At 56.8% G+C, this 57,671-nt stretch carries 50 protein-coding genes (2 of these 50 running past the window's edge); 14 read left to right on the plus strand and 36 right to left on the minus strand.

From position 1 onward, the window contains the following. From DPEP_RS12650 to DPEP_RS03385, 3 genes are all read left to right on the plus strand, one after another. On the plus strand, window positions 1-1,095 hold the 3' portion of the coding sequence (locus tag DPEP_RS12650; protein ID WP_005659591.1) for a response regulator. 2,295 nt of this gene lie to the left of the window's left edge; the window shows 1,095 of its 3,390 coding nt (coding positions 2,296-3,390); its start codon lies beyond the left edge, outside the window; the stop codon is at window positions 1,093-1,095. Window positions 1,096-1,106: 11 nt separating this feature from the next. Further along, window positions 1,107-2,177 (plus strand): HD domain-containing phosphohydrolase, encoded by a 1,071-nt coding sequence (locus tag DPEP_RS03380; RefSeq protein ID WP_005659592.1) that lies wholly within the window; start codon window positions 1,107-1,109, stop codon window positions 2,175-2,177. A 147-nt stretch (window positions 2,178-2,324) separates the two neighbouring features. Continuing rightward, window positions 2,325-3,578, plus strand: coding sequence for a hemolysin family protein (locus tag DPEP_RS03385; protein WP_005659593.1), 1,254 nt, complete (start codon window positions 2,325-2,327; stop codon window positions 3,576-3,578). Between the two features lie 151 nt (window positions 3,579-3,729). Here DPEP_RS03385 and DPEP_RS13800 read toward each other — a convergent pair whose 3' ends face one another. From DPEP_RS13800 to DPEP_RS03395, 4 genes are all read right to left on the minus strand, one after another. Then, window positions 3,730-3,900 (minus strand): type II toxin-antitoxin system mRNA interferase toxin, RelE/StbE family, encoded by a 171-nt coding sequence (locus tag DPEP_RS13800; RefSeq protein WP_338033398.1) that lies wholly within the window; start codon window positions 3,898-3,900, stop codon window positions 3,730-3,732. Beyond that, window positions 3,875-4,021, minus strand: coding sequence for a type II toxin-antitoxin system RelE/ParE family toxin (locus DPEP_RS13805; RefSeq protein ID WP_338033382.1), 147 nt, complete (start codon window positions 4,019-4,021; stop codon window positions 3,875-3,877). The genes DPEP_RS13800 and DPEP_RS13805 overlap by 26 nt, the downstream gene beginning before the upstream one ends. After that, on the minus strand, window positions 4,018-4,296 hold the full coding sequence (locus tag DPEP_RS03390; protein ID WP_005659595.1) for a type II toxin-antitoxin system RelB/DinJ family antitoxin: 279 nt from the start codon (window positions 4,294-4,296) through the stop codon (window positions 4,018-4,020). Before DPEP_RS03390 ends, DPEP_RS13805 begins: the two co-directional genes overlap by 4 nt. A 182-nt stretch (window positions 4,297-4,478) precedes the next feature. Further along, window positions 4,479-4,931 (minus strand): Lrp/AsnC family transcriptional regulator, encoded by a 453-nt coding sequence (locus DPEP_RS03395; RefSeq protein ID WP_005659596.1) that lies wholly within the window; start codon window positions 4,929-4,931, stop codon window positions 4,479-4,481. A gap of 169 nt (window positions 4,932-5,100) precedes the next feature. Here DPEP_RS03395 and DPEP_RS03400 point away from each other — a divergent pair, with 169 nt between their 5' ends. Both DPEP_RS03400 and DPEP_RS03405 read left to right on the plus strand, forming a co-directional pair. Next, window positions 5,101-5,976 carry a dimethylarginine dimethylaminohydrolase family protein gene (locus tag DPEP_RS03400; protein ID WP_005659598.1) on the plus strand — a complete coding sequence of 292 codons (876 nt, stop codon included), beginning with the start codon at window positions 5,101-5,103 and terminating at the stop codon, window positions 5,974-5,976. A gap of 40 nt (window positions 5,977-6,016) precedes the next feature. Further along, window positions 6,017-7,459, plus strand: a complete 1,443-nt coding sequence (locus tag DPEP_RS03405) for an alanine/glycine:cation symporter family protein (RefSeq protein WP_005659601.1) — start codon at window positions 6,017-6,019, stop codon at window positions 7,457-7,459. A gap of 112 nt (window positions 7,460-7,571) precedes the next feature. Here the strand turns inward: DPEP_RS03405 and DPEP_RS03410 are convergent, their stop codons facing one another. The 6 genes from DPEP_RS03410 to DPEP_RS03435 all read right to left on the minus strand — a co-directional run bounded on the left by DPEP_RS03410 (window position 7,572) and on the right by DPEP_RS03435 (window position 15,439). Continuing rightward, the gene (locus tag DPEP_RS03410) at window positions 7,572-8,294 is read right to left on the minus strand and encodes a sulfite exporter TauE/SafE family protein (protein WP_005659603.1); all 723 of its coding nucleotides are present in this window, start codon (window positions 8,292-8,294) and stop codon (window positions 7,572-7,574) included. A 5-nt stretch (window positions 8,295-8,299) separates the two neighbouring features. After that, window positions 8,300-10,453: a methyl-accepting chemotaxis protein gene (locus DPEP_RS12655; RefSeq protein WP_005659605.1), complete on the minus strand. Its 2,154-nt coding sequence runs from the start codon at window positions 10,451-10,453 to the stop codon at window positions 8,300-8,302. 26 nt (window positions 10,454-10,479) lie between these two features. Further along, window positions 10,480-11,565 carry a transaldolase gene (tal, locus tag DPEP_RS03420; protein ID WP_005659607.1) on the minus strand — a complete coding sequence of 362 codons (1,086 nt, stop codon included), beginning with the start codon at window positions 11,563-11,565 and terminating at the stop codon, window positions 10,480-10,482. 50 nt (window positions 11,566-11,615) lie between these two features. Next, a complete protein-coding gene (locus tag DPEP_RS03425) occupies window positions 11,616-13,751 on the minus strand; it encodes a methyl-accepting chemotaxis protein (RefSeq protein ID WP_005659608.1) in 2,136 nt (711 codons plus the stop codon). Window positions 13,752-13,870: 119 nt separating this feature from the next. Further along, the gene (bioB, locus tag DPEP_RS03430) at window positions 13,871-14,788 is read right to left on the minus strand and encodes a biotin synthase BioB (RefSeq protein WP_050771286.1); all 918 of its coding nucleotides are present in this window, start codon (window positions 14,786-14,788) and stop codon (window positions 13,871-13,873) included. A 117-nt stretch (window positions 14,789-14,905) separates the two neighbouring features. Then, window positions 14,906-15,439, minus strand: a complete 534-nt coding sequence (locus DPEP_RS03435; protein WP_005659612.1) for a hypothetical protein — start codon at window positions 15,437-15,439, stop codon at window positions 14,906-14,908. A 187-nt stretch (window positions 15,440-15,626) separates the two neighbouring features. On the opposite strand from DPEP_RS03435, the gene DPEP_RS03440 reads away from it, so the two are divergent. Next, on the plus strand, window positions 15,627-16,046 hold the full coding sequence (locus DPEP_RS03440) for a thioesterase family protein (protein ID WP_005659614.1): 420 nt from the start codon (window positions 15,627-15,629) through the stop codon (window positions 16,044-16,046). On the opposite strand, the gene DPEP_RS03445 is transcribed toward DPEP_RS03440, so the two are convergent. The 7 genes from DPEP_RS03445 to DPEP_RS03470 form a co-directional block, all read right to left on the minus strand. Then, window positions 16,043-17,542 (minus strand): diguanylate cyclase, encoded by a 1,500-nt coding sequence (locus tag DPEP_RS03445; protein WP_005659616.1) that lies wholly within the window; start codon window positions 17,540-17,542, stop codon window positions 16,043-16,045. The genes DPEP_RS03440 and DPEP_RS03445 overlap by 4 nt on opposite strands. Window positions 17,543-17,652: 110 nt before the next feature. Beyond that, window positions 17,653-18,942, minus strand: coding sequence for a methyl-accepting chemotaxis protein (locus DPEP_RS03450; protein ID WP_156775064.1), 1,290 nt, complete (start codon window positions 18,940-18,942; stop codon window positions 17,653-17,655). 84 nt (window positions 18,943-19,026) lie between these two features. Next, on the minus strand, window positions 19,027-19,185 hold the full coding sequence (locus tag DPEP_RS13205) for a hypothetical protein (protein ID WP_005659620.1): 159 nt from the start codon (window positions 19,183-19,185) through the stop codon (window positions 19,027-19,029). A 126-nt stretch (window positions 19,186-19,311) separates the two neighbouring features. Next, window positions 19,312-20,184 carry a polyamine aminopropyltransferase gene (speE, locus tag DPEP_RS03455; protein ID WP_005659622.1) on the minus strand — a complete coding sequence of 291 codons (873 nt, stop codon included), beginning with the start codon at window positions 20,182-20,184 and terminating at the stop codon, window positions 19,312-19,314. A 136-nt stretch (window positions 20,185-20,320) separates the two neighbouring features. Then, window positions 20,321-20,944: a transglycosylase SLT domain-containing protein gene (locus tag DPEP_RS12660; RefSeq protein WP_005659624.1), complete on the minus strand. Its 624-nt coding sequence runs from the start codon at window positions 20,942-20,944 to the stop codon at window positions 20,321-20,323. After that, the gene (locus DPEP_RS03465; protein ID WP_005659626.1) at window positions 20,934-22,889 is read right to left on the minus strand and encodes an Hsp70 family protein; all 1,956 of its coding nucleotides are present in this window, start codon (window positions 22,887-22,889) and stop codon (window positions 20,934-20,936) included. Before DPEP_RS03465 ends, DPEP_RS12660 begins: the two co-directional genes overlap by 11 nt. After that, window positions 22,886-23,674 carry a hypothetical protein gene (locus tag DPEP_RS03470; protein ID WP_005659628.1) on the minus strand — a complete coding sequence of 263 codons (789 nt, stop codon included), beginning with the start codon at window positions 23,672-23,674 and terminating at the stop codon, window positions 22,886-22,888. Before DPEP_RS03470 ends, DPEP_RS03465 begins: the two co-directional genes overlap by 4 nt. Window positions 23,675-23,745: 71 nt before the next feature. Between DPEP_RS03470 and DPEP_RS03475 the strand changes: the two genes are divergently transcribed. Next, on the plus strand, window positions 23,746-24,351 hold the full coding sequence (locus tag DPEP_RS03475) for a hypothetical protein (protein WP_198003024.1): 606 nt from the start codon (window positions 23,746-23,748) through the stop codon (window positions 24,349-24,351). Here the strand turns inward: DPEP_RS03475 and DPEP_RS03480 are convergent. Both DPEP_RS03480 and DPEP_RS03485 read right to left on the minus strand, forming a co-directional pair. Beyond that, complete coding sequence (locus DPEP_RS03480) at window positions 24,348-24,767, minus strand: hypothetical protein (RefSeq protein WP_005659632.1); 420 nt, start codon at window positions 24,765-24,767, stop codon at window positions 24,348-24,350. The two genes, DPEP_RS03475 and DPEP_RS03480, sit on opposite strands and share 4 nt — an antisense overlap. Continuing rightward, complete coding sequence (locus tag DPEP_RS03485) at window positions 24,764-25,879, minus strand: hypothetical protein (RefSeq protein WP_005659634.1); 1,116 nt, start codon at window positions 25,877-25,879, stop codon at window positions 24,764-24,766. Before DPEP_RS03485 ends, DPEP_RS03480 begins: the two co-directional genes overlap by 4 nt. 220 nt (window positions 25,880-26,099) lie before the next feature. Here DPEP_RS03485 and DPEP_RS03490 point away from each other — a divergent pair, with 220 nt between their 5' ends. Then, on the plus strand, window positions 26,100-26,621 hold the full coding sequence (locus DPEP_RS03490) for a hypothetical protein (protein WP_005659635.1): 522 nt from the start codon (window positions 26,100-26,102) through the stop codon (window positions 26,619-26,621). Window positions 26,622-26,665: 44 nt separating this feature from the next. Here DPEP_RS03490 and DPEP_RS03495 read toward each other — a convergent pair whose 3' ends face one another. The 5 genes from DPEP_RS03495 to DPEP_RS03515 form a co-directional block, all read right to left on the minus strand. Beyond that, entirely contained in the window at window positions 26,666-27,445 is a 780-nt protein-coding gene (locus DPEP_RS03495) for a hypothetical protein (protein ID WP_005659636.1), read from the minus strand. A 328-nt stretch (window positions 27,446-27,773) separates the two neighbouring features. Further along, the gene (locus DPEP_RS03500; RefSeq protein WP_005659637.1) at window positions 27,774-28,700 is read right to left on the minus strand and encodes a D-alanine--D-alanine ligase family protein; all 927 of its coding nucleotides are present in this window, start codon (window positions 28,698-28,700) and stop codon (window positions 27,774-27,776) included. An 8-nt stretch (window positions 28,701-28,708) separates the two neighbouring features. Further along, window positions 28,709-29,953 carry a glutamate-5-semialdehyde dehydrogenase gene (locus tag DPEP_RS03505; protein ID WP_005659639.1) on the minus strand — a complete coding sequence of 415 codons (1,245 nt, stop codon included), beginning with the start codon at window positions 29,951-29,953 and terminating at the stop codon, window positions 28,709-28,711. Between the two features lie 26 nt (window positions 29,954-29,979). Next, a complete protein-coding gene (proB, locus tag DPEP_RS03510) occupies window positions 29,980-31,101 on the minus strand; it encodes a glutamate 5-kinase (protein ID WP_005659641.1) in 1,122 nt (373 codons plus the stop codon). 120 nt (window positions 31,102-31,221) lie between these two features. Continuing rightward, a complete protein-coding gene (locus DPEP_RS03515; protein ID WP_005659643.1) occupies window positions 31,222-34,494 on the minus strand; it encodes an AsmA-like C-terminal region-containing protein in 3,273 nt (1,090 codons plus the stop codon). 119 nt (window positions 34,495-34,613) lie between these two features. On the opposite strand from DPEP_RS03515, the gene DPEP_RS03520 reads away from it, so the two are divergent. Next, window positions 34,614-34,886, plus strand: a complete 273-nt coding sequence (locus DPEP_RS03520) for a hypothetical protein (protein WP_005659645.1) — start codon at window positions 34,614-34,616, stop codon at window positions 34,884-34,886. Here the strand turns inward: DPEP_RS03520 and dapF are convergent. The 5 genes from dapF to arcA form a co-directional block, all read right to left on the minus strand. Further along, the gene (gene dapF / locus DPEP_RS03525) at window positions 34,883-35,704 is read right to left on the minus strand and encodes a diaminopimelate epimerase (protein ID WP_420805891.1); all 822 of its coding nucleotides are present in this window, start codon (window positions 35,702-35,704) and stop codon (window positions 34,883-34,885) included. The two genes, DPEP_RS03520 and dapF, sit on opposite strands and share 4 nt — an antisense overlap. Window positions 35,705-35,762: 58 nt before the next feature. Further along, the gene (locus DPEP_RS03530; protein WP_005659648.1) at window positions 35,763-37,445 is read right to left on the minus strand and encodes a Na+/H+ antiporter NhaC family protein; all 1,683 of its coding nucleotides are present in this window, start codon (window positions 37,443-37,445) and stop codon (window positions 35,763-35,765) included. A 28-nt stretch (window positions 37,446-37,473) separates the two neighbouring features. Beyond that, complete coding sequence (gene lysA / locus DPEP_RS03535) at window positions 37,474-38,754, minus strand: diaminopimelate decarboxylase (RefSeq protein ID WP_005659650.1); 1,281 nt, start codon at window positions 38,752-38,754, stop codon at window positions 37,474-37,476. Window positions 38,755-39,214: 460 nt separating this feature from the next. Further along, window positions 39,215-40,774 (minus strand): M20/M25/M40 family metallo-hydrolase, encoded by a 1,560-nt coding sequence (locus tag DPEP_RS03540; RefSeq protein ID WP_005659652.1) that lies wholly within the window; start codon window positions 40,772-40,774, stop codon window positions 39,215-39,217. Window positions 40,775-40,991: 217 nt separating this feature from the next. Then, window positions 40,992-42,215, minus strand: a complete 1,224-nt coding sequence (gene arcA, locus DPEP_RS03545) for an arginine deiminase (RefSeq protein ID WP_005659654.1) — start codon at window positions 42,213-42,215, stop codon at window positions 40,992-40,994. Between the two features lie 399 nt (window positions 42,216-42,614). Between arcA and DPEP_RS03550 the strand changes: the two genes are divergently transcribed. From DPEP_RS03550 to DPEP_RS03565, 4 genes are read left to right on the plus strand one after another with little or no spacing between them, the layout of a single operon-like run. Continuing rightward, on the plus strand, window positions 42,615-42,878 hold the full coding sequence (locus DPEP_RS03550; protein WP_005659656.1) for a hypothetical protein: 264 nt from the start codon (window positions 42,615-42,617) through the stop codon (window positions 42,876-42,878). Between the two features lie 50 nt (window positions 42,879-42,928). Then, a complete protein-coding gene (locus DPEP_RS03555; protein WP_005659658.1) occupies window positions 42,929-44,080 on the plus strand; it encodes a DegT/DnrJ/EryC1/StrS family aminotransferase in 1,152 nt (383 codons plus the stop codon). Then, window positions 44,077-44,700, plus strand: a complete 624-nt coding sequence (locus tag DPEP_RS03560; protein WP_005659660.1) for a sugar transferase — start codon at window positions 44,077-44,079, stop codon at window positions 44,698-44,700. Before DPEP_RS03555 ends, DPEP_RS03560 begins: the two co-directional genes overlap by 4 nt. After that, on the plus strand, window positions 44,697-45,308 hold the full coding sequence (locus DPEP_RS03565; protein WP_005659662.1) for an acetyltransferase: 612 nt from the start codon (window positions 44,697-44,699) through the stop codon (window positions 45,306-45,308). Before DPEP_RS03560 ends, DPEP_RS03565 begins: the two co-directional genes overlap by 4 nt. Window positions 45,309-45,315: 7 nt before the next feature. On the opposite strand, the gene wecB is transcribed toward DPEP_RS03565, so the two are convergent. The 6 genes from wecB to DPEP_RS03595 all read right to left on the minus strand — a co-directional run bounded on the left by wecB (window position 45,316) and on the right by DPEP_RS03595 (window position 55,889). Beyond that, the gene (gene wecB / locus DPEP_RS03570) at window positions 45,316-46,416 is read right to left on the minus strand and encodes a non-hydrolyzing UDP-N-acetylglucosamine 2-epimerase (RefSeq protein ID WP_005659664.1); all 1,101 of its coding nucleotides are present in this window, start codon (window positions 46,414-46,416) and stop codon (window positions 45,316-45,318) included. Next, the gene (locus DPEP_RS03575) at window positions 46,416-47,396 is read right to left on the minus strand and encodes an NAD-dependent epimerase/dehydratase family protein (RefSeq protein ID WP_083797504.1); all 981 of its coding nucleotides are present in this window, start codon (window positions 47,394-47,396) and stop codon (window positions 46,416-46,418) included. Before DPEP_RS03575 ends, wecB begins: the two co-directional genes overlap by 1 nt. Beyond that, complete coding sequence (locus DPEP_RS03580) at window positions 47,378-47,914, minus strand: winged helix-turn-helix domain-containing protein (protein ID WP_005659668.1); 537 nt, start codon at window positions 47,912-47,914, stop codon at window positions 47,378-47,380. Before DPEP_RS03580 ends, DPEP_RS03575 begins: the two co-directional genes overlap by 19 nt. Window positions 47,915-48,091: 177 nt before the next feature. Next, window positions 48,092-51,325 (minus strand): carboxypeptidase-like regulatory domain-containing protein, encoded by a 3,234-nt coding sequence (locus DPEP_RS03585; RefSeq protein WP_156775066.1) that lies wholly within the window; start codon window positions 51,323-51,325, stop codon window positions 48,092-48,094. Between the two features lie 208 nt (window positions 51,326-51,533). After that, window positions 51,534-54,578, minus strand: coding sequence for an efflux RND transporter permease subunit (locus DPEP_RS03590; protein ID WP_005659674.1), 3,045 nt, complete (start codon window positions 54,576-54,578; stop codon window positions 51,534-51,536). Window positions 54,579-54,587: 9 nt separating this feature from the next. Beyond that, on the minus strand, window positions 54,588-55,889 hold the full coding sequence (locus DPEP_RS03595; protein ID WP_005659675.1) for an efflux RND transporter periplasmic adaptor subunit: 1,302 nt from the start codon (window positions 55,887-55,889) through the stop codon (window positions 54,588-54,590). Window positions 55,890-56,055: 166 nt separating this feature from the next. On the opposite strand from DPEP_RS03595, the gene DPEP_RS03600 reads away from it, so the two are divergent. Further along, a complete protein-coding gene (locus tag DPEP_RS03600; protein ID WP_005659676.1) occupies window positions 56,056-56,964 on the plus strand; it encodes a DMT family transporter in 909 nt (302 codons plus the stop codon). On the opposite strand, the gene DPEP_RS03605 is transcribed toward DPEP_RS03600, so the two are convergent. Continuing rightward, window positions 56,945-57,671, minus strand: the 3' portion of a protein-coding gene (locus tag DPEP_RS03605; RefSeq protein ID WP_005659677.1) for a putative bifunctional diguanylate cyclase/phosphodiesterase. It continues 974 nt past the right edge of the window; the window shows 727 of its 1,701 coding nt (coding positions 975-1,701); the start codon falls outside the window, past its right edge — the gene reads right to left on this strand; its stop codon occupies window positions 56,945-56,947. The two genes, DPEP_RS03600 and DPEP_RS03605, sit on opposite strands and share 20 nt — an antisense overlap.

Raw genomic sequence — 57,671 nt, forward strand, 5'->3', positions numbered from 1 at the left:
GAAGCCCTGAACATACTGACCGGAAAAAATCGAAGATCGGCGGACATAATGATACTGGACTGCCATATGCCAGACATGGACGGACCTACCGTGCTTGAAAGGCTAAACCAAGAGAACGCCATGCCGGAGGCGGCCATAATGTTCAGCTCCCTAGACGGGCCGGAAGTAAAATCCAGATGCAGGGATCTCGGCATACGTTGGTTTCTGACTAAGCCCATCCCGGACAGCGTGTTGAAGAAAACCCTGATAAAATCCATAACCCCGGAGGAAGCGGGCTCTACGCCGCAGGAACTGGGCGATCAGGATCTGTTCGGAGTCGGAAAGTCCGTGCTGGTCGTGGAGGACAACGAATTCAACGCCAGGATAATGAGAAGGACCATGGCGAGACGGGGCTTTCAGGTGGACCTGGCGATCAACGGCACGGAGGCACTGAAAAAGATAGACGAGGCCAGACCGGACCTGGTTCTGATGGACATACAGATGCCTGTAATGGACGGGAAGGAGACCACCAGGAAGATCCGACGGGAAGAGCTACGGTCGGGACGTCCCAGACTTCCGGTGATAGCCCTTACAGCCTATGCCATGGCGGAGGAAAAATCAGCCATACTGGAGTCGGGAGTAGACGACATAGTCACCAAACCGGTCAACAGAGAGGATCTGTTCCGGGCCGTAACTGCCCTGCTTCCGGAGACATCGGAAGCAACTCCCACTCCGGTGGATAAATCCGATGGAATCCTGGATCCCGACAGGATCGCAGCGCTCCTGGAAATGGTTGGAAAGGACCAGGCCATAATGGAAGAGGTCATAGGCGATTTTATTGAAAATCTGCCGTCCCAGCTAGAGAGCTTGTCTCAGGCCGTCGCAAAGAGGTCGCCGGAGGAGACGGCAAAGGCGGCTCACGGCCTGAAAGGATCGCTCGGAACGGTAGGAGCCCGAGAGGCCTGGGAGATATGCGTCCGACTTGAGAGACTTGCCAAGGAAGCCGATCTTACCGCTTCCGTCGAGGTGGTTAAAGAACTCGAACTATCTCTGAGAAAACTGACGGACGAACTGAAAAGAGGCGGCTGGAAAAGGTACGTCGAACCAGAGCGATAAGGGAGGCCACTATGGCTACTGTACTGATAGTTGAGGACGACAGGATAACCCGCAAGGTCCTGGCCATGGGGATAAAGAACCTCGGCTACAGGGTGATGGAGGCCGAAAGTGGAGAGGAAGCCCTGTCCATGCTGCTGGGAGTCGACTCGGACGTCGACATGATATTGATGGACGTAGTCATGCCGGGGATGGACGGGATAGAGACCACCGGCAGAATAAGGTCCATGGAGATACCGGCGGTGATAATAATGCTGACCTCCGACGACAGCTCCGAGACGGTCAAGAGGGCCGTCATGGCCGGAGCGGACGACTACATGACCAAGCCGGTGGACCCCAACCAGCTGGGCACCAGACTTGAGTTGGCCCTGAAAGCGTCGAGCTTCTACGTCTACAGACACAACTTCGCCAGCCAGATAGAGGGCTTCGAAAGCTTCCATGCGGAAGACCGAAAATCGATGGACATAATAGCCAGCAAAAACGAGAACCTCCTATCCGACCTGTTGAAGACCCTCAACCTAATCGCAAAGATGAGGGACAACGACACATACGAACACACATCCCGAGTCGGTTGGCTGTCCATGGCCCTGGCCAAGGCCATAGGCGAGCCGGAGGACGAGGTAATCTCCCTGGGACTGGCCGCACCTCTCCACGACATCGGAAAGATAGGCGTCCCAGACTCTATCCTCTTAAAACCCGGATCTCTTACCGATCGGGAATGGGAGATAATGAAACAACACCCGATATTCGGGTGGAAACTGCTCAACCGATTCTCCTCCGGAGTCCTCATGACCGCCGCATCTGTGGCGTTGAACCATCACGAGAGATGGGATGGTTCGGGATATCCTAAGGGGCTGAAAGGCAAGGAAATTCCCCTTTACGGCCGGATCGTGGCAGTGGTGGACAGCTTCGACGCCATGGTCAGTCCCAGGCCCTATAAGGAAGCGAAACCAGTCGATTGGGGATTCGAGGAAATACGATCGCTGGCGGGAATCCAGTTTTGCCCCGAGACAGTCGAGGCCTTTATCTCCCTGGAAGAGAAAATAGAAAAACGTTACGAGATGGAAAAACAGGCACAGATCTAGACTCCTATAACGGTCCCTGCACCTATAATAATAAACTGCTGGGAACATCTATAAAATACGTCGGAGTCTCCTCCGTGAGGTAGCTCCGACGAAAGCCTGTCTCGCCCGAGCGTATTTAAAAAGACTGCATCTTTCGGAGGATCACTTATGGCAACTGGAACACTTTTCAGCGCTCTTATAACCTTCGTCCTTCTGTTCGCACTGTCGGCCTTCTTCTCCGCCAGCGAGACGGCCTTCTCCAGCGTCAACAAGATCAGGCTCCGCCGCTTCGTAGAGGAGGAGAGGCCAGGCGCATCCAGCGCCATGGAGCTGGCCAAGGACTTCAACCGCACAGTATCGGCCATACTGATAGGCGGGAACATCGTGGACATACTTATAACATCCGCCGCCACCGCCGTCTTGACGTCCATGTTCGGCCCTATGGGAGCGGTCTACGCCACCGTACTTATGACGATCCTCATAATACTGTTCGGAGAGATATTGCCCAAGGCCTTGGTCAAGGACAGAGCGGAACCCTTCGCCCTGGCCTCGGCCCCGATGGTGAAGTTCTTCGTGTCCGTATTGAACCCGGTCTGCACCCTCACCTCCAGGATAACATCTGCCCTGAGACACGGCAGGACCGGAGGAACCCTGATACCCACCGTGACCCACGACGAGCTGCTCAGCATAGTGGACACCATGGGAGGCGAGGGAACCCTCCCCCTCTCCGAGAGGGAGCTGGTGGAGAACGCCGTCAACTTCAACGGACTGGAGGTCTGGGAGGTCCAGACTCCCAGGGTGGACCTATTCGCGATAGAGGTGGACGACGATCCCTCGGTAGTGACAGGACTGATAGTTGCGAACCACTACTCCAGGATACCGATCTACCAGAGCTCGATAGACAACATAGTGGGCATACTCTACGAGAAGGACTACCTGGCCGCCGTAACCTCCGGCAAAAAACCGGTCATCCGGGACATGATGAAGCGCCCCATCCTCATAGCGGGAAGCGCCAGCCTCATGGACAGCCTCAAGATACTCCGCTCCAGCCACACCCACATGGCGGTGGTGCTGGACGAATACGGAGGGACCTCCGGCATAGTCACTCTGGAGGACCTGCTGGAGGAGCTGGTTGGCGAGCTCTACGACGAACACGACGACATAAAGGAAAACGTCACCAAGATAGAGGAGAACGTCTACATGGCCAACGGGGACATCTACATAAAGAGGCTTTTCGAGGCATTTCTGGACGTCCCATACGAGCCGGAGACAGACGCAACCACGCTGAGCGGATGGCTTCTCGAACAGTTCAAGACCCTTCCGGAGACCGGCGCAGAGGTAAAATGGGAGAACTTCTCCTTCCAGGTCTCAAAGCTGTCGGGACAGAGAATACACAAGGTACGAATCACGAGACAGCCTTAAGGGCTCCTCTAAAAACTCACTTTCGACCTTCCTCGGAGAGGTCATTTCGGCTCCGCCCTGCCGGACGATGCCCTGTACCTCGACGTGAGGCAGTATACAGGCATGCTTAAAACACAAGCACCCTGAGGGATTTTCTATCCCACAGGGTGCTTTATTTCCCGAAAAGATCCGCATGTGTTCCTGTCCGGGTAAGGGTCAACACCAGGACAGATGCTTCCACACGATACACCAGTAACCAATCAGTCTGAATATGACACGCTAGATGCCCTGCCCAATTCCCGGAAAGAGTGTGATCCCTATTTTTTTGGGGGGAGCTCCTCAGCCATAGCCAGTATAGAGATTACATCTTCCATGAGCTCTATCTTTAGTCCACGCTTTATGGCTAGTTTGTAGTCCCTTCTGAATTGAGAGGTCGGTTTTACCGTTAGCTTTGTCTTTCTCATTTTCTGAGATCAGCAAAAAGCTTGTCTAAATCGGTGTAGCCCTTAATCGAAGGGTCTTTGGCGATTATCTCCGCCTTCAACATCGCAGCCATGGTTTCCCTGTTTATATGGTTCAGAGAGATTTCAAAGGGAATTCTGCCCTCACGGAACGATTGGCGAACAAAGATGTTAAAAGCTGTTGTGAGATTCATACCCATCTCTCCGAAGAGAGTCTCTGCCTGAGCTTTTAGATCGGAATCCATACGAATGCTGATATTTGTCGTATTTCCAGCCATATGCCCACCTCCTTCTATATCCTTACGTCATACGGCTATTGTGGTAAAAAAACAATACATAGCACGAACTAACTAGCTCTCTAGTTCTACGGCGTATTTTTCCCTGTTCTCCGAGCTATCTTTGACCTTCTCCAGGGGCAAGCCGGTTATATCCACTTCAGGTATTCTCGGGGAGCCGTCCTTTAGATTTTTAGGTCCTTCTCGATGGAGGACAGGACTATGGAGGTACACAGCTTGCCTATCCTGGTCAGCTCTCCGAGGATCCTCTCAAGGTCCTTGATTGACCTAGCGACTATCTCGACGTAGTAGTCGTCCTGTCCTGTGATGCTCAGGCACCTTATGACCTCCGGTATGGCGGTTATTTTATCCGCCAGGTATGGGTCGGGGTTTTTGAAGTCCGTGGACATGGCGGACATGGCCCTGATCGGAAAGCCAGCCTTTTCCGGGTCTATCCTGGCCCCATATCCCATGATTATCCCGACGCTCTCCATTCGTCGGACCCTCTCTATGGCTGCAGGGGCGGAGAGCCCCACTTTCTTTCCCAACTCCCTGAAGGAGATTCTGCCGCTTGCCTGAAGCTCCCTGAGGATCGCCAGGCCGGTGTCGTCCAGTAGGTTGCCGTCTTTTATGGTCATGTTGTCCTCCCTCTTGCTCTCAAACGTAAAGTTATAGCCGGAAACGATAGGGGTTTGTAATCTATAATCTCCTAATCTATTATAAAACCCCTGTGGAAAAGAGCTTATATCGTCTATCCTATTTATGCAAGAGCAAATAATCTAAAAGAACTCAAAGGAGGCACTCTGCATGAAACCCTGGGGAGCTCAGTCGGAAGTTGGAAAGATAGAGAAGATAATGGTGAAGAGGGCGGAAGACGCCTACGGAAGCCAGGAGGTCCTGGACTCCTGCTGGAGGGACCTGGGCTACACCGAGCGGGTGAATTACTCCAAGGCTATGGACGAATACGATGCATTTCTATCCGTTATAAAGAGCCACGTGCCTGAGGTGTTTTGCCTCCCCTCCCAGGAGGGAACTGGTCCCGACTCGATGTACGCCAGGGACTCCTGTATGGTCACCGATAAAGGCTACGTCCTCTTCAACATGGGCAAGCCCCAGCGTAGGACCGAGGCAACAGAGGCGGGCCGTCTGTTCGACTCCATCGGTCTGCCAAGGCTGGGAGCCATAGAGGGCGAGGGTACCATGGAGGCGGGGGACATGGCCTGGTTGGACGAGAGCACCCTGGCGGTAGGGATCAGCTACAGGACCAACCCCGAGGGAGTTCGCCAGCTGAGGGATTTGGCTGCCGGTAACTTCGAGGTGCTGGACTACCCTATACCTCACTGGAACGGACCGGAGGAGTGCCTTCACCTGATGTCCTTCATAAGCCCTGTGGACCACAAGGCGGCGGTTGTCTACTCCAGACAGATGCCAGTTACCTTTCGGCAGGAACTTCTTCACAGGGGATATAACCTGATAGAGGTTCCAGACCAGGAGTACGACACCATGGCCTGTAACGTCCTGGCCCTGGAGCCCGGTCTGGTCCTCATGATAGAGGGCAACCCTATCACCAAGGGCAGGCTACAGGAGGCTGGCATGGAAGTGTTGGAGTTCCCGGGTACCGAGATATGCTGGAAGGGCGGCGGAGGACCTACATGTCTTACCAGGCCCCTTCTTCGTAAGTAGCTTTCATAAAAACAATGCAGACCGGAAGGGAGGGAGATAGATGGATTTTCTGGGCTTTGTGGAGCAGTTAGTCGATTGGGTATGGGGAACTCCACTCATAGTGATGGTGCTCGGCTCAGGAGTGTTCTTTACCCTGGTCTCGGGGTGCTTTCAGTTCAGGAACGGCGGCTATATCTTTAAAAATACCGTAGGACAGATCTTCTCCGGCAAGGTCGACGACGGCCCTGGGCTACTGTCCCCCTACGAGGCGGTAAGCGTCGCCATAGGGTCAACCATCGGGGTGGGCAACATCGGGGGAGTCGCCACCGCCATCGCCGTCGGAGGACCTGGGGCGGTATTCTGGATGTGGATGGCGGGCATATTCGGCCAGCTTATAAAGATGGTCGAGGTCACACTGGCGGTCCACTATAGGACGGTGCTGGAGGACGGTCAGAGCACCTACGGAGGACCTACCTACTATATCCAAAGAGGGCTCGGTCAGGAACGAGGCTGGCACGGTCTGGCGAAGGTCCTCAGCGGACTGTTCCTGATAGGATTTCTCATCTGCTATTTCTTCACCATCCAGAACTACACCGTGGCGGAAGCTGTAGCGGGGGTCTTCAACATTGACCTTCTGGTGGTCAGTTTCGTCTTTCTGGTTCTACTCTACGCCTCGATCTGGGGCGGTATCAGGGGGCTCGGCAAGATAGCCATAGCGGTGGTCCCGTTTATGTGCATTTTCTATATAGGAGGAGCCCTCGTCGTCATCCTCAAAAACACCGCCGCCATACCCCACACCTTTAGGCTCATATTCGAGAGTGCCTTCACCGGAACCGCAGCGGTAGGAGGATTCGCTGGAGCGGCTTTCGCAAAGATGATCTCCGTCGGAATGGCCCGTGCGGTCTACAGCAACGAGGCTGGTTGGGGTTCCTCTCCCATGATCCACGCCTCCGCAAAGGTCAATCACCCGGTGAAACAGGGCATCATGGGCATATTCGAGGTCTTTATGGACACCTTGGTAATATGCTCGGTGACCGCCATCATGATCATAAACTCAGGGGAGTGGAGCTCCGGCCTGGACGGGGCAACTCTGACACTAAGCGCCTTCTCCAAGGGAGTAGGTACTCTTGGGACCACCGTCTTGGTGGTGGGTATTTTCCTATTCGGTCTCACGACATCGACAGGGCTTTTCGCCCAGTTTGAGACGCTGCTTACCTACGTCGTAGGGCCTCACTCGAAGAACCTGGATAAGGTGCTTAAATTCAACAAGTACGTCTACCCCCTGCCGGGATTTTTGCTGGTGCTATACGCCCAGGCCTATGGCCTTCCTACCTATAAAGTGTGGATGTTCATAGATATCTCCATAGGCATTCCTATATTCGTCAACCTGCTGGCTATACTCCTGCTTACCCCTAAATTCCTCGATCTGCTTAGGGACTACCGGGCAAGGTACATGGGCCATGGCAAGGTTGACGCGGATTTCAAGGTTTTCTACGAGGAATAGCTCTGAGACTAAAATCGATCCATCGAGCCTTTTTAGTGATACAATCTCCTCTATAGAGATACCATAAAATCCCCGAGAGGGAGCTTCCTCTCGGGGATTTTCACGACTCTCGTTACAGGTTCGACCCTATCAATACCGCTCCGGTAATTATTATCAGAGACAGGGTTATCTTCCTGAAGACCTCCTCCGGCAACAGTCTGGACACCTTTATCCCCAGCCATGTTCCCACCAGCAACACAGGCACGTAGGCCCCGGTTATCGCCAGCACCTGAGCGGTCAGGACGCCCTTGAAGGCGTAAAGGGAGATGGTGGCGACGTTCAAAGACATGAAATACGCCGCCAGGTTGGCCCTGAACTCGTCCTTCCCCGTTCCCTGATTCGTCAGGAACAAAACCACCGGAGGTCCGCTCATGGAGAGACTGCCGTTCAGGATGCCGCTGACCATTCCTATAGGTCCCAAAGCCCAGAGGCTGTAGGGAAGGGGCTTTCTCCATCCCGAAAGCATCACCATAGCCACCAGGATTATGAAGGTCCCCACAAATAGCCTGAAAGCCCTGGGATCCAAGGCCGTCAATATCCATATTCCCAGCGGCAGTGTGACCACCCCTCCAGCCAGTATGGGCAGCACCTTCCTGAAATCCAGAGAGGACCAACAGTCCTTTAAGACCATCACGTTCAGCCCCATGCTGACCAAAACCAGCATGGGAATGACCACCTGCTGGGAGAGAAAAAACAGTAGAAAAGGCGCTGCCACCAGAGAGAAAGCGAACCCGGCACATCCCTGGACGAGACTACCGGCGAAAATCGCCACACCGCCCCAGATCAGAGAGTTCACGATCACTAGCCCTCGAACGGCTCGAGCCCTGAGGCCCGGTCCTGACGATCTACCTTGAACACCTTGACAAGAGACACAAGATCGTCCGCTCTACCGGACATGGTCTGTGCCTCCTGCGAGACTCCGTCGGCTGCCCTAGCCGTCTCGTCCGTGGCGGTACGTACGGTCTCCATCATCTCCGAGACCTCCATGACCGTCCTGGAGACCGACTCTATGGCGGAGGCCATCTCCTGAGACGAGGCCGACTGGTTCTCCGCTACCTTGGCCATCTCCTCGACCCCTTCGGTTATCCTGTCCACCTCTTTCAGGACCGTCCCGAGCTTCTCCCTGGAGTTCTCCGCCTTCTCTATGACGTCCTCCACCATTTTTTCCGTCTTGCCCGCGACCGAGACGGACTGACGGGCCTTGTCGGTCAGCTCGTCTATGAGCTTGGACACCTCCTGGGCCGCTCCGGCCGACTCCTCCGCCAGCTTGCGGACCTCCTCGGCCACAACCGCAAAACCTCTACCGGCCTCTCCGGCCCTGGCAGCCTCTATTGCGGCGTTGAGGGCGAGTAGATTGGTCTGGTCGGCGATGGTAGTTATGGTGGTCACAAAACCGGCTATGGCGTCCACCGATTTGGCGAGATCGGAGATGTTGTCCTTGGTCTTGACGGTGAACTCCCCTAGACCGTGGACCTCGTCTATGGTCTTGCCCATCTCGGAGGCGGCCTCGTCGGTACTGCGCCTTCCTTCCTCGGCGGCGTCGGCGGTCTCCTTGGAGAACTTAGCGGTCCTCTCGGCACCGGCGGCGATCTCCTCCACCCCTGCGGAGGTCTGCTGCAAGGCAGCCGCTCCGTTTTCCGCCAACTGTGCCACCTTATCCACAGCGGACTGGACCTCTGCCATGGAGGCGTTCATCTCCTCGGCCAATGCCGCCAGGGTGCCGGATCCATCGGAAAACTCTCCGGCCTGTCGCAGAATCCGCCGGACGACGTCTCTCTGCTTGGACACCATCTCTGCCAGAGCTCCCGCCATCCTGCCCATCTCGCCACCCGACCCCACCTGGAAGTCCGATTCCTCCAGGGTTAGATCCCCGTCTCTACCCTTCTCGGCAAAACGCACCACCGAGGCTATAGGACCGGTTATGGATCGAGACAAAAGGAAACCAAGCCCCAGAGCCAGAACGACTCCGATCGCAACCGACACTACTGCGGTCCTGGCCGACTTTTTAGCCATGGCCATGCCGTTCTTGGCGGCGGAGTTGACCTCACCGTCGGTCACGGCGATGACGTCGTCCATTACGGACACCACGGCCTGTTGTCCCTGAAGCATCTCCTCCCCGTAGAAACGGGCCATCTCCTCGTATTTTTCCACCGACAGCTGGGCCACATCGGAGGCCTTCCTGAAAAGCCCCCTCATATTGGCCAGAGGAGACAGGATTCTGCTGACGTAAGCCAGCTCGAGCCTCTCCCTCATGACGTCGTTGGACACTGTTCCCTTTCTGTCTATCAGCTTGTTTATGAAGGCCGCACTCTTGTGGAGCTTTTCGTGCTGTTTCGACATCAGCTTGAAGATATCGGCCAGTTTGCCATTATCCGTATGGAACGAGCTTAAAAAACCTCCGAGTGCGCATTTGGAGGGGTCGAGCTCACCAGTGAACTTGGTCTGGGTCACTATGGCCTCGCTCAGCTTTATGACCCAGTCCTCGTGCTTAGACAGAAGCTTGGCCAGGTCGGCCTCGAAGGCAGTCGGAGCGGCTATCCCGAAACCGTCGAGCTCATCGCACATGGACAAAAACCTCTCGACGCTCCCCTTCCAGCTCTCCCAGGATGGACCGAAAGAGTCCCATGCCATCTGTTCCATGGAGGACTTCGGTATGGTCGAGAAAACCTCTATGGCTCTCTCTGCCCTGATGAATCCGTTTTTTATTGAATCGTAAAGTTCCTGGCGCCTCTCCGACGGAAGTCCTTCCTGAAGGAGCTGGGCCGCCGATTTGGCTACCGTAAGCTGCTCCGAGTTTATCTCCTCCACCAGCTTGAGAGCCTGAACCTTCTCCGTGCCCAGCACGTTCAGAGACTCGGAGAGGATCGACATCCCTCGATAGCCTACAGTTCCGACAACCGCACATATGGCGGCCACGGCGAGAAATCCGCCGATTAATTTAGTCGATATCCTCATGTCGCCCTCCTCATTTTAGCCTGGATCTATCTGAAGCTAGACACCTTTTCCCGAACCGCATTCAAGAGCTCGTCGAAGGCCGTCACGAAGGCATTCACTCCGTCCTCTCTCAACCCGTCACATATTCGATCCAGGTCCACCCCGAGATCGGCGAGGCTCTGTCTTCTGTGAAAAGCACCGTCCAGATCACAAGCGACTCTGTTCTCCACCACCCCGTGGTCCAAAAAGGCATCCATCGTCGCAGGAGGCACGGTGTTCACCGTGTCGGGACCGATGAGCTCCTCGACGTAGAGGGTATCCCTGTAGGATCGATTCTTAGTGCCTGTGCTGGCCCAGAGCATCCTCTGAGGGCAGGCCCCGGCCTTGGCAAGGAGCTGCCAATCCGCCCCGGAGAATATCTCTCCCCATTTACTGTATGCCAACCTGGCGTTGTCGACGGCGATCTTTCCCATAAGTTCCGGGGCCCTTTCCTCAAGAAGGGGATCGACCGCCGAATCCACACGACTGACGAAAAGAGACGCAACCGAGCGGATCGACGATACGTCGTCGCCTCTGTCGAGCCTGGTCTTCAGCCCCCTGATATAGGCCCTTCCCACCGCCTCGGTCTGAACCACTGAGAATATCAATGTGGCGTTTACCGATACCCCCGCGGCGGTGGCCCTCTCCAGAGCGGAGATACCGGCTTCGGTAGCGGGTATCTTTATCATCACGTTAGGTCTTCCGAGAAGGGACCTAAGCCTTAGAGCCTCCGAGATGGTGCGTTCCTCGTCGTCGGCCAGACGGGGATCCACCTCCAGGCTGACGTAACCGTCGGTCCCTCCGGTGGCCTCGAATACCGGGGTCATACGGTCCGCCGCGTCGGAAATATCTTCCAGAGCCAGCCCCTCGTAAATGTCCAGATCGGACATTCCCGATTTCGCCATGGCCTTTATATCGTCGTCATAGCCATCCCCTTTGGAGATGGCCTTGTTGAAGATAGCCGGGTTCGACGTCACCCCTCGAACGCCTTTTTCCATCATCTCGTCCAATCCGCCGGAGGACAGAAGTTCTCTGCTTATATAGTCGCACCATATGCTCTGACCCAGCTCGGCCGCTTTCCATATATTGGTCATGACCATCGCTCCCTTCGATCGTACAATATTAGACCGTACGGAGGACATTCTCAACCTTTCAGGGCAGGCCTATCTTCGACAAGCCGATAGACCGATACCAATTCCCTCAGCTCGGCCAGCTGGCTCTGCTGGTCCTTCCTTATCATCTGAAGGTTTTCCATGCGAGAGGCCATCTCCTTGGCGGCCTTCTCGGTGTCCTTGGCGGAGTCACGGCCTCCGTTGAGCATCGAGGCTATAGTGTCTATGGCCCGGGCTATCTCCTGGGTGCTGGCGGCCTGTTCCTCAGAGGCGGCCGCTATGGACTGGATTCCCTCCGCCATGGAGGCGACTCCTCCCGTCACCTCCGATATCTTGGCCGCCGCCTGTCTGGAACGCTCCAGCAGATCGCCCATTACTGTTCCGGCTTCCCTGGTGTCCTTCGCAGCTACGGACATGTCCTTCTGGACTTCCTCTATGACCTTGCGGATGTTCGAGGCGGCTTCGTTGCTTTCCTCCGCCAGTTTCCTGACTTCCTCCGCCACAACCGCGAAGCCTCGACCGGCGTCTCCGGCCCTGGCCGCCTCTATGGCGGCGTTCAGAGCCAATAGGTTGGTCTGGTCCGCTATGGTGGCTATAGTGTTGACGAAGCCGCTTATTCCCTCGACCGATTTGCCAAGCTCCGCCACGGCTTCCTCTACTCGACCGCTGACCTCTCCGGCCTTGCCGGTTCCGTCCGTCACCGCCTCGACCGACCTGCGTCCCTCCTCGGCGTTCTCCGATACCACGCTGGCCTGTTCGCTCAGCTCGGTAACCACCTGGGTGGAGCTGGCCACTCCGGAGGATACTTCCTCCACTCCGGCGTTGGTCTCCTCGGCGGAGGCCGCTATGGAGTCCACCATCTCGGCGACGGCTTTGGAGGCTTCGTCCACCGAGGTCAGCGATTCGTGGACGTCTCGGGATATTTCGTTCATGGCCTTGGATCCCTCGGCTATCCGGCGGTTCATGTCCTCTACCTTCTGCACAAGGGTCCGGTATTCCTCAAGGATGCGGCCGAAAGCGGCCATCACTTTCTTTATCTCGTTGCGGTTGGACGAGTCTCCCCTTATCTCCATGGAAAGGTCTCCCTGGGCTATGCGGTCCGCCACGGTGACGACCTCCTTGAGGGGAGACACCAGCTTCATGACGGCGAAGGCCAGAAGGGCAAGACCGACCAAAGCCAGAGGAAGGGTCCAGAGCAGGAGCCCCCTCTTCATGGCTCCGATCGGAGCCATGGCAAGGTCGGCGTTGACCACCATCATGGCGTACCAGTCGGTTCCCTCTATTTTCTGCACGTATCCCCTGGATAGACGACCGTTGAAGTCGTATTCGACACTCACGGGGTCCGTCGTGTCGGAAAGCCCCGCCGATTCACAGGCGTTCCAGAGGGGAGGGCAGCTCTCCGCCATGGAGACCCCCCTCTCCACCTTGGGATGGACTACTACTTTGCCGTCCGTATCGAAGATTATTCCGTAGCTGCCCTCTCCGAGGCTGGAGCCGAGTATCCTGTTCTCGACCGACTCCAGAGGGGTTCCGGCGAAGACTACTATCCGAACCGCCCCTTCCGCGTCCACCACAGGTTTGTAACAGCCAGCGTAGGGGATTCCTCCCAGCCAGACTATGTCCTCAAAGGTCTCTCTACCGTCCACCGTCGCTTTATAGACATCGGTGGTATCGTCGAAAAGCCCTCCTAGCATAGAACGCCCCTCTTTATCCTTCAAGGTGGTGGAAACCCTGATCAGCCCCTCCTTCGTGACCTGAAAAATGGAGAACTGGCTTCCCATGGCCTCCTGCCATTCGTTCACCATAACCTCGTTTCCTGTGATGAGTTTGAGACCGCCGTCCATTACGAATATCTTCTGGACCTCTCTGTCTCCTACCGGAACCATTTCCTCGTTCTCGAAGGTCCTCTTTCCGGACAGCCTCTGTACCACTATATTGACGAAGGACTCGTTGGACTTTCTGAGAGACCCTATCTCTTGAGATGCGCCGGTCTGGAGGCTTTCGACGAAGCCCAGACCTCCATCGTCTATAGTATCCTCCATCATCCTACCGGACCTCACCGACGCCACGGTGACGACGACGCCCACCAGGAGGGCTATCATGACACCGACCACCAAGGTAACCTGTATCCCCACGGACAAACCACGTGCTTCATCTGCTCGAGCCATAAAATAGTCCTCCTCTTCCCAACCCTATCTCTAATCTGAAAAACGGATACAAGAAGAGTCTAAAGAATCACCTTCGACATGTCAATCACATCAAATCACAGAGGAGAATAGGCTCTAGGCTACCTCTGGCTGGGTTTCATCCCGAGAGATTCGATCAACTCCACGTCGTCCTTCGCGGAGCTGCCCGTCGTGGTGAGATAATCGCCGGTCAGAAGGCCCCCTATGCCTCCTATGAGCCCCATGGACACAGCATCTCCCAGGATAGAGCGGCCTCCGGCGTAACGGACCGTCGCACCGGGAACGGCTATCTGCATCACAGCTCCCCACCGCAGCACCGTCTCTGGGTCGAGAGGAGCTGCTCCTGCCAATGGAGTTCCCTCTATGGGCATGAGGATATTCAGCGGAATCGAGTCCACCTCGATATTAGATAGAAGAGCGGTCATCTCCGCCCTGTCTCTATCGGCCTCCCCCATACCGAAAAGGCCGCCGGAACACAGATCCAGCCCGGCCGCCCTGGCGGCACCGAGAGTATGCAGTTTCTCCTCTATGCCGTGAGTGGTGCATATCGAGGGGAAAAACCCTGGCCCGGTCTCCAAATTGCAGTGATAGCGGGACACCCCGGCCGACGCCAGTTTTTTCAACTGCCCCTCCTCCAATAATCCGTGGGAACCGCAGAGACTCAGCCCTACCTCGTTCGAGACGGCCTCGTAAATTCCACAGAGGCGGTCCAGTTCCCGATCGTTAAGGGTCCTGCCGCTGGTGACCAACGACAACCTATGGATCCCCGAATCGCGGCACCTCCTGGCTACGGACATAACCTCATCCAGAGAAAGGAAAGAGGATCGGCATCCCGTGTTCCACCTTACCGACTGGGCGCAGAAGGCACAGTCCTCGCTACACCCTCCGGTTCTGGCGTTGACTATGGAACAGAGCTCTATCCCGTCCCCGCTCATCCTGCGTATCGAATCCGCCCTTTCCAACAGGTCCTTCAGCTTTCCTCTCGATAGATCCAACAGAGACTCGACGTCCCAAGTCATACCTGTCAACCACGCCTTCTAATTAAGATGACAAACAGAGTAACATCTCGAGAGGAGAAAATCAACGAAGACAAAAAGAGTTAGGACCGGGCTCTGCCCGGTCCTAACTCTTTTCCGTTATGGATGATCCCTATTAAGTTTATTCACCGGCCAATCGAAAAGATCCGGTATGTTCGCCATCTCGTGGATTTCCTCTCGGTTCGAAAGTCCCGAGGAAGCCAGGGATATCTTGGCGGGAGCAGCCTGCCCTATACCCATGGCTATGGCACCACAGAGCATCATGGTGCTAACTCCTCTGGTTATCCTCTGTCTCAGGGCCTTGGACAGTCCGTCCAGATCCAACAAAGGAAGGGGACCTTTCTGTTCCCTGCCGTATCTGGCCCTCAAAGCCTGAAGCTGGGCCAGAAGCCTCTCGTCCTTCAGATCCGACGCCCCCTTAAGGAGCCTGTCGATCCTCTTCAAGTCCGCCTTGTCGAGCCGGGTTATTTTTCTGTCGAGACTTCGAAGCTCCTTCTCGGCGGCCTTTCGCTCCAAACCGTCCAATCGATCCATCTTGGACGCCAGATGCTCCATTCTCTCCATATACCTTACCCTGAGGCTCTCGTGTTCCACGAAAAGGTCGAGATCCTCACTCAAAGTATTGATGGTCATCTCGATACCTCCGTATTCCACAACTATATTTTCTATTGTAGTTATAAATATACACCTGGAGCCTCTAGAGTACATCGGCCCTTTTACCTAACCTAAAACCGTTGATACGGACAGATGAAGGTGCTAAAATGGAAATGCATTAGGACCAAGTCTTAAAAACAGACCCTCACAAAGGAGAGTGAAGGCCATGCTCGACGTAAGAGAGCTTTTTCAAGAGGGAGAGACCATGGAGGTCAACAGGACCGTCCAGGTAGACGACACAGTCGGGAATTTCTCGGTTCATCTGAACCAACTGCTGTCCACCACCGCCTGCATAGAGCGGATGGTACGTATGTCCACCGAGATGGTGGAGGGCAGATTGCCGGAGGGGTTCATCACAGTCGGCCTCAGCTACAGCGTTAGGCACGACGAGACAGCCATGCTGGGCACGGGACTAAGCTATTTGCTGAAGCTGGATGAGATAAAGGGGAACAGACTGGTATTCTCCATGAAGGTAACAGACTCGATCGGCGAGGTATTCCACGCCACCTGCGAGAGGGCGATCGTGAACCGTTACAAGCTGATCGACTCGGCCACGGAGAGAGCGAAAAGGGCCAGAGAGTCCTAAGGAACAGGGTCGTCCTTTTCGACCACGGGGGGAGTCTCTATCGCAACCATGTTGCGGCCGTCTTCCTTGGCCTTGTAAAGGGCGTCGTCGGCGGTCCTCAGCAGATCGTTGAGGCTGAGGTCACCCTCGGCGGGGAAGGCGACCCCTCCGAAACTGACCGTCAGAGGTCGGCCCAGACCGAAATCGTTTTCCGATACGATTCGACGAATCCTATCGGCGACGGGGAAAAGATCCCGCTCAACCATATCGTCGAAAACTATTATGAACTCCTCCCCACCCCACCGTCCCACGAGATCCACCGCTCTCACGGCATCGACGAAGATCTCGGCCAACCTGACCAGCACCCTGTCGCCGATCTGATGGCCGTAGTCGTCGTTGACCCTCTTGAAGTGATCTACATCTCCTATGGCGACGCAAAAAGGGGTTCCCCGTCTGGCCTTGTGAACCGCCCTGTTCAGGAACGCCTCTATGCCGAAGCGATTGGCTATTCCGGTCAGGTGATCCATCTTGGAAAGCAGTTCCAGTCGTCTGTTCCCCTCTTCCAAGGCTGCCTTGGCCTTTGCCAGTTCTCGATTGAGAGCTCTCAACTGATCGTTTTTACGGACGAACCAATAGGCTACTCCGGAAGCCGAAGCTATCAGGACTATAAGCAGGACCACTATGGAGCAAAAGAGACCTCGGTCTATTCCCTTTGAAGCCAGAGGGTTCCAGCGGTCAAAGATCCTGGAGCTTTCCTTCAGGTTCAAAGAAAGGACAGCCTTCTGCATTATCCCAAGCAGAATAGGGTCGTCTTTCCTTATGCCCATCCGAAGCCTGTGCTCGAAATCGTCGTGCCCCCATAGTTTAAGCCCGGTCAAACCATCTTCATCTATCAGCAGAGACGCCACTATGAGAGGAGCCGAGGTGGAAAAGACCTCCCCGCTGGCCACCATACGGAGCCCTTCTCGGTTGTTAGCCACCGGCACGATGGAGAGATCGGGATATCTCTCTCGTAGGATATCCTCTACGTTGTACCCCTTCACAACCGCAACGGTCTTTCCGGCCAAATCCATGAAACCTGCCAAATCCGACACGTCATCCCTGGTGACTATCACGGCTGGGTTTATGACGTACGGAGAGGTAAAACCCAGGAACTCCTCTCGATCCTTAGTCCTGTTAAGCAAAGGGACCACGTCGGAGCTGCCGGCCTTGACGAACTCCAGGGTCTCCTCCCAAGACCTAGTGGGAACCAGCTCCATGACGACCCCCAACTTTCCGGAGAGGAGCTTGAGGTAATCCGCCCCGACGCCCCGATATTTGCCGGATTCGTCTATCCATTCATAGGGAGCCCAGGAGGGGTCCACGGAAAAACGGATGGGGCCTCGATCTTTGAGATATTCTCTTTCTTCTTCCGAAAGGAACACGGAGGACTCCAATTGCGACAAGCCGTTGGAGGTCTCGGAATAGACGACGGAGCAGTTGAAAAAGACGCACAACACGACCGCCGAGAAGATCAAGCGAATCCCCCTACCCAAGTTGGCCACCCCTTCCTTTTTCTTAACAATATCACGAAAACTTTCTAAAAAAGCCGAGGGAGAGCTAAGCACCCCTCGTCCTAAGACATCTCTTAGAGTCGGGCCAAACCTCTATCCTCTTTCTTCAGCTTGAACCGTTTAACCAGCGACATCATGGAAGAGGCTCCTTCGGCCATGGCCTGAGCCTCCAGAGAAACTCCCTCGGAGGCCTTGGCGGTCTCCTCCGAAGCCCCTCTTATGGCCTCCATCATGCGAACGGTATCGAAGTTGGCGTTGGTGACCTGATCTATCGAGGAGGTCATCTCCAGAGACCGGTTCAACTCCTCCTGGGCTCCCTTGGCGGATTCGACCGCCTCTGAGAGAATAGAGCCGGTCCTCTCGGTGGCCTCTATTGACTCTACCGAGTGTTCCTCAAGCTCAACTATTATCTTGGCAACCTTGTCGGCCGACAGGGCCGATTCCTCCGCAAGCTTACGGACCTCCTCGGCTACCACGGCAAACCCCCGACCGGCCTCTCCGGCCCGGGCTGCCTCTATGGCGGCGTTAAGGGCCAACAGGTTAGTCTGATCCGCTATCCTAGTGATATCCCCTACGAAGCCGCTGATGGAATCCACCGATCCTGCCAGGTCCCTTATGCGTCCTATGCTTTCCCTGGACACCCCGCCAGCTTCCTCCATCTTGGAGATGGCTTGCTCGACCTTGCCCACCGCTTTCTGGGTAACCTCGGAGCTTCTCTGGGATGCCTCTGCTCCCTCCGTGGCAGACGAGGCCGACATCTGGGCGCTCTCCGCCACCTCCTGCACGGAAGCCCCGCTTTCCTGCAAAGCCGCCGAGTTGCTCTCAGCCAGAGAGGCTACCTTCTCGACGGACGAACGGATCTCCTCCATAGAGGCGTTGGCCTCCTCGGAGAGGGCCGCCAGACTGGTGGATCTGTCGGAGACCGACTGGGCCTCCTCGACCACCGAGCCGACTATGTCACGAAGGCCCTCGACCATCTCTGAGAGTGAGTCGGCCATACGGCCCACCTCGTCGCCGGAGGAGGTCTGGAACTCGTCCCTGGTTATAGTGAGGTCGCCGTCCTTTGCTCTGCTCGCCAAGAGAGAGGCCGCCTTTATGGGACGTACCATTCTGCTCACGAAGAACAGGACTACTCCGGCCAGCACCGCAAGGGCCGCTACTCCGACCATGATTCCCATGGTCATTATAGAGTCCGCCTCCTGATAGATCATGTCGTAGGGCAAGGCGATCTGCACCGACCAGGGAGCTCCGTACCTGTCCACCTCCACTGGCTGGAAGGTGTCCATGGATATGTCCACCCCGACCACTCCTATGACCTTTCCACCCAGCTTCACCGGCACGCAGAGGGATGTCATCATGATCATCTTGCCCCCTACCTCCCATTCTGCCGGATCGAAGATTAGAGGCTCCCCGGTCTTCTTGGGCACCAGGTAGTAGTCGGACGTCTCCTATCCCACGCAGGGATCGTGCAGTATATCTCCGCCGGAATGCACCAGATAGGGAATATAGCGCCCGGTATCGTCGTGTCCCACGGCCGACGAAAAGGCCAGAAACGAGATCGTCAGGATCACCGTCAGAAGCTTGGTCTTCAGACTCCAGTTTTTCATGTTCGATCGCTCTCCTCATGTTCAGAGATATTATCCCTGTATGCTTATCTAAAAATACCCCCTTGTATTTTACATCAAGGGGGGCAGAGCGATCAAAGATCTTATGCGACTAAAAGTGCCGTGTCTTTAGTAATGGCTTTCAACGCCTTCTCCATTTTCCAACATATCGACCAGAAAGGGGGGAAGGGCGAAGGACGCCCTGTGGACGTCGGAGGTGTAGTACTTGAGTCCTTTAGGGGCCTCTCTCAGCGGCTTCGAAGGATCGTGCCTCTTGGAGCCTATGGCATATACCCACATTCCAGAGGGATAGGTGGGCATGAAGCCCAGATAGGGATGTACCGAAGGGAAGACCTCCTTCATGGCACGATAGGCCGGAACCATTATGGCGGCGTCGGTGAAGGGCGACTCTATGTGGGTCACCATGAAGCCGTCGTCGGACAGGGCGTCCCACACGTCCCTGTAGAAGGGCGACTGGAAGAGTCCTGCCGCCATGTCCACCGGATCGGTAGCGTCGACTATTATCACGTCGAACTCCCCTCGGTGGTCCTTCATGTAGACCATGGCGTCCATAGGCCTTATCTCCGCCTTTGGATCGTCCATGGCACAGCTCAAAGTCGGGAAGAATTCCCTGGAGGTTTTTATTACCTCCTCGTCTATATCCACCAGAACGGCCTTTTCAACCGACTCGTGTTTTACCGCCTCTCTGAGCGAGCCACCGTCTCCCCCTCCGACGATGAGGACCTTTTTAGGGTTAGGATGGGAACAGAGGGGCACGTGGGCCATCATCTCGTGATAGCAGAACTCGTCCTTCTCCGTCACCTGAATTGCCCCATCCAGGACCAGCATACGGCCGTACTCGGCGGTCTCCAGTGCCAGCAGAGACTGATAGGGAGTCTCCTTCCGAACCAGCTCTCCCGTCACCCTCAGGGACAGGCGCAGATGTTTTGTGGACTCCTCGGTAAACCACACTTCGTTGTGTCTCTTCTCTCGGGAAATCATGGCGAATAACCCCTTTCGATGCTTTTATGCCGAAAAAAGAACCCCCGGCACAGACATTGTACAGTCTGGCACCGGGGGTGTACATCTTGACCTCGTAGCTATCTTCACCAAAGTGCCACCGCATCCCCTGTCAACATCAAAGTTTTTTGCGCAACATATCCACCTGGTCGGAATAATATCGGTGTATCTTGGTGCGGTAGGAGGCGATGCTTCTACCCCTGTAGATATCCAGGGCCTTGTCCACGTTTCCTCCCCTTTTGAGGGCATCCCTCAACATATAGCAGCCGACGTATATGTTCGGCCTGGAATGGAGCAGCTTCGAGGCGGATTTTATCGTGGGGAATACCCTGGGAATCCACTTTCTGTTGGCCTTCCAGTTTATCTGCATCAGGCCATAGGCCTTGCCGCTCTTGGCCCTCACCTTTACGGTGGATTCCTTCACTATGATAGAGGACACTAGGAAGGGATCCACCCCGTATTTTCTCGATATGGCCTCCACCAAAGACGCGTAGGTCCTGGCTGCCTTGGTACTGATGCCGGGGTTCTTCGCCTTGAAATAGGAGGTCATAACCGACACCCTGGCCTTGGCGTAACGTCTGGACCGGTGTTTTTCCATGTAGTTCCAGGCCGGACTGCCCCGGAAGACCCAACTGTAGGACTCAGCGGCGGGAGACAACACCAGGGTCGATAAGATCACAGTCAAGATCACCCACAGGACAGTCCGAGACGCTCTTTCCGGTGAAACCGCTCTAGTCTTCACGGGAGACTCCTCCTTCCAGTTGATTCAGCATGGACAAAGCCGCTATCTCCTTTCGGACCATCTCCTCCACCGAGGCCATTAGCTCCGGCTCCAGAGCGGTCCATTCTCTTCTCACACCGTCTTGAAGGCCGTCGGAGATGGCCTTTTTAGACTTAGCGACGGCCTTCTCCACCGCACTTTCCGAAACGACAGCTCGTGCCATCATCTTCGGTATGGATATGTCCCTAAACCCTTTCCTCATCCTCTCTCGACCCAACGCGTAACCACCGAGACCTATGACTCCGCCCAGAAACAGTCCGGGCAAACCCGAGGCTATGAGGGCCATTCCCCCTCCACCACAGATAGAGGCGACCACGGCTCCTGCCAGGACAGCTGCGACCCTGTCCATTCCGGAGGACAGCCCCGCCACGGGGGATATGCCGCTCATGTCCAGGGCGGACAGAACATCCGGCCTCTCCTCTCCGAGACCGAGTTCCAGATGTCTAGGCATGGAGCGTACTCCGTTTTTCCTGAACCAGAGGGCCAGTTTTTCAAGTACCATGACGGGGATCTTCTCCGAGGCCGATCTGAGATGTTCCGTCACCTTACGGTCGACCGAGCCCCTTCTGTCCTCCATGGCGGAAGTCACCATCTTCTCGAAGGCGGAGATCTTCCCTCCGGTTCTTCGGAATTCCTCGAGGGCTGGAATTACCGCCTCTCCGATCAAAAGGGACGCCACGTCGTCGGACGCACGGTCCACCGTTTCCTCCAGCACAGGATCGATCACGTCGATCCGGACCTCCTCCACGAAACGATGCAGGTCTCTCCGGAGCGACGACAGGGTCTGGCCATTTTTGTTCTTCAGCGCCGGGAACAGAGCCAGACCTCGGGAGACTACCCCGTAGGGCTGGTCGCTCCTTATCAGCCTGGCCTCGGGCATGATCCTCTGTACGAGGTCCGACACGAAGGGCCAGAGACTGCTCCCCCCCGCCAATATGACTGAATCCGCTCCGTCACAGCTCAGGACAAGGTTTTCCAGTCGATCCACAAGGTTTTCCGGACCATCCGAACCGGGACAGTCTCCCCCTATTGAACGGATCATGTCCTCGGTGGGACGATAGTCGGAGATCCTCTCCATGAACTCGTCCCATCCCAGCCGTCGAATGCCGCCGTAGGCTCCGGCGGTCCCGCTCCACAGCACCGACCTGTCCCGGGCCATGGTCGTGGAGAAGCTTTCCTTTAGGATCCTGCTCCAATACCAGTGGACGAAATATGACGTTCCCTCGTCCATACTCTCCTCCAGACCGGGGTTTCTCTCGCAAAGGATCCGAAAGAACAGGTCGTCGAAAAGCCTTCCTCCCAGGGACCAGTCTCCCCAGGACGACCGAACCGATAGCCCCTCCAGGGAGGCCAGATCGCAGGTGCCTCCTCCGAAGTCCAGTACCAGCACCCGTTCCATGGCCTCCGACGGCGCCATGTCCCTCTGGGAGATGTGGTAGAGCAGGGCCCCGAGAGGCTCCTCCAGGGTCTTCACTCTACCGTAACCGGCCTCGAAGGCGGCGGAGGTCAGTGCGTCGAGGTAGGATCCGACGGCCTGACAGGGAACCCCGAAATAGACCTCTCTGGAGAGGGGATCGAAGGGGATGTGCCTGGCCTCGGCCTCCTCTCTAACGGAGGACAGAAAGGCCACGGCGGCCCTGTAGCTCTCACGGTCCCTGTCTATCTCGGGCTTGAAGCGGGTTATCAGTTTAAGAGACCGTCTCTCCTCCTCGGTAGACTCTCCCCAGGTGTTGAGGGCCATGGACCCCACAAGAGGGGATCTTCCATCTCTGTAGAGCACCACCGTGTCCATCCCGGTACGGTCCGCGATGAAATCCACCGGGGAGGGCAGAAGCTCGTCCGAAGGGCACTTGCAGAAATAGGAGTTGGATGTGCCGAAGTCGACCGCCAGAACCGGCCTGGTCATCTCGAGGACCTCCGTCGCACCAGGCCCTTGACGACCAGAGACCCGTCTCTGAAGACCGGAGCTCTCTCAACCGTCACAGGAGTACCCTCTTCGTAGTGTCCGAAGCTCTCGTAGGTCTCGGATAACTCGGAGCTCCAGACCATGGTCGAAGGTGCGGGAGAGTGGACTCCGGGGCGGTAAGTCGACGGACCTCCGTACCCCCGGTTCTCCCCCTCTATCAGGAGGGCCTCCACCGCCGTCTCCAGCTGATCCCTGGGGACAGCCCTCAGATCGGCCAGAGCCCTTCCTATCCAGAGATCGTCCGAAACCCTCCTTGGATCCTCCGTCCCGTCCTCCACTGCCCTTTCGATCCTCTCCCTTGCGACAGACAGCATTATCTCGAGCCGCCTCTCCATCTCCTTCAGGTCGACCGATTCGGTCTTTCTACGGAAGAAGGACAGCCCTGTGGCCCCGAGGGCCGTACCCAGAAACAGGGGGAACTCCCCGGTCATACCCAGCGAGATCAGGGCAGGGGAGACGACAAGCCATCCCAACATGGCTCCTATGAAGACCGGTGCGGCGCTCCAGACCCGGTCGAATCCGTATAGGTAGGGGGTGTCTCCCGGGTCCATCTCCAGAGGAGCCAGCCTTATAGCCCCCTCTCTATCCGGGTTTTCCAAAGCCATATCGTCTATCATCCTGGAGAGGGCGACCCTCCAGGCTCTTTTCATCGGGTCGTCGCCGGGAAGGGATCGTTTAGCCTCCTCCAATCCCTCCAGGACGGCCGATCTACAGAGATCTTCCATGTTAACGCCTCCGAACTCGTCTTCTGATTTCAGCCATTGCGACAGGCTCTATAATACATCCTGCGGCACTTGTGGGGATAGGAACTCTGGATTATGCTGGGATATCCGAAGCGACCAATCTCGGTCGGGAAAGGGGACGTTCGATGAACAGAAGAGGTTTTTCCGGCATTGTGGCCCTGATATTGCTGCTTATATCCCTGATCCTTGGGACCTTGGCCGGTCTCATGGGAAGAAGGGGCGACGATAAAACCGATATGCCGATCTCCACTCCGGGCTACGTATCCGGCGACACCACCGAGGAGATGATCGCCTCGCCGGTGGCCCCTACCGATCCGGGGCCACACAGGAAGCCCCAGAAGCCGAAGGTGGAATCCTACAGCATAGGCGGGATGGGGTCCACCGAAAGGGTTCCGGTGGACCTTCCCGATCAGGATCCATCCGACGACCTGGCTACCGGAGAGGAACGAGAGAAACCGTCGATAAAGCTGCCCAAGGAGCTTGAGGAGCTGGGAGACAAGATGAAAGGCCATCTTGACGCCTTCGACGAAGCCACCAGACAGACCCTCAAGTCGGTCCTGGACTCCATAGAGCTGGACGAGCTGAGCCCCGACGAGGCTACCATACGCCCGAAAGGCGACGGACTGGAGCTGCGGTTCTCCCTACCCACAGGAGACTAACGCTCCGAGAGGATCACGATACGGTCCAGAGGGATCCATGCCCCCACGACGTAACTGCCGTTCCTCTCTCCGCCTAGAACCATAACGTCCTCGAAGAGCCCTCCGTCGGTCTCCGATTTGTCGGAGGGCTCCGTTCCTGTCAACTCGTGGGACAGAAGATAGCAGTTGAGAAAGAGAGACACCCTGGCGGCTCTGCGACACCGCAGCATCTCCGAGGGAGTTCCCCTCTCGGGCAGGGGGGCCTCCCCCGCCACGTAGGCCAGTTCACTCTCCCAGTCGACCTCCCCGTAGCGAAAAGGCTGGATCCCTTGGACCATACCGTTAGCCATCCAGATCTCCGGAATCGACGTAGAGGCGAGACAGACAGAGCCGACCACCAGGACAAAAAAGACGGCAAAAAACGGAACCGGTCTCATCTCGATCGCCTCGCTCCCACAGTAGCGGCGGTCAGATCGACCACCTCGAGCCCGCTACCGTCCAGTATCACAGCCACGTCCTCCGCCGTTCCGTCCACCGTGACGTCAAGCTCCAGCCTGCCGGAACGGAAGGACCGACGATAGACTCCGACCACCCCGGGAGACTCCCTCAGGGCCGCCTCCAGTTCCCTGACGGACCCGAAGTCCATTCCATCCACAGAGACCCTGATCAAGCGACCGGGAACGCCGTTTCCCCCGCCGGTCAAGGCATAGGCCACCTCGTTCACCAGAGAGAAGGAGGCCTTTTCCGCCGCTTCCTTGAGCCCCTTGACGGCCCCGTCCCTCTCGCTGAAGCCCTTGGACCTTACCTCCGGAACCTCCACGGCCAAACTCTGACCGGTCTGGGCGATCACGGCCTTAAGCCTGAGAAGAGTCCTGACTCCGTATATGGTCTGCCCGGACATCTTCTGGGCCGTAAAGGAGGATGACTGTCCCTTGCCGAAGATAAGGACGTCGGCGTCGAAATAACGAGCCAGCGCGGCCAGCTCCGCCTCGTCCCCGGCTATCTTGGCCGCCTCCACCCTCTTGGAGGCTATGGCGTCCAGCTGTCCCTTGTCCTGCATGAGATACCCCGCCCTCTGGAAGGCCGACTCGACCTCGCCCTCGGCGGCGGAAAGAAACGGGCGATCATCTCCTATCATCTCGTCCACCAGGACCACCACCCTGGGGTTGCCGAGGGCATCTATCACGGCCGGACCGAGAACCCCGTCCAGGGCCGTCTCCTCCACCTCACAGCGACCCTTAATGTGCAGTATTCCGTCTTCGGTACGCCACTCCTTCGATATCTCCAGATTCTTGACCAACCCTCTGGAACCGGAGAAAACCCTGTCCCTGACCACCTGGAAGTCCTTCATCTCCGTGATGCCCTCCACCCTGGCACCTATGGCCCTCTCCAGGGCGTTTCTGTATAGCTGCCTCTTGGCCTCCTCTCTGGCAGCTGAGACGTTACCGTCCACCACTGCCGCCTCCCCCTCTGCCTCGATCGTCCGAGCCTCGGTGGTGCAGACGGAGAGGAACACGATCGATATAAGAACTAGAACAAGTTTTTTCATTACCTTCCCTCCTTTCCCTACTCTACTATTTCATGGTATGGTTTTTGTGACCTGAAAGTCAACGGGGTCACATCGTGAAGAGGAACCTGCTATAATGTTTTTCAGGGAAGACTTTGAGGCCGGATTTATGCTATTATTTTCGACGTAAGTCGATAGCGATGGACAGACAGGAGAAAAATCTCCGGCGTTTGTCCGCCGGACAGCAAAAGGAGATGGGATAATGTACGAAGACGACAACATCAAGGCAAACAAGGCAGAGGAACAGGACGAGATGGACGTTCAGGCGGACGAGTTCGTCACAGAGGAAGAGGAGCAGGATTTCGACAGCTGCTGCTGCGACTCCGACTACGACTCCTGCGAGGGAAAGAGCGAGAGCAAGGTTAAGAAATACGGCCTTCTCATTTTCGTAGTAGTGGTCTTCCTGGGACTTTTCTCCGGGATAATGCTCAGGCTCGATCGTCTCGAGGAACAGACTGCGGTCGCCAGACAGGACGCCATAGCCTCTCAGGCTGCCGTGATGGAGTCCGCCAAGGCAATGGAAGCTCAGTTCGCCGAGGTCAAGGCCACCTTCGACAACATCGAGAGCCGCCTCGACGTTATCGCCAAGGCCAATACAGGTGCCGTAGAGGCCGTCGAGGATATGAAGACCCTCTACAAGTCCACCGACCAGCTCCTTCGGGAGACCCTGGTAGCCAGAGATCAGCTCATCAGAGAGATCATCAGCAACCTAAGGCTTCCCTAAAAAAGAAAAAAACGGAGACCGATCGATCGGTCTCCGTTTTTTTTTCAGCTTACCTGGCTGTCCTCGTCTCCCAGAAGAGAGGAATCTCCGAGAAAAGAGGATACCATCATGGATCGCCTTATCCCCTTGCCGTAACGGAGAAATAGGTCCGGTCCGGCCCTGTCCAGTTCGTAACCAACCGCTCCCATGGCGAGAACCCTGCGGTGATGCTCCACCTCTTCTGCCGGGATCCTCAGGTGGAGGGGTCTGGCTATCACCATCGGGTCGTCCAGATCCTGCCAGGTGACGAACCTGGTGTGCCCTCCGTACAGTTTCTTACAGGAAACGACGTAGTATCCCTCTGCCAGGACGTTCTTCAGGCTAGCCCAGTTTCTGGGTGAGACGGTGGATATGACGTAACGCCTGGTGGAGGGGATGAAAGACCCCGATGCAGATATGAGCATCCGGTGAAGCCCGTTTCCACGAAAATCACTGTCCACCACCACTATATCCCTCATGGCGAACTGCTCCAGGCTCCAGCTGTCCAGATACGTCCCCTCCACTACCTTGAACATATCCTCCAATACCCAGGAAAAGACGCACAATGCCACCAAAAGGCCACCGGCCTTGACCCCGAGGGCGAACCCCTCTCCGGAGAGGTTTCTCTCTATGGAGTTCTCCGAGGCATATATATCTTCGTCGCCGACCTCCTCATATACCTTGGAATTCAAGGCCATTATCTCGTCGTAGTCCTCCATGCCTAAGCGGCATAATCTGGCCGGGATCGGCACGGAACTACCGTGACGATGAAGATAAAGAAGCTTTCTGTCTCTGTCGGACAGCATGAGACATCCCTCCTCTGAGATGTTATCCCCGCAGGATGCGGAGCTGAATTTTCAATCTTCGATACAATAAAAGAGCCTAAACCCCTCGACTCCGAGGGAAAAACAGTCGATTTCGGGCGAACTCGATTTACTTTCGACGGTAGAAAAATACGAGGTAGAAACAACTAACTGACAAAAGCCCGAGGAAAAGGGAGGGTGGGGCAACAATCGAGCGTAAAAAAGCTAAACTCCGATACAAGTATATCATATCGATATCCATATACAACAAAGCGACAGGGGAGCACTTGCATTTCGCAAGGCTCCCCTGTCGCTCACAAGCTATTCCGATTCAACTGGAAAAAGACGCCATGGACTCCTCCACTATGTGGTCCAGCAGGTCGGGAAAGGAGAATCCCCCCGCCATGGCCGCCTTTGGAACCAGGCTGTTGGAGGTCATGCCGGGAACGGTGTTTATCTCCAAAACGAAGGGACGATTTTTGCCGTCCAGCCTTATGTCCACCCTGGAGTAGATGGAACACCCCGATACCCTGTGGGCTATCTCGGCGGAACGGGAGACCACCTCCACCACCGACGGCTCTAGATCCGCCGGAGAGACGTAACGGCTGCCCCCGCCGTACTTGGCCCTGTAATCGTAGAACTCACCGTCGGGAAGGATCTCCACTATAGGGAAGGCCCTGGGGATCCCCCTGTCCTCCACCACAGTCACCGTCAGCTCCCTGCCAGCCACGTAGGCCTCCACCAAAGCCCTGTTCTCTAGCTCCCACGCGGAGCTAAGGGCCTTCCTCAATTCGTCCTCTTCGGAGACTATGTAGGTCGCCACTGTGCTTCCGCCGCAACATGGCTTTACCACCAAAGTCCCCCATTTGGAGAGAGCCTTCATAGGAGAGGACCCCTCACCGGGATGGACCGCCACTCCCCAAGGAACGTCTAGCCCCGCCGCCGCGAAGGCCCCTTTGGAGAGGGTCTTGTCCATCGCAACGGCACAGCCTGATGGCCCAGAACCGGTGTAGGGAACCCCCGCCATATCCAGCACCGCCTGGAGCCTGCCGTCCTCGCCCCATCCTCCGTGAAGGGCCACGAAACACAGTTCGGGACGATCGCCGGCCAGAAAGGAGAACAGGGCCTCAGGAGACGACAGATCCATCAGTTCGACCGAATGGCCCTTGGCCTTCAGCCCCTCGGCTACCTCCTTGCCGCTGTCCAGAGAGACGTTCCTCTCCGGAGAGTCTCCTCCGCACAGGACCGATATCCTCATAGAGCCTCCTACGACCTTATCTGGCCCGATCCGGAGACTCGGAACTTGACCGTGGTAAGCTGTTCCACCCCCATAGGACCCCTGGCGTGAAGTTTCTGGGTGCTTATGCCCATCTCGGCACCTAAACCGAAGACCGCTCCGTCGGTGAACCTGGTAGAGGCGTTGACATAGACCGCCGCGGCGTCCACTCCGTCCAGGAACCGTCTGGAATTGCCGTAATCTCTGGTCACTATGGCCTCGCTGTGCCCCGAGCCGTGAAGGTGGATGTGATCCATAGCCTGGTCCAGGGAGTCGACCATCTTGATCGAAAGGATCAGAGCCAGATATTCGGTGTCCCAGTCGTCATCTACGGCGGAGTTCATCGGCACTACCTTCCTGACCCTATCGTCGCCCCGAAGCTCCACTCCCGCCTCCTCCATCGCCTTTACCAGGGGAGGCAGGAACCGGGACGCCACGTCGGAATGGACCAGAAGGGTCTCTATGCTGTTGCAGACCGAGGGCCTCTGAGCCTTGGCGTTTACGGCTATCCTGACGGCCATATCCACGTCGGCCGAGCTATCCACGTAGAGATGACAGAGTCCCATGCCTGTCATTATCACCGGAACCTTGGCGTGCTGTTTTACCGCGGCCTTCAGGCCCTTTCCTCCCCTCGGTATGAGGACGTCCAAAGAATCCAAGGCCATGAGGGCCTGGGTCGCCTCCCTACCGGGATCGTCCAACAGCTGGACCGCTCCGGCGGGGAAACCGACATTCCCGAGGGCCTTTCCGATCGCGTCGGCTATGGCCCTGTTGGAGTGGTATGCTTCCTTGCCGCCTCTCAATATCACGGCGTTTCCCGACTTTAGGCAGAGTCCCGCCGCATCGGCGGTAACGTTGGGGCGGGACTCGTATATCATCCCTATGACCCCGAGGGGAACCCTGACCCGGGATATCTCCAGGCCATCCTCGTTTATATAGCTGCCAAGACCGGCCCCTATCGGATCCGGCAACACCGCTATCTGCTCGAGCCCCACCGCCATGGACTCTATCCTCCTGTCGTCCAGAGTCAGCCGCTCCAGAAGAGGCTCGGACAGACCGGCCTTCCGGCCCTCCTCCAAATCCAAGCCGTTGGCCTCCACGATGGGATCCCGGCGGGAACGGATGGACGAGGCCATCTCCCTCAGGGCTCGATCCTTCTCCTTCCTCCCAGCCAGGGCAAGGCTTCTAGCCGCCTCCCGAGCGGAGAGTCCCATCGATTTCAATTTATTTTCCACTTTTCATACCTCCAAAAATAAGACGTTCACAAAACGGCGAGATTGTCCCTGTGGACCACCTCGTCGAAGTCCTTGTCTCCCAGAAGATCGGCGATCTCCTCGCTCTGATGCCCCAATATGGCCAGTATCTCCGAGCTATCGTAGTTGGAGAGCCCTCGGGCCACCTCGTCTCCCTTGATTTCCTGGATGGAGACGATATGCCCCCTGGAGAACTCGCCTCTGACCGCTATTACCCCCGAGGGCAGAAGACTTCCGCCACCCTCTGTGAGGGCTTCTACGGCACCGTCGTCTATGACGAGAACCCCCTGAGGTCTCGCCCCAGAGGCGATCCACTGCTTCCTGGCGTGTCTGCCGGTCTGATAGGGCACGAACAGAGTGCCGAGTTCCTCCCCCTCCAGGATCCTCCGGGTAATCCTGTCCTCTCCCCCGCTGGCTATCACCATCGGTATCCCCGCCGGAAGGGCTATATCCGCCGCGGCCAGCTTGGTGTACATCCCTCCGCTGGCGAAGCTTGACCCCCTGCCGGTGGAGTTGGCCCTGATCTCATCGGAGATATCGGACACCACCGACAGTCTGGTGGCGTCCGGATGTTCCTTCGGATTACGATCGTACAGGCCGTCTATATCGGACAGTATTACCAGCAGATCGGCCTGAACCGCCACCGCGACCAGTGCGGACAGGGTATCGTTATCGCCGAACTTGATCTCGTCGACGGCCACGGTATCGTTTTCGTTTATTATCGGCACGACTCCCAGCTCCAGAAGCCCGCACAGAGTGTTCCTGACGTTAAGATATCTATGTCTATCGTCGAAGGCGTCCCTGGTCAGAAGGACCTGTCCGACGTTCTGACCGTACTCTCCGAAGAACTTCTCGTACATCTGCATCAAAGATGCCTGACCTACCGCCGCCAGGGCCTGTTTCATGGGAAGAGTCGACGGTCGCTCCCTGAGGCCCATCCGCCCCACCCCGGCTCCTACGGCACCGGAGCTTATCAGAAGCACGTCCTTGCCCTGATTGTGCAGGTCCGAAAGGGCTCTTGCCAGACGCTCCATCCGGAGAAGGTTGAGTTTTCCCGTCGGATGGGTGATCGTGCTTGTTCCCACCTTTACCACTATCCTGCGGCAATCCCTAAGATCCGATCTGTCCATGGTTTTCACCCCAATGGTTTTAAATATGTCGCGATGATGAAATTATACACCTCTACGGAAAAGGGGAGAGAGGCGCAATCCCCCTCTCCCCCTCTAAAGATAGAAGACACCGGAAAGACGTCAGTCCTTGCCGCCTCCCAGTATACCCTGAAGGAGCTTCCCCGCCTCTTCCTCGACGGCCTCCTTCAGCTGGTCCTCCAGCTTCTTGGGCTGAGAAGGCTCTTTAACGTCCTCGGAGACACCGGAGACGACGTCTTTAGGAACCGAGGGGAGTACCTTCTCCGCAGGAGCGGCCTCGGTCTTCTCCGGAGCTATCTTGGAGGGACCTACCTTGAGATCCTTTATGGACGAAGAGTCCATGGTGCCGGCGACTCGGAAGGAGACATCCCTGAAATCATCCTTGGCGATGCCCTGCTGGGCTCCACCTAAGACCCCTCCTACCACAGCGGCCAGGGTTCCGACTCCGCCACCGGCCAGACCACCGATACCGGCTCCAACAGCAGCGTTGAGGAGCTTGACGTTGACCTCTCCGGAGCAGGACAGATTCAGCTTCTTATCCGGACCGACCGTCCCGACAACAGCCATGGTCCTGTATATCCGGTCGCCCTCTCTGGCGGTGACCAGGGTTCCCTTGTCCAGGTGTAGCACCGTGTCCACCACTCTAAAATCGCCGTGCCCCTTGGCGTAGGAGATGCCGTCGGAACCGTGAAGCGACGCCGCTATATCGGCTATGGGGAAGCCAATCAGCTTACCTCCTCCGAGGTCAAGGGTCCCCTTTCCCTTCATGGCGAAGGGACTCAGAACGCCTGACGCGGAAAAATTAGCCTTGGCCGTTCCCGTCACCGTTCCCTTGGTACCGGCGAAATCCTTTATGAGAGGAGCCACGTCGGTTCCGGACAGGGAGACCTTCTTGGAGAACTTCATGGTAGCTAGATCGATCCATCCCGAGCTGCTCACCTTTCCTCCGTACAGTTCGGCGGTGGCTTCTGATACATCCAGCTTGGTCCCAGCCAACTTGAGAGGACAGTTCAGGTTCTTGATCGCCATGTTCATGACCGTGAGGGAAGGAGACTTGACGTATCCCGATCCGCTACCCTTATCTCCCTCGAAGGTTCCCTTGAAGACCACGGAAAGCTTGCCCCCTATTCCGTAGGCATCGGCATCCACTATATCCTTGGTAGCCTTGGAGAGATCCAGGTCCGGCCCGGAAAGCTCGAAACTACCCTTGGGCACCGATCCAGAGGCGTCCATATTTCCCTTGAGGGACAGAGGACTTCCTCCCACCGAGGCGACCGCCTCCTTGAGATCCACCACTCCGTCTTTATAGACCAGAGAGGCCGATACCCCGTCGACTCCGACTCCCCAGGCCACGACCTTGGGGCTGGACAGAGCCATGGATACCTCCGGAGAGCCGGCGGGGCCTTTTGCCCTTACGGTACCGGAAACGGCTGCCTTGAGAGGCAGGTCGACGGCCTTCTCCAACATTATCTTCGAACCCTCCAGAGCCAGGTCCAAAACGGGACCATCCACCAGAGATATCGAGCCCGACGCCTCCACGGAGCCGCCGGAGACCATCGCCGAGCCCCTGGAGACCTTGAGAGCCGACGAATCGCCGGTAAGACCTAGGTCTACCTTCTCCACCGGCACACCCGCCAGGGAAAGTTTTCCCGAAGACAGTGCCAAGTCCACCCCGAGGCCGTCCAGAGGGCCGTCGAGGTTCAACGAACCGTCGATCAACCCGGATAGAAGGCCGCTGGGCAGGTCGAATCCGGCAGCCACCTTGGCGAGGTCCAGACCGCCCAGTTTCCCCTTCATGGAAAGCTTAGGCGACTTGCCTCCGGTCGAGACCAGACCGGAAGCTGTGATAGGAGCTCCGAACCACTCTGCCTTGGCGGATGGGATCTCCAGGTCGGAGCCCTTCAGTGCAAAGTTGACCGACGGCTTGCCTATGGTCTGGCCGAAGCCTGAAAGAGAGGGCGAGCTCACCTTACCCTTGATAGAGGGGCCGGCCAAAGGCCCCTTGACCGTCACGTCCAGGTCAAGATCCCCTTTCACAGGTATATCCGCACCGGAGAGGGCCGCCACCAGTTTGGTGGACACCTTTCTGGCCTTCAGAAGCAGGTCGGCCTGGGGGGAGTCGCCCATGAAGGAAACTGTGCCCTCGAGATAGGCCGGCTGCCCCTGGAGAACCGTCTTTGACGACAGCTTGGCCACCCCTTTGGGATCCATGACCACCGAGATCCAACTCTGGGAAAGGGTCTGCCCCCAGAGGGAAAGGCTCTCGGCCCGAGCCTTAACGGTGCCCTTCAACCCGTCCACCGGGCCGCTGAGATCCACCGCTACTGAATCGATCACCCCGGAGACCTCCTTGGGAATCTGGGAATAGGTGCCTCTGAGCTTGCCCAGATCGGCATCGGAGGCGTCCAACTTGACTGTCACCTTAGGCTTGCCAGGTCCGAAAAGAGCGGAAAGACCTCCCGAAAGTGGAACCCCCGCCACGGCAGCCTTCAGAGACGAGACCTCCATGGACATATCCTGATAGCTCCAGTTACCCTTTAAATCCGAGACCGGAACCGAGGCCAGCTTGCCGTCGAAGCCCATCGTTCCGGAGAGAACGGGAGCGGTCAAAGAGCCCCCGGCCTTTACGGTAAGGGAAGCCGATCCCGCCATACCTCCGTCTGCCAGAGGAGGCCACAACTTGGCCAGTTCCTCCAGCCTTAGCCCGTCGACGGTGCCGTCAGCGGCCAGGTCGGGCAGCAGATCGCCCTTAACCGACACTGTGCCGGAACCGACCGACAGCTTGGAGGATTCGATTGTAGCTATCGATCCTCCGTAAAGAGCGGCGATATCGCCCTTGACGGGAAGCCCCAGATAAGACAGATCGAGCTTCAACCCTAAGTTCAGAAGCTCTCCCTGGTTTAAGGCGGCGGATAGCAGAGATATCTCGAGGTCTCCTCCTGGCAAAGCCAAGGACGAATCCTTGAGCTCGACTGTCTCCACTGGTATGGAAGATGGCTCGCTCCCCTCCGACCTCGGAAGACCTTCGACCAAGGCCTGAATCTGGTCCGGATCGGTATCCAGTCCGACCAGAGAAAGACGCCTGACCAGGGCTCCCCTTCCAAGAATTCCCATCAGATTGGTCTTGATTTCTATAGAGGGGACCTTTAACGAATACTCTCCGTCCTTCACGATATCCAAGTTCCGGATATCGTATCCCTTGACCGGGTTGCCCGAGACCTCTCCCATGGAGACCTTAGCCTCCAGAGTCTGAGAGAGTATCTTGGTAGCCTGGCTCTTGACGACCCCCGTACCGAGGTCGGTCACGGCCAGCAAAAATCCGGCCGCGACTACGAGAATAGCTAACGAAAGTCCGACAGCGGTTTTTTTACTCATTTCACACCCTCCTTATGTCTATCGTGCTGCTCCGAGTATAGCACGACGACGTAACGAAAGCGTTGACCACCGGGGCTCTCTGTTATAGGATGAACTTAAATCGGGGGGGTGTTCCGGAGATGTCTCAGAACGAAAAAGACAAAAAAGAAGAGAACAAAAAGAAGGTCTTCGAAGAGGTGGCAGGAGCCACCAAGTACTGTCCAGTCACCTTCCAGGCGGACATAAGAGAGGCCGAAGAGAACGAGCTGGTAAGACAGGCGGAGGAAAAGCTGTTCCTCCACAACATAGAGGTGGCGGACAAACTTCACAATATCTCGCTGGATCTATCCCTGGACGATCTGATGGGCGACGATACCTCGGAGGAAGAAAAAGACGAAAAGGAGGAGGCCTAGGCCTCCTCCTCTATTGTCCCTTTGGCGACGACGACCGTCTCGCCTCCCAGCACTATATCGCAGAGATCCTCCCTGAAGTTGGCCGTCACTATGTTGACCCCTCCGGGGTTGTACACCGTTATGGGCGATTCCAGGTCAAGTCGTCGGACCGCCACCACCGCAGAGGCGCAGGAACCGGTACCGCAGGAATCGGTCAGGTCCTCCACCCCTCTCTCGTAGGTCCACACCTTAAGAGACCGCCGGTCCACGGGGCCGACGAAGTTCACGTTGGTCCCCTCGGGAAAAAGCCCCCGATCCTCCCGGAGAGTTCTGCCCCATCGGGTCAGGTCCTCTCGATCGACCTTGTCCGGGTCTTCCAGATAGATCACAAGGTGAGGCACTCCTACGATCAGGAAATCCGCCTCCACCTCTCCTCCAGCCATAGGCACCTTTCGACCGAACCATCCCTTTCCCAGATCGACCTCGCCCATATCCAGGTTGACGAAGCTGCCCTCGACTCTGGCCTTCATTATCCCCGCGATCGTCTCGAAAGACATCTCGAAAGGGGCTATCCCTCTCTCGAAGGCGTAGCGGGCTATACAGCGGGCGCCGTTGCCGCACATCTCGCCCTCCGAACCGTCCGAGTTGAACACCCTCATCCTAAAATCGCTGTTATCCGACGGCTCAACCACCAAGACCCCGTCGGCTCCTATGGATCTCCTTCTACGACAGACCCGTCTGGTCAGGTCCACCAGCTGTCCGTAGGCCATGCCGTCCCTGTCGATCACCACGAAATCGTTCCCGTTGCCGTTCATCTTCCAGAAATTCAACGGGATCACCTCCCTACCGTAAATAGAAAGGGGCAGGTCGCCCCGCCCCTATAATACATCCTAATCCTCAATCGGCAGAACCGGTCGACACCGATCGGGCGAAAGCCTGCTCCGGACGGTAATCCTCCACGGGACTGGATATCACGTGGAAGGACACCAGAGCCACCGTGACGGCCAGTAGGAGACACAGAGGGGCGCCCAGCCCCATGGCGACTCCCACATAACCGGCACCGGCCCCAACCGCCGCCAATATGGCGTAAGGCGCCTGGGTATTGACGTGATCCATGTGGTCCGCCCCGCTGAACATGGAGGACATTATCGTCGTATCCGATATGGGGCTGCAGTGGTCGCCCCACACGGCCCCGGCGAAGACCGCCCCTATGGTGGGGACCATGTGAGTCATGGGATCCACCCCTCCGTTGACCGAAACCGACGCCACCAGGGGCACCACGATAGGCATCAATATGCCCATGGTTCCGTAGGAGGTTCCGGTACAGAAGGAGATGACCGCACCGACGAAGAAGGTCAGTAGAGGTATCCAACCTGGGCTGAGGATATCTCCCGCCACGGATACTATGTATCCCGCCGTTCCCACCGACTTTATGGCCGAGCCTATTCCCCAGGCGAAGATCAGTATGAGTGACCCCACGAAGATGGACTGGGCTCCCTTCATGAAGCCCCTGAACATGCTGCTGAGAGGAGCCAACCCCTGGAGAGAGTAGAGAACTATGGTCATGAAGGTCCCTCCGAAGGCTCCGTAGACCAGAGCCTTGGAACTACTGCCCTCTCCGATGGCCTCGGCCAGCCCCACGTTGGGCCATCCTCCGGTGATCACCAGCATGGAGAAGATAGTCCCTATAAGGAAAAACAGGGGAAGCACGAAGTTTATCACCCTCCTGGGAGTCTCGTCCGCAGGGGACAGGTCGGGGTCGGCGTCGGCGGAATTCAGAGGCTGAGCGCCCTCCCTCAGAAGCTTTCCGGTCTTTCTTGCCCGCCTCTCCGCCGTCAGCATGGGTCCGAAATCCCTGCCGGAGAGCACCACGTAGGTCAGCAAGGCCAGTGCCACCACATTGTAGATCACGAAAGGGATGGATTTCAGATAGGTCACGTAGGCCGACGCCTCTATACCAAGCTCGTTGAACTGCATACCTATCTGACCCACCATGTAGGCCACCCAGGAGGAGATCCCGGCTATACAGGCAATGGGAGCCGCAGTGCTGTCCACTATGTAGGAGAGCTTCTCCTTGGACACTCTGTAGCGATCGGACACAGGGGCCATCGTCGTCCCCACCACGGCGGTGTTGACGTAGTCCTCGAAGAAGATGACGAACCCGGACAGTTCGGTGAAGAACATGGCACGTCTGCTGCTGGAGATCTTCTTGGAGAGCCAGCGCACCGCCGCGTCCACCCCTCCTCCGACCTGCATGACCCCGACCAGGCCTCCCATGGTGAGACAGGTAAGGACTATCCTGGCCCCCCAGGGATCGCCCAAACCGTTCCAGAGCGACTCGACCGCGTTGCCGAAGCCCACCACCGGATTCCATCCGGCCAACATGGTTCCGGCCACCCAGGAACCTACGAATAGGGCGGGAATTACCTCCTTTGTAACCACGCACAGCCCTATGGCTATAATGGGAGGGAGAAGGGACAGCACGCCGAAGTCGGGAACGACGCCGTCGGCGGCGAAAGCGCACCGGGCCCATGCAAAAGACAGGACCAGGGCGGAAGAAAAACGGTAGATCGATCTCATAACGAAAACCTCCTGAAAAAATAAGATATCAAAGCAAATCCTCCGGAACCGATTCGCCCTTTATCAGATCGTCAAAGGACTGACGCTCAACGATGCACCGCGCCTCGCCGTCTTTGACCAGGACCACCGCCGGGCGTCTGAGCCTGTTGTATCCGCTCGCCATGGAAAAGTTATAGGCTCCGGTGTCGAAGACCGCCACGACGTCGCCCCTTTCGGGAAGAGGCAGCTCGGCATCCTTTATCAGGATATCGCCGGACTCGCAGCACCTACCTGCCACCGTCACCACCGAATCGGCCGGATCGTCCAACCTGTTCGCCAGAACACATCGATACTCGGCCTGATACAGGGAGGGCCTGGGGTTGTCCGCCATTCCCCCGTCGACGCTGACGTAGGTCCTTATTCCCGGTATCTCCTTGACCGTTCCGACCCTGTACAGGGTGATCCCAGACGGACCGGCTATCCATCTGCCCGGCTCTATCACCAACCTGGGCCTTGCCATCCCCCTCTCGGAACATATCCTTTCGGCGGTCTCCACTATGCAGCCCAGAAAGAAGTCCAGATCCACCTCTCTCTGTCCTTTACCGTAGGGTATGCCTATGCCGCCTCCGATGTTGAGCTCTTTCGTCTCGAAGCCGTTCTCCTCTCTGAGGGTTTTCATAAGATCTCCCAGAACCTCCAGGGCCTCCAGATAGGCCCTGTTCTCCATCAGCTGGGAACCTACGTGGAAATGGAACCCCAGAAGCTTAACGTAGGGGGCCTTCGTAGCCGTATCGACGCAGTCCCTCAGTCCCTCCCCCAGAAGGGGCATCCCGAACTTGCAGTCCGTGTGGGCCGTCTGGATGTAGCGATGGGTATCGCCGCTGACCCCGGGAGCCAGTCGGAACAGCACGGAGACCTCCGTCTTCCTTTCCTCGGCCATACTGGCCAAAAGATCCAGCTCGTCCCGGTTGTCCACCACGAAACGTCCCACTCCGACGTCCATGGCCATGGTAAGGTCCTCGGCGGTCTTGTTGTTGCCGTGAAAATAGGCCCGCTCCATGGGGAAACCCACGCTAACCGCCGTATGGATCTCGCCGGAGGAGACCACGTCCAACCCCAGCCCCTCGGACTTCACCAGGGCGCACATGGCCCTGGGCAGAAAGGCCTTACCTGCGTAGAGGACCTCCACGTCTTCGTACCTCTCGGAAAAGGCCCTCTTGACCGCCCTCATCCTCCGCCTTAGCTCCGTCTCGGACATCACGTAAAGGGGCGTGCCGAACCTCTCGGCCAACTCGGTCACGTCGCACCCGTCGAAAACCATACCGCTCATAACCCCCACCACCTCGCATCATCTCTCTGATAAGATAAAATCCATCGAAACAAAAAAACGAAGACCCATCCCATTCAGGGACGAGCCTTCGTAAAAGACACGCGGTACCACCCTGCTTGGACGTCTACGTCCCAAGCATAGCACCACCGAAAGCATAACAAAAAGGCCCGCCCCTACTGTAGGGACGGGCCTTGAATACCCGCGGTACCACCCTGCTTGGACGTGTAAACGCCCCGCTCGGACCCTTTGACGGAGGTCAACCGGGAAACGTACTACGGCCTAAAGGCCTTTCCGTTCCGGCTCGCCGGGCCTTATCCCAAAAGACAGCGTCCAAAGCCCCTTCCAGCCGACGGAGGCTTCTCTCTGGTCGTACGCGTTCAGTCCTATGGACTTCCGGTTCATCGCCTTTAGCCATATTGAAAATAACTTGAGCCGTATTATACATCTACCAGACGACCTGTCAAGCCCTAGACCGAGCCAACTCCACGGCCAGCCGCTCCACCAGATCGGGCAGAACGGAGAAAGCAAAGCGGGGCTCCAGCCTCTCGGTGGCCTTGTGTACGTCCTTGCCGAAGGGCCCCAGGTTGCAGACCGGGGCCTGCACCGCCTTCATGGCCTCGAAGGGCACGTCGTAGAGGTCGCCCCAACCTGCCATGTTCTCCTTCAGTACGGACATATCTCCGTTCCCGACGACACGACCTAAATAGCTCAGATCGGAGATACCCTCGAAAATCGGCTCCTTTACGGGCTCGTAGCCCCTCTCCCTGGCGAGGTCGAACACCGCTTCCAGAGCCCGATCCAATCGCCCTTCGGCTTCGTCGTCGACCTCCATGGTTGGAGGGTACAGCGGAGGCAGAAAGCCCACGACCGCCATTGGCCCCTCCAGACCACTTTTGTCCAGAAGAGATAGTACCTCCGCCGCGGCGATGTCGACCGGGGAGCCCGAGACGTTCTCTCCGACGGGATCGGCCTCTCCTGCGACCCTTCTCAGCTCGGAAAGGGTCATCACCTGCGACTCCGGCAGAGATAGACTTACGCCCAGCTTTCTGGCGGACCATGAGGTCAGATCTATCGCCCTGGCCAGCCCCTCTCTGGCGGAGCTCAGGAGAACCTTCAAAAGCTCCTCGGGAGAACGGGAACAGTAGAGCAGGTTATAACGGGCCATCACCCTGTCGTAGAGGGTAACGGAATAGCCGTCCCTCAACGCCTCCAGTCCCAGACAGGCGGCGGGAGGAAAAATCAGATCGCCCAACCGATCAGCCGACTCGGGGCCTCCCTCCAGATGGGAGTTTATCTGACCGGCTATCTGAACGGCGCTTATTCCCTTGAAGAACTCTCCCACGTGGGATCCCACCCCCACGGAGAGGACGAAACCCATGGCCTTGCCTATGGACCCACGGTGAACCGGCCAGCTAGAGCCCTTGGCACCTACTGTGGGCTCTCCGTTGACCCAGGCCGACACGCTCAGGCCCCTTTCCTCCAGAAAACGGGCGACCTCGGGAACGGCCTTTCTCATGCCGAGAGACAGGTTCTCCTCGTCGGGGACCGCCAGAAACAGCACGTTACAGGGGGCGCCCTCACGATCCCACCTTTCCATCAGCGCCATATGGACGGCCAGGCCGCACTTCATATCGGCGGTTCCCCGCCCGAAAAGCCATCCCTCGTCCAGATCCTTCCGGACCGACTCGGGAAGCTCCCTCATGGCGATATCGGCTGTTAGCCTCTCGGGATCGAAGGCCGTGTCGGCAAGCTCACCGTACACGGAGGCACTGACCACGTCGAAATGCCCCGTCAGCCCCAACGTGACGGAAGATCCGCCGGACGCCTCAATAAAGGCCAACACGGCGGGGCGACCGTCGCAGTCTATCGTTTTAAGGTTCCCAGACCTCTCGCCGGAGAAACAGGACAACTTAGCTAAGATGGAATGGATTCTCCGCCCCATCTCCGACTCGCCGGACGTGCCAGACACGCTCTTAACCGAACATATATCCAACAGCAGCTCTCTTATTCGATTTTTCATCGCAATAGATCGTCCTCCTTCACGGATACATAAAATCTCCGAAAACGGCCTCGCCATCACAGAGGAAACCGTTATTTAAAAGGATTACGTCATCGATTATACTAGAAAAATCGAACATACTACAGAGGACTTATAACCCCTTTATACATCAGAGTCAGGGCCAAAACGGAGCCAGAGAAGTGATCGACACGAGGACAAAGTGGTATGGTCGACGAGACTAGATATCTTCCCTGACCAGGGGCATGCTCATGCAGCGCGGGCCTCCACGTCCTCTGGAGAGCTCGGAGCTCGGCATTACGTAGGTCTTTATGCCGTTATCCCTGAGAAGCTCGTTGGTGACGTAGTTTCTGGAGTAGACAACCACCTCGCCGGGAGCTATAGCCAAGGTGTTGGAGCCGTCGTTCCACTGCTCTCTGGGGGCGTCCACCGGGTCTCCTCCGGCGCAACGGATGAGGGTTACGTCGTCCAGCTTCAGGGTGCTCTTGAGGATCTCCTCCAAAGTGGCGGTCATCTCCTCTATCTTGAGGCCGTCTCCGTCCTTCTTTATTGAGAAGACCTGCAACGGCCCCTCTATCTCGGGGTGGATGGTGAACTTGTCCCTGTCCACCATGGTGAAGACCGTATCCAGGTGCATAAAGGCCCTCTTCTTGGGGATATTGAAAGCCAGTATGGTCTCGAAGGTCTGGCCGTCCCGGAATATATTATTCGCCAGGGTCTCCACGGAAGCGGCGTCGGTCCTCTGGGAGATACCTATAGCCAACACCTTCGGGCTGAGGATCAGCTCGTCCCCTCCCTCCAAGGAGGTGAGCTCGTCTCGATCGAACCATATGGGGATCTCACAATCGGCAAAACGAGGATGATTCTCGAAAATGTACTTGGCGAAAAGGGTCTCCCTGTTTCTCGTGTCGGTGCGCATGTGGTTGAGGGTTATCCCGCTGCCCATGGTGGCGAAGGGATCCCTGGTGAAGTAGAGGTTGGGAAGGGGGTCGATCGCGAAAGGATCGTCGGTGCTGAGCTTATCCGCCAAAGACAGCCTGCGGGCATCGGCCATCTCGTGCCAACGGACTCCTGCCATCATACGGTCCACCATATCTCTGGGATCGAAGGAAAGAAAATAATCCTTGAGGCTTTCTCTGGTACCGCGGCCGGGAATCCTCGCCTCGGAGATGAAATCGTCGACGAAACTGTCTCTAACGAAGACATCCGTCAGGGACTCGGCGGCCAGGTTCTCCAGATAGAGGACCTCCACCCCGTTGTCCGTCAGGATCTCGGCAAAGGCATCGTGTTCCTGTCTGGCGACCTCCAGGTAGGGGATATCGTCGAAGAGAAGGCGCTCCATTAGATCGGGGGTGAGATTCTCCACCTCTTTACCCGGTCTGTGAAGAAGTACCGTCTTGAGACGACCGATCTCGGAAGAGACTTTTAAAGGAGACGGGTTCATATATATTCCTCCTTACATTGGATAGTGTAACTGAAACAAACGGGATCTCGCTCTACGGCTTAAGTCTATATCATAAACCAAGTATGTCAATAGGTTCAGAAACCCTAAAATGAACCACCCCTCCGAAGAAAAACAAAAAAACACTCGCAGCAAGGCTTTAAGGCTAAACCAGAGATCTTTTTCACAGATAGACCGGCTCGCCCAAAAACTTACAATAAACCGAAATAAACCAATACAGTTTCCATCAACTTTGATTTAGAAAACCTTCGTTCGATTTACAAGTCGTCAAAAAATAAAGTACACCGATCAGCTCGTTTATAGTTTAAATATTCAACTACAGAACCTCTCCGAGGAGTACGAAAAATAAAGAGAAGCCACTTACTGGAGGAGGGAAATCCGATGACCGAGAGGATCGAGAGCATAAGACCGGTAAAATCCATAGCCCCTGCCAAACTGAAGAGAGTGGAGAGAAGAGGAAAAGACGGAAAGGGTAGCAACAAAGACTGGGAAGAGGCCCTGGAGGAAGAGCTCCGACAGGAACAGGATAGGGAAAAAGACGAGGAAAAAGAGGAGAAGGACGAGCCGGAGGAACGGGAACCGGAAAAGGCGCCGCATGCCAGCAAGCCTATAATCGTCCACGGCCATCTGGACGTAAAAGCGTGATAGAATATCGATCGAAACCGGTCTAAATCAAAAATGAAGAGGGTGACCTTTTGACTACGCAACGGGAACGAATAATACTGTCACCGCCCCACATGAGCGGAGACGAGCTTCGTTTCGTCCACGAAGCCTTCGAGTCTGGCTGGATAGCCCCTCTGGGGCCTCAGGTGGACGCATTCGAGAGGGAGACGTCCGATTACATAGGAAGGCCTCAGGCCCTGGCACTCAGCTCGGGCACGGCGGCGCTCCATCTGGGGCTGCGGCTTCTAGGTGTAGAGACCGGAGACGTGGTGCTGTGCTCCAGTCTGACCTTCATAGCGTCGGTCAGCCCTGTGACTTTCATGGGAGCCAAGCCCTACTTCGTCGACTCCGACGAGGACACCTGGAACATGTCGCCTCGGGCCCTGGAGCGCGCCATAGACGACCTGTCGTCCAAGGGAATAAAGCCCAAGGCGGCCATAGTGGCGGAACTGTACGGCCAGGCCCCCAAATGGGACGAACTCATGCCCATCTTCGACCGCCACGACATCCCGGTGCTGGAGGATTCGGCGGAGGCCCTGGGAGCCGAATACGACGGCAGAAAGTGCGGCACATTCGGACGCTACTCGGTGCTTTCCTACAACGGGAACAAGATAATAACCACCTCCGGAGGAGGAATGCTCCTGCTGGACGACCCCGAATCCAGGGAGAAGGCCTTCTTCTGGGCCACCCAGGCCAGGGACAAGGCTCCCTGGTATCAGCACAGCGAGATAGGCTACAACTACAGGATGAGCAACGTCCTGGCCGCCATAGGCAGAGGGCAGATGCTCCACCTGGACGAGAGGGTCGAGGCCAAGAGGGCCGTCTACGAAAGATACGAAAAGGCATTCTCGGACATTCCGGGAATCGCCCTGATGCCCGAGGCCAAAAAGGGAAAATCCTCCATGTGGCTCACCTCCATAACCGTCGATCCCGACGAGACCGGCACCACCGCCATGGACATATGGAAGGCCCTGGGAGACGAGAACATAGAGAGCCGACCGGTCTGGAAGCCAATGCACCTTCAGCCGGTATTCGAGGGCTGTGGCTACGCCTCCCACGACGACGGGATAAGCGTCGGAGACAGACTCTTCGAGAACGGCCTCTGCCTCCCCTCCGGCACCTCCATGACGGAACTGCAGCAGGACAGGGTCATAGAGACGGTAAGGAAGGCCCTGAAAAGGTGAAAGCCCCTCATCCATCCGTAACCGATCCTATCAAGAGAGCCGTCGACATATACCTGGCGACGGCCGGCATCGTGGCACTGTCTCCGATACTGGCAGCCGTGTCCCTGGCTGTTCGGACCAAGCTGGGCCGCCCCATATTCTTCAAGCAGAGAAGACCGGGACTTAACGGCAGGATCTTTCACATGATAAAGTTCCGCACCATGACAGACGGCAGAGACGAAAGCGGCGAGCTCCTGCCGGACGAAAAGAGGCTTCCTCCCTTCGGAAGGTTCCTCCGCAGCACCAGTCTGGACGAACTGCCCGAGCTGTTCAACGTCCTGAAGGGGGATATGAGCCTGGTGGGGCCCAGACCTCTGCTGGTCGAGTACCTACCTCTCTACAGCCCGGAACAGTCCAGACGCCATCTGGTCCGACCGGGAGTGACAGGCTGGGCTCAGGTGAACGGAAGGAACGCCCTGTCCTGGGAGGACAAGTTCTCCCTGGACATATGGTACGTTGACAACTGGTCCAGAAAACTGGACTGGAAGATACTCGTCATGACGGTGAAATCGGTGTTCCGCCGGGAAGGCATAAGCTCGGGAGACCACGCCACCATGCCGCCTTTCGGAGGCTCCCGATGAGAGACGTTTTCGTTCTCGGCGCGGGAGGACACGGCAAGGTGGTCATAGCCACATTGAAGGCCATGGGATATTATGTGGTCGCCGTACTGGACGACGACGAAAAACTGTGGGGATCGAAGGTATCGGGAATAACCGTAGCGGGTCCCATGGATGCCGTCAGGAAATCAAAGAACCCCTCGGCGATCATAGCAGTGGGGATCAACGAGACCAGACGAAAAATAGCCCGGAGAATAGAGGGGGTGGATTGGATCTCCGCCGTTCACCCGTCCGCTATCGTCGATCCCTCGGCAAGGATAGGCCCTGGCACGGTAGTCTTCGCCGGGGCGGTGATCCAGCCGGACTCGGTTCTGGGAAGCCACGGCATAATAAACACCGGAGCCACGGTGGACCACGACTGCCGCATAGGGAACTTCGTCCACGTGGCACCGGGATGCAACCTGGCCGGGGCCGTGACCCTGGAGGAAGGGACCTTCATGGGCATAGGAAGCCGGGCGATCCCCGGCGTCACAGTCGGAGCCTGGACCACCGTCGGAGCGGGAGCTACCGTCTTGGGTGACCTGCCAGGAAACATCACAGCGGTGGGAACGCCGGCCAGATCGATCCGTTAGCCCTCGACTATATATCGTCGAGGGCTTTCGCTATCCTCTCCGACGCCCTTCCGTCCCCGTAGGGATTGGGAGACGACGCCATACGGGCCAAACGGTCATCGTCGTTTAGGAGAGCCGACACGGCCTCCTTCAGGTTCTTAGGGTCGTTGCCGACCAAGGTCAGTATGCCGGCCTCCACACCCTCGGGCCTCTCCGTGACGTTTCTGGCGACAGCCACCGGAACCCCAAGAGAGGCTCCCTCCTCCTGAAGCCCTCCCGAATCGGTCAGAATGAGACGGCTGGCGGACAGCAACGCCGCCATGGCCCCGTATCCCAGAGGATCCAGAAGAAGGATGTTGGGTTCTTTCTCCAAAATCGGCCACACCGACTCACGGACCGTAGGGTTGAGATGGACCGGATAGACGAAGAGATGATCCCGATGCTCCCTGGCTATCGAGGCCACCGCCTCTGCCAGGCCTGTCAGAACGGGCCAGTTTTCCCTCCTGTGGAGGGTCACCGTTACGATCCTTCCCGACTCGGGCATCTCTACAGGCAGGGCCCCCTTTCGGGCGGCGTAGAGTATAGCGTCCACTCCGGTCTGACCGGTCACCACTATACGGTCCTCTCTCTTGCCCTCCCGAAGCAAATTGTCCCTGGAGGATTCGGTAGGGGCGAAATAGAGATCGCATATGACGTCGGTCAACACCCTGTTGGCCTCCTCCGGAAAGGGCTCGGACATTGAGCCGGAGCGAAGCCCCGCCTCGACGTGCCCCACGGGGATCCTCTCCAAGAAGGCAGCCCAGGCCACGGCGAAGGTGGTCAGGGTATCTCCGTGAACCAGGACGTAATCTGCCTCAAGTTCCCTCAGGGCTTCGGCGGCCTGGGGAAGAATCTTGGCCGCCAGATCCGGAAGGCTCTGGCGGTCTGTCATGACGTTCAAATTCGCGTCGGCGGATATGTCGAAGATCTCAAGTGCCTGGCGAAGCTGTTCCCTGTGCTGCCCTGTGAGCAGTATCTTGGGGATCAGGCCGTCTCGTCCGGAAAGGGCCCTGTAGACCGGGGCCATCTTTATTGCCTCCGGCCTGGTGCCGAAGGCCAGGACGACTACCTTATCCCTTCCCTTCACCATCAGAGGCCGCATCTTCGACGATAATAGGAGACCGTGTCGTCTATGCCGTCCTCCAGGGATCGGAAGGACGAAAGGTCCATCAGGCTCCTCAGTTCAGACAGATCTGCGAAGCTGTGCCTGATGTCTCCGGGCCTCTCCGGCTCGAAGGAAGGAGACTCTTTTTCCGAAACCAGTCGGGACAAGAGCGAGTAGACCTCGTTTACCGAGGCCCTGCGACCGCTTCCCACGTTCATTACCGAACCGCCTATGGACTGGGCCTCGTCGGCGGCCTTCACCATGACCCTGGCGACGTCCTCAACGTGAACGAAGTCCCTGGTCTGCTCTCCGTCGCCGAAGACCGTCACGGCACGGCCGTCCAGAAGAGCCGTTGTGAAACGGGGTATGACAGAGGCGTAGGGCCCTTCGGGATTCTGTCTGGGACCGTAGACGTTGAAGAACCGAAGCCCCACCGAAGGGATACCCCAACAGCGAAAAGCCGCGGCTGCCACCAGCTCGTCCATGGCCTTGCTTGCACCGTAGGGAGATTGAGGCATAGGAAGCTCGGTCTCTCGTCTTGGACCGTCGTCGGCCCCCTCTCCGTAGATGGCGGCGGAGCTGGCGTATACCACCGGAACGGGCCTGTCTTTCAGTAGCTCGAGCATATCGGAAAAGGCGGTCACGTTCACCTCGTAACACTCTCTGGGCTTCTGTACCGACTTTGGAACCGATACCATGGCGGCTAGGTTGAACAGTGCGTCCGAATCCTCCAGAAGCCCCTTCATGAGATCTAGATCCCTGATATCGCCTACGTGGAGGGAGACCCTATCGCCTAGCCCCTCTATGTTGGAGCCATCGGACGACGAGAGATCGTCCACAACCGACACGTTCCATCCCCTATCTATCAAGACACCGCACAGATGGGAGCCTATGAATCCCGCTCCTCCGGTCACCAAAGCTTTTTTACCGGCCATAGCCATACTCACTAATCCTCTCTCTTCCATATGACGAGGGCATCCTGTCCCTCGAAATTAGTCCTCAAAGTACCGAACTCGGCCTCGTTCAGCACCAGCCATCGGATCTTTACCTTGAGATCTCCCTCGAGTCGAGATACCAGGCTCTGGAGATAGCCTCGATCGATATCTCCGACTAAAACAAGGTCGATAAGACCGGAGTTCACCCCTCTGGCGTAATCGCCGGTGACGAAAGCCAGTTTTACGTCACCCAGTTTGGCCACGACCGACTCGACCAGACGATCTATTCCCATGGTCTTTCGGACAAGTCCCTGTATCTCCGGAAACAACGGATGTCCGCTGTTGGCCCGATAGACCTTGGTCCTGCCCTCGGTGGAGGACTCGAGCAATCCCGCCTCGGCCAGACGGTTCAGCTCCACCCTGACCGAGTTGGTCGACTCGCCGAACTCGTCGGCCAGTTCCCTCAGGTATCCAGAGGATCCGGGATTCAGAAACAACTTTAGAAGAAGACGCACCCGCGTCTTGGACGTTATCAGAGATTCAAGCATCTCACCCGCTCCAATCCTATAGCCTAGAAAAGTCGATACGACCTGTAGAAGGCCAGATATGAGTCATAATATAACTCAAAGCCACCTTGCGGGAAAGTGTGTTTATACCTAACAGAGAAAGGGACAGAGGAAATCCTCTGTCCCTTTCTCGATCAAAAACGGAATCTTATATCTCAGTTACCAGTAGAGAGCTCCCGGAAAGTCCGCTTCCAGAATCCGTAAGGCCGACTTCTCCGGATCCTGCCCGCTGAGGACCAGGTCCATCAGAGAACTATACCCGGTGAGGTTATCGTAGTCTATGACGGAAACGGTAAAAGTCGGGTCCCCTTCGACATCGTCGAACCAGGCCTCCAGGTCTTCGGGAAGGGACGGGAAGGTGTAGCTTTGGGTTCCTTTACCCTTCTCGAAGAATACATCCCAGTTGACCTGCGTATGAGTATTCACCGTCCCATCAACGGACGTCACAGAAGAATAGGCTTCCTCACTTACTCCCGCGTTCATAGCGTCTATGTCCTGAGTTGTGCTGAGAGTCCAGGTCAATTCGGGATTGATTCCCGAACTGTCGACGCTGACGTTGGTAAAGGAGTAATCCGGCAGAGATACGGCCAACTTATCGGGCAGAGACGAACCCAGACGTTTCTTCTCCTCCACCGAGGTGATATCGGTGCTTACTGTCTCGTCTCTGACGAGAGCCAATGCGTCCTGGAAGAAGACATCACCGTCGAAATCGGGAAGCTGTATGGTACCGGACTTAGCTGCCCTGTCCAGGATCTCGGAGAGGGACTTTTCCTCGACCTCACGGCGCTCTGTCGTGGAGCCAGTCATCATGAACTCGTGCTGGAAAAGGTTGAACAGATCGTACTCGACGCCTTTTCTTTCCGCCATGACCGAAAGGGAGATTATGTCCTTTTCGGAAGACCAGGGCAGGTTAACGGGTTTCTTATCCAGAGGCAGAGTGTAGGAATCTCCCGACTTGGGAGTCTCGTCGTAAAGGACGCCCCAGGATGTCATCTTCTCCGTTTCGTCTTCCCAAACCTTGGCCATGGAAAGAAGGGTCAGATTACCGTCACTTTGCAGATCGTCAGGATAGACCGGAACGTTGTCCTGGCTGGTTGTCCAATTATTTAGGTAAACATTTCCAAGTGGCTGACAGGTAACGTTCGTCTCGTCGGAAAGATCGGAGGGGTCTACCGATATGTTCAAGTTATAGTTGGGATCCTCCCTATCCTCTACGACCTCGTCTCCCAGAACCTCGGTAACTATGGTCAGTTCCGCGACCGGGACGCCTACCGCGGTCACTATATTGCGGTTGAGATCTTTTTGGACATACGTTTGATAACCGTAATCCGTAACGGTCTCGCGATCCGACTCGTAAGCATAGGAGATTGTGGCGGTCTTTCTCCCTATATCCCCGAAGTTCGCCTTACCTCTCGCATCGGTCTTCCTGTATTCCTCGACCGATCCATCGTCCTTATGAAGCACCACCCAGGCACCAACTACGGGATCTCCGTCGTCGTCCTTGAGGTTCACCACCAACCGTCCGGGAGAAGGAAGGCTCCCCCAAGAGACGGGAACGGTCATAGCGCTGGTCTTTTCGTCGCTATCGGTGGCGGTAAAGGTTATCTGAGCGTTGCCCGAACCGGCAGGAGCGGTCCAAACGGTGGAAGCTCCGGTAGCTCCGGAAAAGGACCCCTCGGAGGCGGTCCAACCGTAGGTCACGGTGCCGCCCTCCGGATCCATAGCCTCTCCGGTGAAGGTGGTCGACGACCCCGCGGCTACGTTGCCCTCGGGAGTTCTGCTCAGTTTGGTTATGACCGGAGGCTGGTTCGCCACGGTGAAATCCAGAACCTTCGGGGTGTCCTTATCGCTTACAGTAGCGGTCTTTCCCTCGACACCGGCTATGTAAACCGTCACCTCGGCGCCTACAGGCACGTTCAAGCTGTAGCTTCCGGAGGAATCGGTCTCGGCCACTCCGCCAACGCTGGAATAGACCTTGACTCCAGACAGAGCCTTGCCCGAATCGTTGGTGACGGTTCCCGTTACGACCCCTTCGAAGCTTATCCTTATGACCTCGTCCAGCTCGATAGAGGGTCTTCCGTCGGTTCTTCCACACTCGTTTTCATCGTAAGGAGTGTAGATATCGTCGGAAGCAACAACGCCCTCCCCATCGGATTTAACGTCGTAGAAGAATTTGACGTTACCAGCGAGAGCGTATACCTGGGCTCTCTCCCGATCGGCCTTGGAGGTCGACTTCTTCACCACGATTCCTCTGGCCCAACCGTCCTTGTCCGTCTTCTTGGGCTGAGAGGTGTTTTTGTATGTCACGCCGGAGGAGTAGACAGCCACGTTTTCCATGGGCTCGCCGTCTCCGTCGACCACCTTGACGCAGAAATAGGAGAATTCCTGGGGGTAGTCTGCGTTCCACCAACTGAAATGGTTGACCTTGGCGTTGACGTAAAGCTTGCCTCCATCTCCGGAAGTTATCCAGGCCTTTTTCATGGGATCCGAAGGAGATCCGGGAGTCATGGCATCTTCCTGAACCCACATAGCCCCGTCGTCGTCGTAGGACCACCACTCTATCCTGCAGGTGAACTCATCGGGACTGGCAATAAGCCTGCTGTCGCCGGAGGCCACGTAGGTCTTTCCTTGGGGGTCCTTCAACGTACCGTTTCGATAGTCTTCGGGCAAGAGCATGGAGACCTCTACGGGGTCGAACCTCTCGATCTTATCCCCGCTCGGGTCGGTCAAGGTAGCCTCGAAGAAAGCCATGCTGACAAGAGGAACGTCGTCGGCACTGGTAGCCGCCATGTAGTCGCCGGGGAAAACCGCGGCCCCGTCGGCACTGGTGGGATCTCCAACGAACAAGGTCAGATTGCCGTCCCTCGGAGCCTCTATCTCGATACGCCCGTTATCGTCGGATACGATATCGCCTGATTTCACCTCTTTATCCACCGCCACCGGTAGAAGGGTAGCGTGGACGGAATGGCTCTCTTCCGGCTTGACAGTTATCGCCTTCTGATAGGTGATACTGCCGTCTTTGGAGAAGGTAAGGACCAGTCGTCCTCCCTCGGACGGAACCGGCACGTCGAAAGCGTAAAAACCGGACTTATCGGAGGAGGTCTTTTTAAGCTCCCAGCCTTCCATCTTTGCCGATATGTCGACTCCGGCAAGCCCAGATCCACTCTTGAGACGAGACACCTTCATGGCACTGAGTCTCTCGGTCGCAGCGACTGAAATCTCCGTCGGAACCGAGTTTGCAACCTGACCGGAGATAGACACGACCCCCGACGTAGTAGGTGCAGGAGTCGGTCCGGGATCATCACCGCTGCTTCCGCAACCTCCCAGCAGGAAGGCCGATCCCACTATCAGGACCAGAAAAACCGCCCACCTCTTCATAAAACCTCTACTCATCCTCACAACACATCCCTTCTTCTCTCTCCTTATACCCGTTCTCCTAGAATCACAGACGACTGAAACGATTGAAAACTTCGAACACATTTCAATAATAGCATAGACGGGAGCAGGATTCCATAAAAAATCCCATGAAAATCCCGCGAAACGAAAAGCAGAAAATTCATGGGATTAAGAATATCAAAATAAATCGTCTAACTAAAAGTTTTTACCGGTCCCCCTCAGGCACGTCTATCCCATAGAACAGCACGAACAGCACCGGCACGAACAGAAGGGTAAGAACCGTGGCGAAGCCAAGACCGCACATTATGGTCACCGCCATGGGACCGAACAGCACGTCTCTGATCAAGGGAATCATGCCCAGTATGGTCGTGCCAGCCGCCATCATGACCGGCCTTAGACGACTGACGCCGGAGTCCATCACAGCGTCGAAGGGGATCATTCCGTCCTCAAGGTTTATGTTGACCTGATCTATCAACACTATGGCGTTCTTTATCAGCATTCCGATCAGGCTTAAGACCCCCAACAGAGCCATGAAACTGAACGACTTGCCGAAAAGCAGCAACCCTACCGTAACCCCTATTATGCAGAGGGGAAGACAGGCCACGATGATGGCGGACTGTTTTATCGAGTTGAAGAGCATGACTATGATCGAGAGCATGACCACCAGGCTGAGAGGCAACATCCGCTTGATGCCCTTCTGGGCGTCGCTGCTGCTCTCGAACTCGCCTCCCCACTCCATCGAATAGCCTAAAGGCAGCTCTATGGCCTCCACGCCGGATCGGATCCTCTCGAAGAGGGCGTTGCTGTTGGCCCCTATGATCGGGTCGGCCTTCACGGTCAAGGTCCTCTCTCTGTCCCTCCGTCGAACGATGGGATTTTCAAAGACGGTCTCAACCCCCGACACCAGGGATCCAAGAGGAACCATCTTTCCTGTAAGGGGACTCCATATCTGTACCAGCTTCAGCCCCTCTACTCCGTCCCTCTCCCTCTCGGGAAGCCGGGAGTATATGGTCAGAAGCCTGTTATCCTCCCGATAGACCCCGACCGGGTCTCCCTGATAGCTGTTCATGAGGGCCTCGTTTATCTGCGGACGGGAGAGCCCCATATTCCTCATCTGGTTGGTCATGACCTTGGGCCTGATGACCTTGGCCAACTGACGCCAGTCCTGCCTGACGAAACCCGCTTTAGGATCGGCCGCAATGACCGCCTCGGCCTGCTCCGCCAAGGAGCGCAACACAGCCGGGTTCGATCCCTGAAAACGGACCTGTATCTTAGCCTCCGAGCCGCCGCCCTTGCTGAACTGCCTGGACTGGGCCACAGCCCCGGGAAGGTTTTTGCTCACGAAATCCTCCGCCCCCTCCATGGCGTCGAAGAGGGTGTCCGATCCCTTCAGGTTGACCACCGCCTGGCCGTAGGCCGAGTCGGGATCTTCCGCCGTGTAGGTCAGGGTAAACCTGAGGGTTCCCCCTCCGACGGTGGTGGCCACCGACTCCACGTCCGGTCGACTCAAAAGATAGGCCTCAAGCTTTGCTATGTTCTCGGAGGTCTCGTATATATCGGACCCCTCGGCACGCCAGAGATCCACGGTGAAACGTGGAGACGCGTCCTGAGGCATGAAGGATTTATCGACGAAACGGAATCCGAAAAGCGCCAGGGCGAAGAGGACCACCATCACAACGGCGAATATCCTTCCGTTTTTAAGGGCGGAGAAGAGAAACCCCCTGTAGACCCTGAAGAACTTGCCCTTGTAGGGATCGTCCGGCTCGCCCTCGGGATCCTTTAGCACCATGACCGCTATCAGAGGGGTTACTGTTATGCCGAGCACCCAGCTCCAGAGCAGCGATATCCCCACCACCTGGAATAGGCTGCGACAGAACTCTCCTGTGCTGTCCGGCGAAAGGCCTATGGCGGAAAAGGCCATTATGGCTATGACGGTGGCTCCCAGAAGGGGCCAGATATTTCCCGCCACGGTCTTGGCCGCCGCGGCAGGGCCGCCCTGGCCTTTCTGAACCCCTATTAGGACCCCCTCAGTTACGACTATGGCGTTGTCCACCAGCATCCCCAGGGCTATTATTAGAGAGGCCAGAGAGACGCTCTGGAGGGTTATACCCATGTAGAGCATGGTGGCGAAGGTGGCCGCTATGGTCAAAAGCAGTATCCCCCCTATGAGGAGGCCGCTCCTCATGCCCATGAACACCACCAGAACCCCGACCACTATAACCAGAGACTCTATCAGGTTCAGCACGAATCCGTTCACCGCCGTGGTGACCTCGCTGGCCTGAAGATATATGGGCTCCAGCTCCATCCCCACCGGTGTGATCTCCACCAACTCCCTGAGCCTGGCGTCCACAGCCAAACCCATATCGACCACGTTGCCGCCCTTAACCGTAGAGATACCTATGCCCAAAGCGGGGTGACCGTCGTAGCGCATGATCTTCTGGGGAGGATCGACGTACTTCCTCTCCACCACCGCCACGTCCTTGAGGCGGATCACCCCTCCGGACCCGCCGCCTATCATTACATCTCCGATATCCTCCTCCGACTTGACCGCTCCGGTGGGATCGATCCTTATGTATTCGTTTCCCACGGTAACCTGGGCCATAGGAGAGAGGGTGTTCTGCTGATTCAACGCACCGTATATGTCCTGAGGCGAGACTCCCAAGGCCGACATCTTGGAACGGGATATCTCCACGTATATGCCCTCGGGCTGATCCCCTATTATGGAGACACTTCCGACTCCGTCCACCAGGAGGAGCTCTTTTTTAAGCTTATCGGCGTAATCCTTGAGCTCCCTGTAGGAATATCCATCTCCTACCAGGGCGTAGAACTGTCCGTAGACGTCGCCGTAATCGTCGTTCACGATGGATTTTTGAACGCCCGGAGGAAGGTTCGCCTGGACGTCGTTGACCTTCCGCCTCAACACATCCCAGATCTGAGGGAGGTCCCCCTCGGTGTATTCGTCCCTTATATCCACGTACACTATGGAGAGGTTGGCCTTCGAGAGAGAGCGAACCATCTTGACCTCGCCCATCTTCTGTATGGCCTCCTCGACCCTGTCGGTTACCTCCTGCTCCACCTCCTGGGAGGTCGCACCGGGATATACGGTGGTCACCACGGCGGTCTTTATGGTGAAATCCGGGTCCTCCAGCTTGCCGAGTTTGGAGTAGGAGATCAATCCCGCTATGGCTACGACCACCACCATGTACAGGACGATAACTTTTTTCTTTATGCACAGTTCGGCTATGTTCATGGCATCCACCTATTCGGCGGTCATCAGGCGGACCTTCTGACCTTCTCTCAGAAAATGGACCCCGGCCGTCACGACCACGTCTCCGGTCTCGAGATCCCCTGTTACGGAGAGTCTGTCGTCCATGTAGGGGCCGGTCTTCACCTGGACCTTGCGAACGGTACCGTCCTCGTAGAGCCATATGTAGCTATTGCCGGACTGATCGGCGAAGACTGCGTCCACTGGAACGGAGAAAAGAGACTTAAGCTTCGAGTCCTGACCTTCAAGAACTCCGCTGGCCCTCAACGTAACGGCCATCCCTGGAAGTATGGTCACGTTTTCCGGGTAGGGCATGGTGACCGTCGCCTGGTAGGTCTGAGTCGAGGGATCCGCCTGGGTGGAGAACTCCTTGAAGGTAACCGGGAACACCCGTCCTGGCATGGCGTCCAGAGTGGCGGAGAGCATCACCTCTCCGATCTGTTTTTCCCTTATCCTGACCACGTCTCCGTCGGGCACGTGGACCACCATCTCTATGTTCTTGAGGTTCTGAAGGCTCAGTATAGTCTGCTTCGCCTGGACGAACTGGTGGTTGTCGACGAAGGTATCCGCCACGACCCCGTCGAAGGGGGCTCTAAGCTCCGTGTCGGACAGGGCGGAGCGGGCGGCTTCGACCGCCGACTCCTGGGCCTGAATGGCCGCCTCCTGTTGCTGGAGCTCTTCCTTTCTGGCTCCGGAGCGGGCCTTCTTAAGGGACTCCTGGGCGGACCGGAGGGACGAACGGGCGACATCGTAGGCGGTCTTATATTGCTCGTACTGCACCTGGGAGACCGCTCCCTGATCGTAAAGAGACTTGAATCTCTTGTAGTTCGACTCGGCCTCGGCATACTGGGCCTGGGCGGCGCTTACCGACGCCTGAGCCGCTGCCAGGTCCTCCGCCCTGGCTCCGGATTTCATCTCCGCCAGCTTCGCCTGTAACTGCCTGAGCTGGCTCTCGGCACTGTCCAGTTTGGTCTTGAAATCCCTGGGGTCTATACGGGCTAGAAGGTCGCCATTCTTGACCGCCTGTCCCTTGTTCATCGGAAACTCCACCAGGGGGCCCGATACCCGAAAGGAAAGGTCCACCTTCTGGGAGGCCTGTACCGTTCCCTGATAGATTCCCTGAAAGGCCTTGCCCTCCGGAGCCAGTATCTCGGTACGGATCGGACGGACTATCTCCGGCTCCGGGGCCTTCTCGCCGAGACGGGAACGCACAAACTCCATGCCTCCGTATCCCACCACCACCAGGATAACCACCGCCAAGGCGATCTTTTTACCTGCCCACAACATTCTCTTCATTTTCTGACCTCCCAGGAATATGAATCCGTATATCGACCATCGTACTATTAAGACGATCTTACCATAGAGGAGGTCCAAAAGTTCGTCATTTTATGATACAGTGTCCTGACTTGATGTATCCGTTCAGCTATGGAAAGGGGGGGAACGGCGTTCGCGCCGACTGGATATGGCAGAGAGAATATACGACAAAAAGAAGATGGCCCTAGGGGATCTGGGCATTCTAACCTGTGCACTGCTTTGGGGGGTTTCCTTCGCCGCCACCAAAGAGGTAATGAAATACATGGGCCCTCTTTGGCTTCTGGCCTTCAGGTTCACCTTCAGCTTCCTGCTAATAGCGGGGCTGTCTCCTAAGAGGCTGAAAAAACTCACCGCCAGGGATATCAAGGTCGGAGGGATAATAGGCTCTCTGCTGCTGGTGGCCATGGCTCTCCAGACCATAGGGCTTCAATATACCACGACAGGCAAGTCGGCCTTTATAACGGCCTGCTACGTCGTGATAGTCCCTTTCATAACCTGGGCTGCCGACAGAAGAAGCCCGGGATTCAAGGCCTTCGTTGCCTCGGGTATATGCCTCTTAGGGATGGGGGCCATAACCCTGGACGGGGTCAATATGGGCATAGGCTTCGGGGAACTTCTAACCCTGGGCTGCGCCCTGGCCTTCGCGATTCAGCTGGTGGTGATAGACCGGATGGCCCAGGAAAGCGACGCCCTCACCCTCACCATGGTGGAGACCGCCTTGAGCGCCGTGGCCTGCGTCGTAGGAGCCCTTATATGGGAGCCGATGCCCCAGGTCAGATCGATGGCGGTGGTGGGCTGGATGGCCTATCTCGTCGTGGGGTGCACCTTGATCCCCTACGCCCTACAGATAAAATCGCAGCAGCTGACGTCGCCCACCCACGCCAGCATACTGCTCATAATGGAGTCGGTCTTCGCCATGACGGTCGGTATCGTCTTTCTCGACGAGCCCCTCACGTCCCGACTCGCCCTGGGCTGCGGCCTGATATTCTTCTCCATCCTTCTCACCGAGCTGGATTTGGCCAGCCTGTCGAAAAAGCTCAGGAGACAGGAGGCCTGAGGGATTCTACAAAATCCGGCAGCTTCTCCGGGTTTAGAGGTCGGCTGTAGACGAAACCCTGAATTATGAGGTCGGCCTTCTCTCCTCCTATGTGGAAAAGCTGACTTTTCGTCTCGACCCCCTCTACCACGACCGCCCTAGCCATGTTACGGGCCATCGCTATCACCGAGTTCGCCACTGCGGCGCTTCTGGGAGACCGCTCCAGATCCAGCACGAAGGAGCGGTCTATTTTTATGCCGTAGAAGGGAAAGTTCCTTATAAAGTCGAAGGAGGCATAACCCGTTCCGAAATCGTCTATAGCTACCTTGACCCCCAAAGCCTTTATCCTGTCGAACAGTTCGAGCAACAGCCCCTTCTCGTCCCGAAAGGTGTTCTCCGTTATCTCCAGGGTAAGCCGTTCCGCCGGGAACCCCGTCTCCTCTAGAGCGGAGGCCACAGTTTCGTAGAGATCGTCTCCGTATATCTGCACCGGCGACACGTTCACCGACATCTTCAACTCAAATCCCGCTCTATTCCAGAGAACCCCCTGACGACAGGCCTCCTCCAGTATCCATCTCCCCAGAGGAATCATTATTCCCGTCTCCTCCGCCAGTGGGATGAACTCTCCGGGAGAGACCACCTCTCCGTCCGGCTTCCGCCACCTCACCAGGGCCTCCACCCCCACGATCTCCGATCCTCCCATGAGGACCTGAGGCTGATATTGCAAA

It is taken from the genome of Dethiosulfovibrio peptidovorans DSM 11002 (assembly GCF_000172975.1).
In the GTDB taxonomy this organism is placed as follows: Bacteria; Synergistota; Synergistia; order Synergistales; family Dethiosulfovibrionaceae; genus Dethiosulfovibrio; species Dethiosulfovibrio peptidovorans.

What these genes read in the sequence shown, in the direction of transcription:
- tal (WP_005659607.1), bottom strand. Translation starts at nt 11,565, where the DNA reads ATGACCAATATATGGAAAGCGGCCGAGCTGGGTCAGAGCATATGGTGC.
- DPEP_RS03405 (WP_005659601.1), top strand. Translation starts at nt 6,017, where the DNA reads ATGGATTTTCTGGGCTTTGTGGAGCAGTTAGTCGATTGGGTATGGGGA.
- DPEP_RS03440 (WP_005659614.1), top strand. Translation starts at nt 15,627, where the DNA reads ATGCTCGACGTAAGAGAGCTTTTTCAAGAGGGAGAGACCATGGAGGTC.
- DPEP_RS03490 (WP_005659635.1), top strand. Translation starts at nt 26,100, where the DNA reads ATGTACGAAGACGACAACATCAAGGCAAACAAGGCAGAGGAACAGGAC.
- DPEP_RS03520 (WP_005659645.1), top strand. Translation starts at nt 34,614, where the DNA reads ATGTCTCAGAACGAAAAAGACAAAAAAGAAGAGAACAAAAAGAAGGTC.
- DPEP_RS03595 (WP_005659675.1), bottom strand. Translation starts at nt 55,889, where the DNA reads ATGAAGAGAATGTTGTGGGCAGGTAAAAAGATCGCCTTGGCGGTGGTT.
- DPEP_RS12655 (WP_005659605.1), bottom strand. Translation starts at nt 10,453, where the DNA reads ATGAGGATATCGACTAAATTAATCGGCGGATTTCTCGCCGTGGCCGCC.
- DPEP_RS03470 (WP_005659628.1), bottom strand. Translation starts at nt 23,674, where the DNA reads ATGGAAGATCTCTGTAGATCGGCCGTCCTGGAGGGATTGGAGGAGGCT.
- DPEP_RS03400 (WP_005659598.1), top strand. Translation starts at nt 5,101, where the DNA reads ATGAAACCCTGGGGAGCTCAGTCGGAAGTTGGAAAGATAGAGAAGATA.
- DPEP_RS03450 (WP_156775064.1), bottom strand. Translation starts at nt 18,942, where the DNA reads ATGATCATGATGACATCCCTCTGCGTGCCGGTGAAGCTGGGTGGAAAG.
- DPEP_RS03575 (WP_083797504.1), bottom strand. Translation starts at nt 47,396, where the DNA reads ATGGAAGAGAGAGGATTAGTGAGTATGGCTATGGCCGGTAAAAAAGCT.
- DPEP_RS03600 (WP_005659676.1), top strand. Translation starts at nt 56,056, where the DNA reads ATGGCAGAGAGAATATACGACAAAAAGAAGATGGCCCTAGGGGATCTG.
- DPEP_RS03465 (WP_005659626.1), bottom strand. Translation starts at nt 22,889, where the DNA reads ATGACCAGGCCGGTTCTGGCGGTCGACTTCGGCACATCCAACTCCTAT.
- DPEP_RS03515 (WP_005659643.1), bottom strand. Translation starts at nt 34,494, where the DNA reads ATGAGTAAAAAAACCGCTGTCGGACTTTCGTTAGCTATTCTCGTAGTC.
- DPEP_RS03540 (WP_005659652.1), bottom strand. Translation starts at nt 40,774, where the DNA reads ATGAAAAATCGAATAAGAGAGCTGCTGTTGGATATATGTTCGGTTAAG.
- DPEP_RS03380 (WP_005659592.1), top strand. Translation starts at nt 1,107, where the DNA reads ATGGCTACTGTACTGATAGTTGAGGACGACAGGATAACCCGCAAGGTC.
- DPEP_RS03530 (WP_005659648.1), bottom strand. Translation starts at nt 37,445, where the DNA reads ATGAGATCGATCTACCGTTTTTCTTCCGCCCTGGTCCTGTCTTTTGCA.
- wecB (WP_005659664.1), bottom strand. Translation starts at nt 46,416, where the DNA reads ATGGTGAAGGGAAGGGATAAGGTAGTCGTCCTGGCCTTCGGCACCAGG.
- DPEP_RS03425 (WP_005659608.1), bottom strand. Translation starts at nt 13,751, where the DNA reads ATGGCTCGAGCAGATGAAGCACGTGGTTTGTCCGTGGGGATACAGGTT.
- DPEP_RS03480 (WP_005659632.1), bottom strand. Translation starts at nt 24,767, where the DNA reads ATGAGACCGGTTCCGTTTTTTGCCGTCTTTTTTGTCCTGGTGGTCGGC.
- DPEP_RS03590 (WP_005659674.1), bottom strand. Translation starts at nt 54,578, where the DNA reads ATGAACATAGCCGAACTGTGCATAAAGAAAAAAGTTATCGTCCTGTAC.
- DPEP_RS03385 (WP_005659593.1), top strand. Translation starts at nt 2,325, where the DNA reads ATGGCAACTGGAACACTTTTCAGCGCTCTTATAACCTTCGTCCTTCTG.
- arcA (WP_005659654.1), bottom strand. Translation starts at nt 42,215, where the DNA reads ATGAACCCGTCTCCTTTAAAAGTCTCTTCCGAGATCGGTCGTCTCAAG.
- DPEP_RS03495 (WP_005659636.1), bottom strand. Translation starts at nt 27,445, where the DNA reads ATGCTGTCCGACAGAGACAGAAAGCTTCTTTATCTTCATCGTCACGGT.
- DPEP_RS03500 (WP_005659637.1), bottom strand. Translation starts at nt 28,700, where the DNA reads ATGAGGATATCGGTCCTGTGCGGAGGAGACTCTCCGGAGAGGAACGTC.
- DPEP_RS13205 (WP_005659620.1), bottom strand. Translation starts at nt 19,185, where the DNA reads ATGAAAAACTGGAGTCTGAAGACCAAGCTTCTGACGGTGATCCTGACG.
- lysA (WP_005659650.1), bottom strand. Translation starts at nt 38,754, where the DNA reads ATGAGCGGTATGGTTTTCGACGGGTGCGACGTGACCGAGTTGGCCGAG.
- DPEP_RS03390 (WP_005659595.1), bottom strand. Translation starts at nt 4,296, where the DNA reads ATGGCTGGAAATACGACAAATATCAGCATTCGTATGGATTCCGATCTA.
- DPEP_RS13805 (WP_338033382.1), bottom strand. Translation starts at nt 4,021, where the DNA reads ATGAGAAAGACAAAGCTAACGGTAAAACCGACCTCTCAATTCAGAAGG.
- DPEP_RS03565 (WP_005659662.1), top strand. Translation starts at nt 44,697, where the DNA reads ATGAGAGACGTTTTCGTTCTCGGCGCGGGAGGACACGGCAAGGTGGTC.
- speE (WP_005659622.1), bottom strand. Translation starts at nt 20,184, where the DNA reads ATGATTTCCCGAGAGAAGAGACACAACGAAGTGTGGTTTACCGAGGAG.
- DPEP_RS03395 (WP_005659596.1), bottom strand. Translation starts at nt 4,931, where the DNA reads ATGACCATAAAAGACGGCAACCTACTGGACGACACCGGCCTGGCGATC.
- proB (WP_005659641.1), bottom strand. Translation starts at nt 31,101, where the DNA reads ATGGACAGATCGGATCTTAGGGATTGCCGCAGGATAGTGGTAAAGGTG.
- DPEP_RS03585 (WP_156775066.1), bottom strand. Translation starts at nt 51,325, where the DNA reads ATGAGTAGAGGTTTTATGAAGAGGTGGGCGGTTTTTCTGGTCCTGATA.
- DPEP_RS03485 (WP_005659634.1), bottom strand. Translation starts at nt 25,879, where the DNA reads ATGAAAAAACTTGTTCTAGTTCTTATATCGATCGTGTTCCTCTCCGTC.
- DPEP_RS03550 (WP_005659656.1), top strand. Translation starts at nt 42,615, where the DNA reads ATGACCGAGAGGATCGAGAGCATAAGACCGGTAAAATCCATAGCCCCT.
- DPEP_RS03435 (WP_005659612.1), bottom strand. Translation starts at nt 15,439, where the DNA reads ATGACCATCAATACTTTGAGTGAGGATCTCGACCTTTTCGTGGAACAC.
- DPEP_RS03580 (WP_005659668.1), bottom strand. Translation starts at nt 47,914, where the DNA reads ATGCTTGAATCTCTGATAACGTCCAAGACGCGGGTGCGTCTTCTTCTA.
- bioB (WP_050771286.1), bottom strand. Translation starts at nt 14,788, where the DNA reads ATGACTTGGGACGTCGAGTCTCTGTTGGATCTATCGAGAGGAAAGCTG.